The following is a 45973-nucleotide window of genomic DNA, read 5'->3' as shown; positions in this document are numbered from 1 at the left end:
GTGGAGAATATCGGAATCGAACCGATGACCTTTTGACTGCCAGTCAAACGCTCTAGCCAACTGAGCTAATCCCCCATCATTTTTTTGCACCGCAAATATAATAATATTTTCAAAATACGCGACGTATTCTTTTTTTGGTTTGATTTTTGTTTTCCTGATTTTCAATTACCCTCTCATTTCTAAACAATTAAATCAAACGCTATGGAAACAAAAAAAACAAAGAAAGCTGACCTGGAAAGTAAACGTCCACTTTTGCTCAGCATTGGAATGGTTCTTTCGCTGTCTCTTATCCTTTTGGCATTCAGCTGGAAAACACCGGTTCAAGAAATGGATGACTTCGGACAGGTTCAATGGGATATCCCAGACGATGTTATTATCCCCTTGACCAAACCAGAGAAAGAATTACTCGCGCCGCCCGTTCGAACGGTCATGGAATTTATTCTTGTTAATGATGAAACCGAAATAGAAGATGAGCAGCTGGACATTTTCGATACCGAAATGACCGACGAAGGAATTGATGTGAATGCCTTACTCGAAGCGCACCGTGAGGACAAATTTACAGATGAAACTGTTTACTTTTTTGTGGATGAAATGCCTGAATTCCCGGGAGGCATGGAGGCCCTCCTCCGGTATATTGCGAAGGCTGTCGATTATCCGATGGTCGCTCAGGAAAATGGAATCCAAGGGAAAGTGTATATTAACTTTGTTGTCAATACAAACGGACAAGTAAGCGATGCCACCGTTGTTCGCGGCGTTGATCCGTCGCTCGACAAGGAAGCACTGCGCGTAGTGAACAGCATGCCGCTGTGGCAACCAGGCAGACAGTCGGGGAAAGCCGTCCGGGTTGCCTACCACGTTCCCATTAGTTTTGTGCTACAATAAACAAAACAACAAAAGCTCGTGTTAATAATTTAGGAACTGAGCTCTTGGTTTTGAAGATTATTTTTTATCTTTAAGCCCTCAATTAAAAAATTGTTTCTGAAAATAGAATAAACTTCTAAAACTGAATTATGGAACCAAAGAAATCGCCAAAAGCCGATCTTGAGAGCAAAAGAAATATTTTTGTTCAGATAGGGTTCGTGGTAGCTCTAGGTCTTTGCCTACTTGCTTTTGAATGGACTTCAAAAGTAGATCAGGCTGCATCATTAGGATCAGTGGCTGAGCAGGATGTAGAAGACGAAATTATCCCGATTACCCGTCAAGAAGAAGTAAAACCACCACCACCACCACCACCACCAAAAGTTGTTGAGGTGTTGAACATTGTGGATGATGAAACAGAGATTGAAGACGAACTCGAAATTGAAGACTCCGATATTGATGAAGAAACAGCAATTGAAGTAGCTCCTGTTATTCAGGAAGAAGAAGAAGCTGATGAAGGACAGGTTTTCTTTATTGTTGAAGACATGCCTGAATTCCCAGGCGGAGAATTGGCTTTGCGGAAATTCATTGCCAATGCCATCAAATATCCTGTTATTGCTCAGGAAAACGGGATTCAAGGGAAAGTTTACGTGAACTTTGTTGTTGATACCGACGGAAGCATTACCAATGCGCGAATTGCCCGTGGTGTTGACAGTTCTTTGGATAAAGAAGCACTCCGGGTGGTAAACACACTTCCGAGATGGAAACCAGGACAACAAAGAGGAAAACCAGTAAAAGTATCTTACACGGTTCCGATTAACTTTGTTTTACAATAACGACTTTACATAAACGAAAATCCTGGCTCCGTTATTTCGGGACCAGGATTTTTTATGGATTAAACTTCAATTTGAATGATAGATACCGCCAAAACACAGGAAACAGCCGTTTTAGTTGGCTTGATAAACCAGAACCAGGATGAAAGGCAAGCCCGGGAATACCTCGACGAGTTGGAATTTTTGGCTGACACAGCAGGCGCCCGAGTTGAAAAACAATTCTTTCAGCGGCTTGATGTTCCAAATTCAGCTACGTTTGTTGGCTCAGGAAAATTGGAGGAAATTAATAACTTCATCAAAATCCATGAGATCGACACCGTCATTTTTGATGATGAGTTGAGTCCGACGCAGCTGCGAAACATAGAGCGAACCCTGGAGTGTAAAGTACTGGATCGAACCAACCTTATTCTGGATATTTTTGCCAAGCGAGCCCAAACAGCCCACGCCAAAACACAGGTTGAATTGGCTCAATACCAATACATGTTACCTCGACTAACCCGCATGTGGACTCACTTGGAACGCCAGCGCGGTGGTATTGGGATGCGTGGCCCGGGTGAAACACAGATTGAAACTGACCGTCGGATTATCCTTGATAAAATAGCCAGACTAAAGGTTCAACTTGAAAAAATAGACAAACAAAAAGCCACCCAACGCAAAAACCGGGGCAAATTAGTGCGCATAGCCTTGGTGGGTTATACCAATGTTGGCAAGTCAACCATCATGAACATGCTGGCCAAGTCGGAAGTATTTGCAGAAAATAAGTTGTTTGCAACCCTAGACACTACTGTTAGAAAAATGGTTATTGGCAACCTGCCTTTTCTGCTGGCCGATACGGTTGGCTTTATCCGCAAGCTGCCTCACGGCTTGGTTGAATCCTTTAAATCGACCCTCGACGAAGTGCGCGAAGCTGATATTCTGGTACATGTGGTCGATATTTCGCATGCCGGATTTGAAGAGCAAATTGACACGGTGAACGAGACGCTTTCGGAAATCAAAACGGGTGAAAAACCAACCATTTACGTATTCAATAAGATTGATGCTTTTGAATATATCAAAAAAGACGATGACGATTTAAGTCCAAAAACCAAGGATAATCTTTCACTTGAAGAATTGAAGAATAGCTGGATGGGCAAGAACAACACACCATCGCTCTTTATTTCAGCGACTGAAAAGGAAAATATCGAAGAGTTCAAGAAAGTGCTGTATGAAGAGGTGAAGAAAGTGCATATCACCCGTTTCCCATACAACGATTTTCTGTACGACATTGACTGGACAAAACCACAAGAATAAGCCTGCCGGACGGGCACTATCATTAGCCACAGATACCTTTAAGCCTGTGTATTTCATACTGCAGACTGGGCTGTCCATGGATCCACTTCATTTTTTAAGAAAAATTTTATAAACCAATCACAACTGTTGTCTTTTTTTGAATACGAAAAGGTCAGAGAGGTAAAAAAAGGTTGGAGACGTATCTAGCCCAGGCTGGAGGCCTTGTCCACGATAACGATGGAGTACTTAACAAGAACCACGGGGATATCCATGAAGGATATGACCTTGTCCATGGAAATCATGAAGTCAATACGGTAGGGTCTCCAATCGTCTCTTAGGTCTTTTGCTTTTTCTTCTTGGCAGCCGGGAAAAGGATGTTATTCAAAATGAGGCGGTAGCCCGGTGAATTGGGATGCAAGTTCAAGTCGGTTGGTGGGTCGCCGACCAGGTGGCGGTAATCTTCGGGATCGTGTCCCCCATAAAATGTCCAAAAGCCCTGCCCGATTTCGCCATGAATGTAGCGGGCCTCTCCTGCCCCTTTGTTTTCGCCCATTACCAACACGTTTGGCTTCACCAACTGGTGTTTATACGCGGTGGTTTGCCCCATGAATCCTTTCACGATTCGTTGGTGATTTTGGGTCAGCATGGTGGGTATGGGGTCCCATTTGGCCGAAAAATCGAATAGGGTAAAATAATCCTGGTTCTGCGGTACCTGCCGCGAGGTGGATACATCAATATCTGAAAACTCATATTCAAACGGATCTTTTACGACTTTGAAGTCGCGAAAAGCCAGTGTGTGCTCGTAATTCAGCTTCTCATTCATGTGCGGGTCCGCCGGATCGCCGTCAAACATCGACTCACAAATATCCACCCCATCGGCTGCCAGTGCAATATCGTAGGTGTCGGTGGCGGCGCACATGGCAAACAAAAAGCCGCCGCGTGCAATGTAGCGCTGAATTTCCTTGGTTACCGCCAGCTTCATTTCCGAAACTTTGTCAAAGCCCATGCGCTCGGCCAGGCTCCTGTTCGTGTTCACCTCTTCCTGATACCAAGGCATGTGCTGGTACGAGCGAAAAAACTTCCCAAACTGCCCGGTAAAATCTTCGTGATGCAAGTGCAGCCAGTCATATTCCGACAACTGGTCAGTCAGGATCTCTTCATCGTAAATAATGGTATATGGAATTTCAGCATAAGTCAGCACAAGGGTTACCGCATCATCCCAGGGCTGTTTGTTGGGTGGTGAATACACCGCGACTTTCGGTGCCTTCTGCATGCTGATGGCATCCTGGTTGACTTCGGGCCTGGCAATTTCAGCCAAAATGGACTGCGACTGCACATCAGCGATCTTCTCCACGATCACCCCGCGGACCAGGCATTCATTTTCAATTTCAGCATAATAAGGAATCAAAAAACTCCCACCTCTGTAGTTGAGCAACCACTTCACCTCAATGGCTTGCTCCAGTGTCCAGTAAGCAATTCCGTAGGCTTTGAGGTGGTTCTTTTGTTCTTTATCCATCGGCACCAGCAGGTAAACGGCCAGGCTGTTTTGAAAAAACAGAAAGAGAAAGCACAGGATTAACAAACACTTTCTTAATCCATTAGAACGGAATATCATCCGATTTAGGTGTTCCATACGAATGGGTATTTTCGGATTCAAAACCACTATTTACAGGCATCCCTACATTTCCAAGGTCGTCATTCATTTTCGAGCCAAAGGTTTGACCAAAGTTGCCCCCGCCAATCTCTTCTGGAATGACCGTCTCCAAGTCCATAAATTTGACGTTTTGCTTTTTGAAAGCCAGCTGCACATCGCCCACCGAACCATTCCGGTGCTTGGCAATGATAATCTCAGCCACACCAATCAGCGAATTGCCATTTTCATCTTCTGTAATACCATAATACTCCGGACGGTGAATAAACAGCACCAAGTCAGCATCCTGCTCAATGGCTCCAGATTCCCGCAGGTCGGAAAGCTGCGGACGTTTTCCTTCGCGCGATTCGACCGAACGGTTCAACTGTGACAGCGCCAAAATAGGGATGTCCAGTTCTTTGGCAATGGCCTTCAGCGAACGCGAAATCATACTCACCTCCTGCTCCCGGCTTCCCCGGCCAGCATCCCCGGCAGTCATCAGCTGCAAGTAGTCGACAATCACCACGCCAATGTCATGCTGCATCTTCAACCGGCGGCACTTGGCCCGAAACTCGAAAATAGATAAGGCTGGCGTATCGTCGATAAACAACGGAGCCTCTTCCAATACATTTAGTTTCCGGTTGAAATGCTCCCACTCCCAGTCGGCCAAGTGGCCATTCTTAATTTTTTCAGATCCCAATTCGGTTTCTGCGGCAATCAAACGATTCACCAGCTGTACCGATGACATCTCCAAGGAGAAGACGGCTACCGGGCTTTTATGCTCCACCGCCATATTGCGGGCCATGGAAAGTACGAACGCCGTTTTCCCCATGGCAGGGCGGGCAGCCACAATCACCAGGTCGGTTTTTTGCCAACCTGAAGTAATGCGATCCAATGCAGTAAATCCACTGGGAACACCACTCAGTCCGTCTTCCCGCTTTGAAGCTTCCTCAATCAGTCGGGCGGCTTCCTTCAAAAGCGGCTTAATCGGAAGGGTTTCCTTTTTGATGTTTCCTTCGGCCACCTTGAAAAGTGCCGTTTCGGAGAAATCAATCAAGTCATCCACATCCATGTTATCGTCGTAGGCGCTGGTCTGAATTTCTGACGACACGCGGATCAATTCACGCTGGATGTATTTCTGAGCAATAATCCGAGCATGAAATTCGATATGAGCGGCTGAGGCTACGCGGCTCGTTAACTGCGTAATGTACAGCGGACCACCAACCGCATCCAATTGTGCCAGATCCTTCAGCTGCTGGGTAACCATCAGCAAATCCACCGGCTTTTCATGAGTCGAAAGGTATTTTATGGCATCGAATATTTTTTGGTGCTCATCCTTGTAAAAGCTTGGAGTATCAATAATATCGGCCACAGTAACATAAGCATCCCGCTCCAACATTAAAGCTCCCAAAACCGCTTCCTCAACGTCAATTGCCTGGGGCGGCAATTTCCCATACTGCGCATTCATTTGTTCTACGGAGGAATTTTTCTGGTTGCTTTTTCTCTCTGCGGCCATGTCTTAAAATATAAACGTGTTGATTTATAAATCCTTTTAGAAAGGCATTTTTTCTGAAAAACGAATTTTAAAGGTATAAAAAAAGGAGTCCTTTCCAGCCTCCTTTCGCTAATTTAGATCCGATAGTTTTCAACAAATCCTATCGGAAATAAGCTTGGTTATGATGTCTTCCAGCTCCATACCCATGGCTTCAATCTGCTGGGGAATAAAGCTGGTTGCAGTCATACCGGGAGTGGTGTTCACCTCCAGAAAATAAAATTTTCCGCCTTTCAAAATATAGTCGATCCTGACAATTCCCCTGCAATCGCAGAGGTCGTAAATTTTTGACGACAACTGCTGACAGGTTTTTGTCAGCTCTTCGGAAATACGTGCCGGAGTGATTTCAAGAGTGGCCCCTTTAGTATACTTGGCTTCGAAATCGAAAAATTCATTCTTCGGAACCACCTCTGTAATCGGAAACACAAAGGATTCGTTTTTCATTTTCACCAAACCGCTGGTAATTTCCAGCCCGTCAATAAATTCTTCGACCAAAGCTTCCCGACTTTCCTTCCAGGCACTTTCAATCGCTGCTGCTAATTCACTCTTGGCCTTTACCTTGGTAATGCCGAAGCTCGACCCGCCAGCATTGGGCTTGACAAAAACAGGCAAGCCCAGCTCCTCCACCAGCGCGTCCGTATCAATGTACGTGCCTTTTGTCAGGCGGATAGACTTCGCCATAGTGATGTCGAAGTTGCGCAGGTAATTACTACAAAAATATTTGTTGAAGGTTAAGGCTGACGATTGCACACCACAGGTCGAATAAGGGATTTTCATCAAATCGAAATAACCCTGCAGAATGCCATCTTCGCCGGGAGTGCCATGAATGGTGACGTAAGCAAAATCGAACCGGATTGTTTCATTCTGATACTGAACGCTAAAATCCTGCTTATTAACATCTGCCACCTGTTGTCCATCGATCACCAACTTCCAGTCGGCTCCCTTCATTTCCACCGCCCAGGGCCGGAACAATTCAGTATTGATAGCATTCAGTACGTTCTTACTGCTCATCACAGAAACGACATACTCGGAAGAATCGCCTCCATACACTACCGCAATATTCTTTTTCATTCGGGAATTTGTTTATTCAATGTTTCGGTTTGAAATATAAGCCCGCCATTTTTCAATGACCTCGCTCATATCTTCAGGCAGTTGCGAGTCAAAAAGCATTTCCTCTCCGGTTGTCGGATGCACAAAACCAAGGGTCTTGGCATGCAATGCCTGACGCGGCAAAACTTTAAAACAATTGTGTACAAACTGTTTGTACTTGGCAAAGGTTGTGCCTCGCAACACTTGATTGCCTCCGTAAGTATCGTCGTTGAAAAGCGGGTGTCCAAGATATTTCATGTGTACCCGAATTTGGTGCGTACGGCCGGTTTCGAGCTGACACTGCACGAGGTTCACATAGCCCAATTCCTCCAGCACCTTGTAATGTGTAACTGCCGGCTTGCCATGTTCGCCTTCGGGATAAACGGTAAAAACCTGCCGATCTTTCTGGCTGCGCCCGATATTTCCTTCAATAGTACCGCTGGGCTCTTTCAGGTTACCCCAAACCAAAGCTACATATTGCCGTTTGGTCGTTTTCTCAAAAAACTGAAGCGAGAGTTTGGTTTTTGCCAACTCGGTTTTTGCCACCACCATCAACCCGGAAGTGTTCTTATCGATCCGGTGTACCAGTCCTGGGCGTGGGTCGGCACTTTTGAAAAGTGGCAAGTCCGTGTAATAGTAGGCCAACGCATTAACCAGTGTTCCGGAATAATTTCCGTGCCCGGGATGAACAACCAATCCGGGCTGCTTATTGAGGACGATCAACTGATCATCCTCATAAACAATATTCAGTGGGATATCTTCGGGAATAATTTTCAGCTCCCGTCGCGGAAAATCCATTACGACAGCCACTTCATCGCCGGGCTTCACTTTGTAGTTCGACTTAACCGCCTGCCCGTTCACCAAGATGTTGCCAGCATCGGCTGCAGCCTGAATCCGGCTCCTTGAGGCGTTATCAATCCGGTTGACCAAGTATTTATCCACCCGCAACATTTTCTGGCCAGGATCAACTTCCAACTTGTGATGCTCGTACATCACCTGGTCATCCAACTCTTCAGAATCGTCACCGAAATCAATATTTTTATCTTCAACCATTAATTCAAATCCTTTTCATTGGCTTGTTCTAATTTTTCCTCATCGACAGTCAGCCACAAATCGATTGATTTTCCCTGTTCAATCACCTCCCCGGGAATGGATTCAGGACGTTGTTGCCAAACACGGGCTTCGGCACTATCAGCATTCGATTCGAACGAATCGTCGTAGATCACTGCTCCCACATTCAAATATGACACGGCAATTAATTCATTAGCCTGATCCAGGCGTACGCCGATCAAGTTGGGAATTTCGGTTCGTTCGCCAAAGCGGTTTTGTCCAACGGTTAAGTCGATGTTCGCTCCCTTATTAACCAAGGTTCCTTCTTCCACCGGTTTTCCATGAAGTTTTTGCTCCAACACCAAGTTCGGAAATTCCGATGGCACATAATCCACATTCCCAACATTCAGACCAAAACTCATCATCAGATTCATTGCCTGCCTGAAGGAAATATCAGTTAGTTTAGGCATGGCTACCTGTTCAGGCTTGGTAGCACAAATGGTGAAAAAAATAGTTCTTCCATGCTTAACCAACGATCCGGCGGCAGGAACTTGATCAATTACGGCACCTGGTTCTGCCTCCTCAAGGTAAACCGAATCCATAATCTGGAATTCCAATTCGGCTTCGGCCACTTTTTCTTTAGCCTGACTGAGCAACATTCCTGAAAAGTCGGGTACCGCATAGGCTTCGCCGTGGTTGGTATAAACCCGCAAGCCAAACATGGTAATCAACAACAGCATGATCGTTATGGCAATAGCCAGGAAAATACTCATCCAGAAATTTTTACTTGTCAGGTACGCCTTCAAACTCATACGGTAAGTGTTTATATCTTCTTAGGTAACAAAAATAGCTTAAAAAATAGTATGTAGAAGGGCGAATAAAATATAAAACGCTTGTCAATCTACTTCCCGATTGAATCGCCGACGAAACTGCTACTGATAAATCTGGCACGACATTCCTTGTCAGCGGCACCTAGGCAGGTATCTAAAAACACAAAAAGGCAAAGAATCGTTATTCTTCACCTCTCAATGTATTTTAAGATTTAACTTGCTTTCCTAACGCTTGTGACGTGGTTCGTCAGAAACAGTTAATTTCTTTCTTCCTTTTGCACGACGCAACTTCAAAACTTTGCGACCGCCCACAGTAGCCATTTTCGCACGGAATCCATGTTTATTTCTGCGCTTCCTGTTTGATGGTTGGAATGTCCTTTTCATTTGTCAATATTTTTATTTGTAACGTACTCTCGCTTAATTCGGACTGCAAAAATAATCCTTTTTTGATTCCCTCCAAAATATTGTCACTTATTTTAGAAGCTTTTTTAGCGGCAAATGAATCAGCTTCTTGGTTTCGAAAAATTCCTCTTCAAACTGCTGACTCAAAGGATAAACCTGCACCTGTTTCTTAAAGGGTTCCAACTCGTCAGAAAAATCACCGCCTTTTAGGTATAGAATACCGTTTCCTAACGTATTCTTCTGCCTACTGCTGATCTTTTTCCGGATCAACGCCACAAACTTAGGGAATGCTGTTACCGCACGGCTCACCACAAAATCAAATTGACCATCTACTTTCTCGGCGCGGTCTTGCCGCGCGCTAACATTCGTCAGTCCTAAACTTTCGCTGATTCCTTCAACCACCCTTATTTTTTTTGCAATGGAATCAACCAGTAAAAAGCTTGTTTCAGGAAATAATATAGCCAGCGGAATACCGGGAAACCCACCTCCTGTGCCAACATCCATAATCGAAGTGCCCGGTGCAAACCGAATGTACTTCGCTATGGACAACGAATGAAGAACGTGACGTTCGTAAAGCTGATCAATGTCTTTTCGTGAAATGACATTAATTTTTTCATTCCATTCGCGGTACAGAGGACCAAGTTGAGCCAGCTGTTCCTGCTGCCGGCCCGTTAAATCCGGAAAATATTTATTGATGATTTCCATAAATTTCGCTTAATAGATGAAGACACCACGACTGACACCGTGAGCATTCAAATTCGCTTAGCCTAAATTGACAACCAACCGAACTAAAATCCAATATGTTAGGAATCCTTGTCGTCGATCTCCGTCGACTCAATCATTTTGAACAGCATTTCACGAGCTCTGAACAATTGAGCCTTTACAGTTCCGAGCGGCAAATTTAGCTCTTTTGCAATTTCTTCGTAGGAAAATTCACGAAAATAACGTAGTTCGACAAGCGTTCGGTAGCGTGGCTTGAGCTTGTGTACAATGCGGCGCAGCAAAATGGCTTTTTGTATGCGAATCAGCTTTTCCTCCGGGTTGGGGTCTCTCGACTTGAGCCGGACGGTCTGCTCACTGTCATTGCTGTCGGAGTTACTTTCAATCGACACATGCACACCTTTTTTCTTTCGCAGAAAATCGATGCAGTTATTTGATGCGATCTTAAATAGCCAGGTGCTAAACGCATAACTTGGAGAATACTGATGCAGGTTTTTAAACGCTTTTCCAAAGGCCTCGATAGTCAGATCTTCTGCATCGCTCTTGTTGTTTACCATCTTCAGGAGCATAAAATAAATGGCATCCTTGTATTTACTTAGCAGCTTAGCAAATGCTTTTTCATCCCCTTTTAAGGCGGATTCAACCAAGGCGAAGTCCTGTTGGGCCTTATCGGACAAATTAGGATTTAATTCCATTTATTTTTTTTATCGTTGATGTAGTTTTTTGTGGCCTGTAACAAATTTAGCACCGGTCTGATATAAACGTACACAAACGAAGATAACAAGATTTTATCTTCCTTCAAATGAGCGACCACACTTTTAAGAATAAAAAATTGCATCACCAGAACAAGTATGGCAGGAACAACAACAAACACCCAGTTTTTAGGTTCAGTGACCAACATCCAGACCAAGGTGCCGAAAAACAAGGATTTGGATAGATCACCCATGAAATAAACCAGTCGTTTCCAGAATCCCAAGTGCTGGGTTAACCGTATTCTCTTTTTCAGAAGATCAAAAAAAACGCCGCGTTGAATCCCACCTTGCTCGTAAATAAAGGTGTCCGGATCAATCGACACATGGATTTTCTTTTTAAACCGATCGTTGAAAATCAATTCGAGATTCGCAAAATGATCGTTCATTTTTCCGCGGAATCCAGATTGATCAAAGTAGATAGACTTCTGGAAAAGCACATTTCGATCTTCGTAAAACACCGGTAGTCCGGCCATCGAAAAAGCGGCTGAATAAACGAAAGCTGTCAGCCGTTCGATTCGGCAAAGCTTGTTACGCCAGCTTTTTTGGGGCGCAAAGTTAATGTAGCACATCATCAAATTTGAATCGCCGGCGTTGTCATCCAACTTCTTCAAAAATGCTGAATCAACTGACTGACTTTCGGGACTTAAAAAAACAATGCGATCGAATGATGCTGCCTTCAAAGACAAGTTAATCGCAATTTTCTCTGAAAAGTTGGTTTCCTGGCTGATGGATGTAAACTTTAGCCGTGGATATTTTTTGGCCAGTTGCGCTACTTTAAGAAGGGTGTGATCTTCTGAAAAATCATCGACAAGCACCACTTCATAATCTGGATAATCCAGTTCCAGTAAATCTGTCAAAATGGATTCGATACGTTCCTCCTCATTGCGCACAGCAAGACAAATACTAATAGGCTGAGCCAGCCCGTTCGCTGACATTTTTCTCAGAAATATCAAGCGAAGGAAGAAAAACAACAAAAAGAATAGTTCAATAACGACGGCACTAAAAAAAAGGCCAGGTGCAATCCACTCTATCATCGTTCGTTCAAAGAAGCTGCAATCCATGATTTGATTTTACACGCAAAAATAACAATCAAACAGACTTCTCACGCATCTTTACGTGAAAATAACCCAAGGCCTGAAAGCCTTATTTCTTATGGTTTAACTTTTATAGCTATCTTTGAGCACTCAAAAATCAGCACATGGATTTTACGCTTCAACATCAAGCAGTTAACAGCCAAGCCCGGGCCGGAATGCTGGAAACTGGACACGGAACAATTGAAACCCCCATTTTTATGCCGGTAGGAACTGCCGGTTCGGTGAAAGGTATTCATGTTAAAGAACTAAAAGATGACATCCAGGCACAAATCATTCTTGGCAATACGTACCATTTGTATTTGCGCCCGGGAACCGATATCATTGAAGCGGCTGGCGGACTGCATAAGTTTAATGGCTGGGGCGGGCCAATACTGACCGACAGCGGTGGTTACCAGGTTTTTTCGCTCGGTGACATCCGGAAACTAACCGAAGAGGGAGCTAAATTCCAATCGCATATTGACGGATCGCGCCACCTTTTTACCCCCGAAAGTGTCATTGATGTCCAGCGAAAAATCGGGGCTGACATCATGATGGCTTTTGATGAGTGCACGCCGGGAGATGCCGATTATGACTACGCCAAAAAATCGCTTGAACTCACACAACGCTGGCTCGAACGCTGTGTCAATCAAATGGAGAAAACCAAGCCCTTGTACGGGCACAGACAGTCGCTGTTTCCCATTGTGCAAGGCGCTGTGTACACTGACTTGAGAGAGGCGGCAGCCAAACATGTCAGTTCCATTCCAAGTGATGGATACGCCATTGGAGGACTATCGGTGGGCGAATCCGAAGCCGACATGTACGCCATGATTGAAGTGGTGAATCCAATTCTTCCACAAAACAAACCCCGCTACCTAATGGGGGTTGGAACACCCATCAATATACTGGAAGCCATTGACCGGGGAGTGGATATGTTTGATTGCGTAATGCCCACGCGAAACGGACGCAACGGCATGTTGTTTACAAAAAGAGGAATTATCAACATGAGAAATAAAAAGTGGGCCAATGATTTTTCACCCGTCGACGCGGATGGCACATCATTTGTCGACCACCACTATTCCAAAGCGTTTTTGCGTCATCTGATTATTTCGAATGAAATGTTGGGTGCCCAGATTGCGAGCCAGCACAACCTGGCTTTTTATTTGTGGCTTGTGAAGGAAGCCCGCAGGCAGATTTTGGTAGACAACTTCAAAGCCTGGAAAGAAGAGATGGTACAACAATTAGGAAAACGCCTATAGAATTGGATATGAAAATACCAAAGCTGAAAATAATTGACATCTATATTATTAAGAAATTCCTGGGGACTTTCTTCTACTCCATTGCACTGATTATCAGCATTGCTATGGTGTTCGATTTCTCTGAAAATCTGGATGAGTTTATTTCGAAAGACGCACCGATGAATGCCATCATTTTTGATTACTACCTGAACTTCATCCCATTTTATGCAAATTTATTCAGCGCCCTGTTCACATTCATTGCAGTTATTTATTTCACCTCAAAAATGGCATACAACTCCGAAATCATTGCCATTCTAAGCAGCGGAGTATCCTATGCAAGACTCATGAGGCCGTATATGATTTCAGCATTCATTATTGCTTTACTTTCCTACACCCTCGGAAATTACATCATTCCTCCGTCCAATAAAAAACGAATTGATTTCAGAACGACTTATATTGATTCGCCGAAAAATTACCTTGAACGAAATATCCACCGCCAACTTTCGCCCGGAGTATTTATTTATATGCAAAGCTATAATACCTCCAATGATGTGGGGTATAAATTCACCATCGAAAAATTTGAGGAGGGCCAACTCAAATCGAAGTTGGAAGCCGACTACATTAAATGGGACCGGGAAGACATGAAATGGGTGATCAACAATTACTTCATCCGTGATATTGACGGCTATGACGAAACCATTACTACCGGCACCAAAATCGACACGACTCTGAATATGACCCCGGATGATTATCGGGTGATGAAAAACATTGTTGAAACCATGAAATTACCTGATCTGAATGAAGAAATAAGAGAAATGAAACGACGGGGAGTTAACACCACAGAGTTTGAAATCGAAAAACACCAAAGGCTTTCCGGGCCTTTTTCGGCCTTCATCTTAACTTTGATGGGCGTTTCGCTGGCCTCGCGCAAAGTCAAAGGAGGACTTGGTCTTCATCTCGGCCTGGGTATTTTATTTAGTTTTACGTACATTATGTTTATGCAAATATCGACTGTGTTTGCCCTCTCCGGAGCTGTCGCGCCTATCATAGCAGCATGGATTCCTAACATACTTTTTGGTGCCCTGGCGGCCTATCTCTATAAACAGGGAAGCCGCTAAGTGAACCTTCAAACCATAAGGCAAATTGTTCAAAACCAAATATTAGCTCTCCCGTATGACCAAACATCAAATGTTTAAAAAAAATAGCTTAGTGTTTGAAAAAATTCTAATTTTGACCCGTTAAAAACACAAAGAGCTAACATAAACTTTTAACGGTCTCCGGCTAACCGGAACATTTTTTTTAATTAAAACTATTTAATATGTCGTTGAAACGGAATATCCTTGACCTTCGAAAAAGGAAGAGTGAAGTTCTCAAAGGTGGTGGTGAAAAAGCCATTGAGAAACAAGTTGCAATGGGGAAACTCACTGCCCGCGAGCGTATTTTATACATCCTTGACCAGGGTTCATTTCACGAGTATGACCTGTTTGTTGAGCACGCAGCCCGCGATTTTGACATGGAAAATAAGAAATTGCACGGCGATGGTGTGATCATCGGCACAGGAACAGTCCATGGTTCTCCGGTATGTATTTTCGCTCAGGACTTCACCGTGGCCGGTGGATCACTGGGTTTAATGCACGCCCGGAAAATCACAAAAATTATGGACCACGCCCTCAAAATGCGTGTACCATTAATTGGAATCAACGACTCAGGTGGTGCCCGGATCCAGGAAGGTGTTGACTCACTGGCTGGTTATGGTGAAATTTTCTTCCGCAACACGCTGGCTTCAGGAGTTATCCCTCAGATCTCGGTTATTTTAGGACCTTGTGCAGGGGGAGCAGTTTATTCTCCGGCGCTTACCGACTTCGTTTTTGTCGTAAATAACATCTCCAAAATGTTTATCACGGGTCCAAGCGTTATCAAGACCGTACTGGGTGAAGAAATTTCGATGGAAGAATTGGGAGGAGCCAAGGTCCATGCCGAAATTACCGGAAATGCTCATTTTTATGCCGAGAGTGAACTGGAATGTTTTGAGCAGATCAAAAAACTGATGGCCTATATTCCATGGAACAACAAGCAAAAGGCGACCAAAATTGAGCCTAAACTTCCGAAGAAGAAAAAGAAAATTGAGAATATCGTACCAGGCGACCCGAAAATGCCTTATGACATTCGGGACATTATTCAAGCCATCACGGATAATTCCGACTTCTTTGAAATCATGGAATTATTTGCACCTAATATTGTGATTGGATTTGGTCGTTTGCACGGCGAAACAGTAGGTTTTGTCGCCAACCAACCAAAGGTTCTGGCCGGGGTACTGGATTGTGACAGCTCCGATAAGGCTGCCCGCTTTATTCGCTACTGCAACGCTTTCGACATTCCGATCATCACCCTGGAAGACCTGCCCGGGTATTTGCCAGGAGTTGACCAGGAACATGCCGGAGTTATTCGCCACGGAGCAAAAATTCTCTACGCGTACAGCGAGGCCACGGTACCAAAAATTACGGTTATTATCCGAAAAGCCTATGGAGGCGGTTACATCGCCATGAACTCACGCCACCTTCGTGCCGATTTTGTTTTTGCATGGCCAACAGCCGAAATTGCAGTGATGGGACCTGAAGGAGCTGCCAACATCGTATTCCGCAAGGAAATTGCTGAAGCGGCCGATCCGGAAGCAATGCGTCAAATTAAAATAGAGGAGTACAAAACAAAATTTGCCAACCCCTATGTGGCCGCTGCTAGAGGGTACATTGATGAAGTGATTGAGCCTGAAGATACCCGCAAAATGTTGCTCCATGCCCTACAGGTATCGGCAAACAAATCGGTTATGGGTCCGAGCAAAAAACACGGAATTCCTCCATTTTAAACAAAAAATCAGAACTATGGCTGAACAGAAATACGAAACGATTATCGTACACAGCGCAAAATATTATACTGAATATACCCGCAAGTACCGTAATCGTCCGATTTGGGAAGAACCCAATATGAATCATATTTATTCTTTCATCCCCGGAACAATCATTGATGTTCATGTAAAAGTGGGTGAAAAACTCAAGGAAGGCGATAGCCTCTTAATTTTAGAGGCTATGAAAATGCACAACAACGTGCAAATGCCTTTTGATGGCAAGATCGTTAAAGTGTACGTCAAGCCGGGAGAGAAAATTCCTAAGAAGCATTTGATGATTGAAATCAAACCACTATAAAAAAAGGGACCCAATGGTCCCTTTTTTTTCTTTCTGGTGTTTCTACAGCCAACGACAGACTTACCTCCAGTAGTTGTCATCAGTCATCCACACTTCAAATTCCAACGGTTTGTCTGTTGCCGGAGTTAAATCAATCGATTTCTTGTTCCAGAAAAATTCGTCAACCATCCAGTTTTCGAGCTCCAGCTCCGGTTCAACTTCTGCTTGCAATAGCGAACTGGTTACTTTTACTTTCATCCCTGTTAGGGCTACCATCAACACAATCGCAAAAAACACCTGTTTAATGATTCGTTTCATAGCTTTAAGACTTACTTGTTTGTTTCTAATTGTTTTCTGATTTATAGACCAGTAAAAACTCAAAACGTTACAAAGCAAGCTGTTAAAGTTTCTGAAGATTTTCTTAAGGAAACCTTAAATGATCAACACAATTCAATCCTCAAGGAATTAAAGCTTTTGAAAGAAAATTTGGTAGTCCGCCGGAAAGCGCGAGATCAGCGACTTTTTTTCAGATGTAAAAAGACCGAAGACAGCCGAACCACTACCCGACATCAGCGCAAAGGTTGCTCCGAATTTGTATAAGGTTTGTTTGATTTCCTCCACCTCAGGGTGTTTGGGAAATACCGTTCGTTCAAACTGATTTTGAATATTCCCCTTCCACTTGGTGACCGAAAACCGTACCAGCGCTTTGAGTGAAATCCGGCTTCTCGCGGGCACTACATCCTGATAGGCTTCAGCAGTAGCGATATGAACCGGGGGTTTAATGACCACCAAGTGGTAGCCTTTCAAGCTGATCGGCAGTTCCTCCAGCAGTTCACCACGTCCCCGCGCAAAAGCAGGTTTTTGCCGAATAAAAAACGGGCAATCGCTTCCCAGTTTCAAGGCGTATTCTAATAGCTGCTCTTCGCTAATTTCCAGCTGAAACAAGTCATTTAAAAGAAGTAGCATGTACGCGGCATCGGCCGATCCGCCTCCGAGACCAGCTCCCACCGGAATATTTTTATGAAGATGAATACTGACCGGGGGCAACTGAAAATCATTTCGTAGCAAGTGATACGCTTTTACCACCAGATTCTTCTCGGGGTCCTCGTTCAAATCAATGCCTGTGATGCTGATTTTAAACGAATCACACTCCACAACTTCCAGCGCGTCCTGAATGGGAACCGGATAAAAAACGGTTTCAATATCATGAAATCCGTCGGGCCGCTTTTCGGTAATCAGCAGTCCTAAATTAATCTTTGCAATTGGGTATGTAATCATGGTAATAAAAATGACTGCTGTAAAGATACAAAACAGCAGTCATTATATGATAATTATTGATAGCTTTCTATCGGGTCACAGGTGCACATCAAGTTGCGGTCGCCATAAGCATCGTCAACCCGGCCAACCGGAGGCCAGTATTTATTTTCCTTGAGCCATGTCAAAGGGAAGGCGGCCTGCTGACGGCTGTAGGAATGCTCCCAGTTATCCGAGGTCACCGTTTCAGATGTGTGAGGTGCATGCTTCAGCGGGTTATCTTCCTTATCCGATTTTCCTTCAATGATGGCTTGAATTTCATCAAAAATAGCTTTCAGAGCCTCAATAAAGCGATCCAGCTCTTGCTTCGACTCACTTTCTGTCGGTTCAATCATCAAGGTACCATGTACCGGAAACGATAAGGTTGGTGCATGGAATCCATAATCCATCAAGCGCTTGGCAATATCTGCTTCGGTTATTCCTGAAGCCGCTTTAAGATGACGGCACTCCAGAATCATTTCATGAGCTACGCGACCTTTTTCACCTACATACAAGATTCCGTAGGTGTCTTTCAACTGGCTGGCAATGTAATTGGCATTCAGAATGGCGACTTGCGTAGCTTTAGTCAGTCCATCAGCCCCCAGCATTTTGATATAACCATAAGTAATTGGCAGCACAGAAGCGCTTCCCCATGGTGCAGCCGAAACCGCAGAAATACCAACATGACCATTATTCATGACCGGATGCGACGGCAAAAAGTCGACCAAATGCTCGGCCACCGCAATTGGGCCAACGCCAGGTCCACCACCCCCATGCGGGATCGCAAAGGTTTTATGCAAGTTCAGGTGACAAACGTCGGCGCCAATTCGCTTCGGATTAGTCAGCCCAACCTGGGCATTCATGTTGGCACCATCCATGTAAACCTGCCCCCCGTACTGGTGAATAATATCGCACATCTCAACAATTGAGGCTTCAAACACCCCGTGTGTCGATGGGTAAGTCACCATAAAGGCAGACAGGGTTTCCTTAAACTCTTCAGCTTTCTGACGTAAAGCTTCCACATCCACGTTGCCCCGTTCGTCGCAGGGAACAACCACCACTTTCATGCCTGCCATCACCGCGCTGGCCGGGTTGGTTCCGTGAGCCGACGACGGAATCAGAACCACATCTCGCTGATTCTCGCCACGGCTTAAATGATATTCGCGAATCACCATGAGACCAGCGTATTCACCGGCAGCACCCGAATTTGGTTGCAAGCTGACATCGGCAAAACCCGTAATCTCGGCCAAGTCGCGGCGCAACTCTTCCATCATTTCCTGGTAACCGCGTGCCTGGTTCTTCGGCACGAAGGGATGAATACTGCTAAACTCGAACCAGCTTAGCGGAAGCATTTCTGTTGCCGCATTCAGCTTCATGGTACACGATCCAAGCGGAATCATGGAGTGGGTTAATGAAATGTCGCGATGTTCCAACCTTTTGATGTAACGGAGCATTTCTGTTTCAGAACGATACTTCCGAAAAACTTCCTGTTGCATAAACGAAGAACTTCGGGTATAAGCCGAATCAATATTTCCTTTTTCAGGATAAACAGTAATGGTTGGATAGCGCTTATTGGCCGCTTTGGCAAACACCTCGATCATCCAGTTAATATCTTCCAGGTTGGTTGTTTCGTCAATACTTAAGCCAACCTCCCCGTTCTCAAAGTAGCGGAAATTCATTTCCAGCTCGTGTGACAGCCACTCAATATCTTCGCGTTTCACATGTTTGGGTAGTGCAAATCGAATAGTGTCGAAATAATTTTGGTTGAGCTGGCGGTAGCCCAATGCCGAGATTTCTTCATCCAGCAGAACGGCGATGGCATGTACACGCTCAGCAATTCCACGGATACCTTCGGGCCCGTGATAAACGCCATAAAAGCCAGCCATGGTGGCCAGCAAAGCCTGCGCGGTGCAAATGTTCGATGTGGCCCGCTCACGCTTGATATGCTGCTCGCGGGTTTGCAGGGCCATGCGTAAAGCCCGGTTGCCATGTTTATCTTTTGAAACCCCGATAATTCGTCCGGGCATAATGCGTTTAAATTCATCGCGTGCCGTAAAGAAAGCAGCATGCGGCCCCCCATACCCCATGGGTACACCAAATCGTTGGGAGCTTCCGAAAACAACATCAGCCCCCCATTCTCCCGGCGGAGTGAGCAGGGCCAGGCTCAGCAGATCGGAAGCTACTGCCACCTTTGCTTCTACCGCGTGTGCCTGCTCAACCAAATCAGCATACGACAAAATTTCGCCGTTCGAATTCGGATATTGCACCATCAGTCCGATAACCTGTTCATCAAAAACGAAGTCGGCAGCCGCGCCAATTCGCAATTCAATATTCAATGGTGTTGCCCTGGTTTGAAGCACATCCAGCGTTTGCGGCCAAATGTTTTCGTCAATCAAAACGACATTGGCCCCGGCTTTCGCTTTGGCGCGTGAGCGGGCATTGTGCATCAACACCATGGCTTCAGCAGCAGCAGTAGCCTCATCAAGCAGCGAGGCATTGGCTAGTTGCATAGCTGTCAGCTCACAAACCATGGTTTGAAAATTCAGTAAAGCCTCCAAACGACCCTGTGAAATTTCGGCCTGGTACGGCGTGTAGGAAGTGTACCAAACCGGATTTTCCAACACGTTTCGCAAAATTACCGCTGGCGTAATGGTATCGTAGTATCCCATACCAATGTAGGTGTTAAACACCTTATTCATTTTTGCCAGATCGTGAATCCGGCGGTAATATTTTCGTTCTGTCAGTCCATCTTGCAACTGCAACGGCTTTTCGAGACGAATGCTGGCCGGAACAGCCTGATCCATTAATTCATCCAAGGAGGAAACACCGATGGCTTCCAACATAGTTTTGATGTCCTCCTCGCGGGGACCAATATGACGGGCTACAAATTTATCACTTCCCATACTTAATTTTTTTCTGAAGTTTGCGGTAATATTAACTGGAAGAAGCGGACAAAAAAATGATTTTTATCCGCTTACAGATTCGGTCAATCCATTAAAAAAGGGTTGCTCTTTTTTTCAAAGCCAATGCTCGTCTCGGGGCCATGCCCACTAAAAACCGTTGTTTCATCGGGCAAGCGGAAGAGTTTGGTTTTGATATTTCCAACCAGCTGCTCAAAACTCCCTTTGGGCAGATCAGTTCGGCCAATGCTGCCATAAAACAACACATCGCCAGCCATCAGAAATTGCTGTTCAGGCTGGTGAAGAACCACATGTCCCGGTGCATGCCCCGGAACATGAATGACTTCAAGCGTTGACTCTCCAAAAGTCACCTTGTCGCCTTCATTTAAGAACTGATCGACGGCATCAACAGGTTCGATCGGAATGCCAAACCGGTCGCCATGAGCGACAATGTCTTCAACCAAAAAAGCATCGTCCTGGTGTGCATAAAATGGAATACTATACTTGCTGCGGCAGTGATTAATTCCCAAAATATGGTCGAAATGACAATGGGTATTGATCAACTTCACCGGCCTCAATTGCTTTTCCTGAATAAAATCATCCAATTCTTTCTCTTCATAATCGAAAAAACAACCGGCATCTACAATAACGCACTCACCGGTTTCATCGTAAAGAACATAGGTGTTTTCCTGTATCGGGTTAAATGTGAACTTCTTAATTTGAATCATTACGCTTTAATTTACAGTACCTTTTAACATGGGAACAAAGACAAATGTTCCATGCTTTTCCTTTTCATATTCTTCTTCTGATTTTCGGGTCACTTTACACATCGTTTGTTTTTCCGAAGGGCCAATTGGAGCCACCAAAACACCCCCAATACGCAATTGTTGCAACAGCTCTTCAGGCACAACCGGAGCCCCGGCTGTTATGATAATTTTATCAAATGGTCCGTAAGTCGGCAACCCTTTGTAACCATCACCGTAGAAAAATTTCGGGTGATAACCGATCTCCGGCAATAGCTGCTGAACTTTCAGAAACAGTTCCCGCTGGCGTTCGATTGTAAAAACAGTAGCCCCCATCTCCAGAAGGACAGCGGCCTGGTACCCACTTCCGGTACCCACTTCCAATACCTTTTCGTTAGGCTGAACATCAAGCAACTGAGTTTGAAAAGCAACAGTAAAAGGCTGCGAGATGGTTTGTCCCGCTCCAATCGGAAAAGCTTGATCTTTGTATGCAAATTGAATGAAACTGCTATCCATAAACAAATGCCGGGGTACTTTCGCAATGGCATCCAAAACCCGCTGGTCTCTGACTCCTTTGATGCGAATACCCTCAACAAGCCGTTTTCGCATGCCTTGATGTCTTAAACTGTCACGAGAATCCATTGTTTTTAAAATTTTAGGTAAAAATAGTTCAAAATGCTTGACTAAAGCGGATTTAAAGAACCTACATTATCAACAAAAACCGTTGAAAAGTTCTATTCCTATAAGCCCTTTAAAATAGCTTTTTATTTCTAATTTGCAGCTATGATCAGAATAGGAATTCTTTCGGGTGATGTTTCTGCAACGGAATCAATCAAATTGATTCAACAATTTAAGGACTTCAAGATTACCGGCATCGTGCAGGACATTGACAGCCAGGATCTGGAAAACCAACAATACACAACGGAAGACTTGCTCGGGAAGTCGGATGCCATCTTTGTCAATAATCAAACGCCATCTTTTGGCTTAATGCGCACCGTGATAAAAAAAAGCAACCACCTGTTTTTGAAAAGTATTCCGAAACTAAACTTGAATGAAACCAGGCAGCTCATTAACCTGGCCAACGAATCCGGATCGACCATTCTGCTGTTTAACCCGTTTGCATTTCTGGATGAAAACCTGAACATCCAACACCGCCTGAACAAACAGAAACTAATCACGATTCGGCTTCCACTCAGTAAAAATGACATTGAAAACCAATTACTGAACCTTTTACTGTATGTAGCATCGACCGAAAAGAGTGAGGTGAAGAAGACCGAGGTTTTTGCTTTTGACAGCACCAAACAAACAGGGACAATCAGTCTCCGGTTAGTGTTTGCTACTGGCTCCATTGCCCAAATTGACGTGGGCGGCATGTTTACTTCCACCCAATCGTTCGTTGAAATTTTTCAGAAAGATGAAAACTACATTTCCTTGCCAGCAGGTTTGCCAGTCAGTAAAACGCGCTTGCGCGCCGAGAAAAACGCCTTAGAACATTTCCTCCAAGCCATTCAGCATAAAAGTGCTATTTCAATATCGCTCAACGAATTAGAGCAAGCCATAATCTGTATGAATGAAATCAGGGATAAATTAAAGTTTATGAACTGCGTACTGCTTGACTAAAATGTCTATTTTGCAGCATTAAACTTTTCCCAATCCGTTTGTACTACGACGTGATTTGGCCTAACGAAACTCGGCCTTATGAATAAAAAAGCACAAGTTATCAGGTACTTATCTTTTGACTTCATTGCAGCTGCTGCAAGCTGGATCTTGTTTTACATCTACCGGAAACAATACATCGAACCCCAGTATTTTGGGACGGAGGTTCCGCTTGAATTTACCAGCCGTTTTTACCTGGGCTTACTGATTATTCCAGCTTTGTGGATTCTCTTTTACTATCTCTGGGGGTACTACAGCAACATTTACCGCAAATCGCGCCTGCTGGAGCTTGGGCAAACATTTTTAAGCTCGCTGATTGGTGTCGTTGTGATCTTCTTCACCCTGATCCTTGACGACTACATTGGCTCATACAAAAACTATTACCAGCTTTTCTTTACCCTGTTTGCCCTTCATTTTGGATTGACTTACACATTCCGCCTCATTCAAACCAGCCGGATCATTCATCGCATTCACACGCGTAAGTTTGGGTTTAACACGTTGCTGATTGGCGGCAATGAAAAAGCCCTGCAGACTTACAAGGAGCTCAGCACGCAGGTTCGGCCAGCCGGATTCAGGTTTGTTGGTTTTTTAACGATCAATGAAAGCGACTACTCACCGCTGGAAGAATTTCTACCCAGGCTGGGAACATTGAAAAATTTTCCGGAGGTAACCGAGAAATACCAGCTGGAAGAAGTCATTATTGCCATCGAATCGTCACAACATGATTTACTGACCGGAATTCTGACCTCGCTACAAAATCGAACGCTAACCATTTGGGGCATTCCCGACTTATTCGACCTGCTTTCGGGGAATGCTAAAACAAACGCGATATATAGCAGCCCGCTATTTAAAATTTCCAACGGAATTATGCCGGCCTGGCAGATCCACATGAAACGCCTGATTGATGTTGTTTTTTCCGTCATAGCCATCATCTTGTTTCTCCCCGTTTATCTTGTCATTTCCATTTGCATTAAGCTTGATAGCAAAGGACCGGTTTTGTACAAGCAGGAGCGGATTGGGCGGTTTGGGATACCATTTACCATCTATAAATTTCGCACCATGGTCGATAAGGCCGAGCCACACGGTCCTGAACTGTCTGCCCACAATGATAGCCGGATCACTCCCATTGGCCAGTTTTTGCGTCGCACACACCTGGATGAGATTCCTCAGTTTTACAACGTCATCAAAGGAGAAATGTCTTTGGTAGGGCCACGCCCGGAACGGAAATTCTTCATCGACCAGATTGTGAAGCGAGCGCCTCATTTCACGCACTTGCACAAGATTCGTCCCGGAATTACTTCGTGGGGACAAGTCAAATATGGCTACGCCTCAACTGTTGAGGAAATGCTAAAACGCCTTCCCTACGACCTGGTTTACCTGAAAAACATCTCGCTGTATATTGATTTTAAAATTCTGATTTACACCATTATAAGTTGCTTCAAAGGGTCAAACCCTGTGGAAACAGGCAATAGCAGAAACCACACGTAAATCACCTTGTTGCGGTAAGAAATAGGCGGATTCAACCAGCTTTTTGACACCTGCAACAAAGCAAGTGGCGGCCAGGACCTGGGTCGACATCAAAAACCGGAGTAACACGCGCACGCAAGCCTCGAAAAATCGAATATTCAGCGAAGCTAGATGCCATCATGAAAAGTTAAACTCGTATAGAATTTTGTACTCCGACCCGCCAGGTTTCAGAACACTTTCGTACAGCATGATTTTTTGCACATCAACTATCTGTGCGGGAGTCTCTCTCATTTGGTCCATCACCGCGTAAAAGGCAGGCTTGTTCTTCAGCTTCTTGAGCCGAGCCAGGGTCACATGCGGATTAAATCCCGGATTGGTACTGATCCCTGTGGTGTTCAGCCTGTTCTTTATTTGCCCTGCCAGCCCAACCAGCTCATCTCCTTTTGCCACATCAAAAAACACAACGGCAGGCTCGCCCCGGCGTTTGAAGCAGGACAGGTTTTTCAGCAGAAAAGAAAAAACGGCCTGCTCCTGACTGACTTGCTGCAAAATTTCGCAAACAGTTTCCAACTGCCCGGGCAATACGCTGCCAATAAAACAGAGGGTAATATGCAGCTTTTCCGGCACCTCCCAACGGATCGGTTCGTCCCTTAGTTCGATTTTAAGCCGGCTAAGAACCTGCTGCGACTCCGGCGACAAGCTGATGTTTATACCAATAAAGATGCGCCTCATTGTTAAAAGTCTAATTTACGAATTCCCCCTAAATCATCCCCGCCTCAATGCGCAGAATGATTTGCTCAATCAAAAGATCTTCGATCACCGGATCGTATTCTTCCTTCAAATCATTCCCGAAAATACGGGCGACTCCCTGCCAGAAAAATGCCATCACCCCGCCTTTCAGATCTTTAATCAGTTCGTACGAGGTGTGTCCGGTCTCGCGGTCAATCAGCTTAATCAGAATCCGCCCTTCCGAAATCGACAATTTTTTTAACTCTGGGCCATACTGATCAAACAACTCTTTTTCAACCTGCTTCACATACTTCTTGCGCTCCTTGTCACTCTCGGCTGCCAGGTATTCGTCTTCGTACTTCATCAACAATTCAGCTGCTTTTTGCGCGTACGGATACACCTTTTTCACTTTCTGTTCGAGCCGATAGTAGCGCTTTTCCATTCTTCGGCTTTCAAACTCAGGTTTCGGGAAAACCGGAATCTCGTCCAACTCAAGATGAGGCAAAGTCTCCCCGTCTCCCTCAATTGCTTCCAGAAAATGAAGGGAATCCGGCTGCTGCCCACGGACAAAACCAGCCAGACAAAATACTGCCAGGATCAAGATCAATAATTGTTTCATCGTTTACTATGCGAAGATAATGACATGTTATTTAACTTGAAACGAAACCATCCTGTTTCAGATTATCTTCCGGTTTAGAGTTACTATATTTGACCAAATTTTAGAAAAGGGTATCATGTCTGAAAGATTAAACGTGAACGTCACCTCCGAGTTTGGGGAACTCGAGGGCGTAATTGTGCATACACCGGGGCTTGAAGTAGAAGAAATGACCCCCGAGACAGCCAAGCGAGCATTGTACAGCGACATTCTGAATTTGGCCGTGGCCGGAAAAGAGTATCAGCAAATGAAAGGCGTGCTGTCAAAAACGAGCCGCTGTTTTGAAGTAAAAGACCTCCTAAGTGAAGTTTTAACCAATGATCTGGTGCGCCAAAAGCTCCTGCAGGAAATCTGCACCGCCGAGGGTGCTACAGACATCCTGCCGGCTTTGCTCGAAATCCAGTCCGACGAACTGGCGCGGCAACTGATCCAGGGAGTTCCGATTAAACGCGACAACCTGACGCGCTATCTGAGCCAGGAGCGTTTTAGTCTGGCTCCATTGCATAACTTCTTGTTTACCCGCGATGCATCCATGTCGTTTCGCGATGAAGTGGTGATTGGCAAAATGGCCAACAAAGTGCGCGACCGCGAAGCGATGATCATGGAAACGATTTTCAAAAATCACCCCATGCTTGAAGCCAAGACCATCAATCCATTTCAGCCGAACGAACTGACAATCGGCAAAAACCGTATGATCGAAGGCGGTGATTTCCAAGTTGCCCGCAAAGATGTATTGGTGATTGGAACTGGCATTCGAACCAGCACCGAAGGCATTGATTTTATTCTTGAAAACATTAAAGAAAAGAAAGAAAAAATTCAACATATCCTGATCCAGGAGCTGCCCGATATGCCCGAATCATTCATTCATCTCGACATGGTCTTTACATTTTTGGACCGCGACGCCTGCATGGTTTACGAACCACTGATCCTGGGCACCAATCGCTACCACACCATTCATATTCAGATTGAAAATGGCGAAGTAACCAGCATAACAGAAGAAAAAAACCTACCAAAAGCTTTGAGAAAACTGGGGATGGATTTAAAACCGATCCATTGTGGCGGGAGTAAAGATATCTGGACACAGGAACGTGAACAGTGGCACAGCGGTGCCAACTTTTTGGCCATTGCTCCCGGGCAGGTCATCGGCTACGAACGCAATGTGAACACCGTGGAAGAACTCAACAAGAATGGGTTTGAAGTCATCAAGGCCGAAGATTATATCAGCGGAAAAGCAGAACTCCCGAAGGGCGGAAAATGTGTCATCACCATTGCCGGCTCCGAGTTGGCCCGAGGCGGCGGGGGTGCCCGATGCATGAGCATGCCTTTCCGACGAAAAGCAGTTGAATGGTAAACCACTGACATGCGTAAACTAAGAACAAACGAACTGGGGCGTATCAGCGCCGAAGAATATAAACAAACCAACAAGACACCGCTGGTGGTGGTTTTGGACAACATCCGCAGCTGCAACAACATTGGCTCCTTATTCAGAACCTCCGATGCCTTGCTGATTGAGGCGGTACACTTATGCGGCATTACAGCCACGCCTCCCAATAAGGAAATTCATAAAACAGCCTTGGATGCCGAAAAGTCGGTTCCCTGGAGCTACTTCGAAAAAACTGAAGACTCGGTTCTCAAGCTAAAAGAAGTCGGCTACAAAGTGTTCGCCATTGAGCAAGTGGAGAACAGCATCCTGCTTCCGGATTTTGAAGTAGAAGAGAACGACCGGCTGGCACTTGTTTTTGGCAACGAAGTGAAAGGCGTACAACAAAAGGTGATTGACCTGTGCGATGGGGCCATCGAAATTCCACAGTTTGGCATCAAACACTCCTTTAACATCTCCGTCAGCGCCGGCATTGTTTTGTGGGACTTGTTTAAAAAATTCCGGTACTAAGGACAAGGCCCAGTCAAGACCTCAAGGCTCAATTGAAAAGCCAGCATACAAAAAAAAGCGACCCCGTTTGAGGCCGCTTTTTTTTGTATGCTTAAAGCTTGTGATTAGTCAACAATTGCCTGGAATTTTGGATCATCCCAGTATTTTGCAAATTCCAAATCAGAAGCTGCTTTTTCTTTCAACTCAGGTTTCATTTCGACCGCTTTTTCGAGGCTTTCGTACATCAGGTTTTCCTTGGCTGTACGCGCACCAACCACTGCTTTGAAGTATTCTTTCATGAAGCAACCTTCCCAAGTGCAATTTTCCAATGATTTTAAAGCGCCATTGTTGTCACCGGCCAAAATTTTAGCCAGGCCAACGTTTGGAGAATCGCTGTCGCCAAACAATTGAACAGCTTTGTCGTATTCACCTTTTTTCAGGGCTACAATACCCAGGTTGTAGTTTACTTCGTCGCCGGCGCCTGAAGCGGCACCAAACAAAGTCTCAGCTTTTTCGATATCACCTTCGTACAAGGCTACAGCACCCAAGTTGTTTTTAATGATAGGCTCATCTGTTGCAAGACCTTCGGCTTTTTCAAACAATGGTTTTGCCTCACCGTATTTACCTTGTTGTGCCAACACCATACCAGCGTTGTTCGGTCCTCTCCAGTCTTGCGGATAGACTTTGATAAATGAATTGTAGATCGCCAGTTTTTTGTTCTGGTCGTCAGTCAAAGTAGCAGCATAAAGCAACTCAGCAGGATTCAATGATGCAGGATCTGAATCGGCCAAAGCAGCAATTTCTTCATCTGTTTTACCAATCAGATCAACACTGGCAGCGATCTTTGCGCGACGCAGTTTAGGAAGAATTTCATCGGCCACAACAGTAAATGCAGAAGACAAGTTTCTGATTTCGCGCTCGCGAACTTCAGGATCTGAGTACATAGACAAAACACGCAAGATCAATTCTTTATCCTGAATGTTTGACTTCTCCATCATTTCCTGGAATCCTTCCCAGTCTTCGGGAGTGAATTTTGTTTTCAGTTCTGCTTCAACTTCCGCTTTTTTCAATTCTCTTGCAACCACTTGGTTCGAAGAGCTTTCGCGTTGCTGTGACAGTTTCGTATTCCAGTCCAACTCACCATCAGGAGAAGCATAAGCCGAAATTTCAACACCTTTCAGTTCTTTACGTTCCGCATCGAAAGCATCTTTCGTATATGCGTACAGTTGCTCCACATCTTCGCTATTCAACTCGGTACCACGAACGTAAGCGCTATTGATCAGGTAGTGAATGTCAGCGACGTACTGGTCTGGTACGATACGTTGGAATGCATCAATGTTTGGGTCATAAACTCCGGTGGTGTTTTTTTCACGTTGAACACCTAAAATTGGAGAAGGATAGTTAATCACCATTTCAGAAGTGGCCAATACACCATCGGCGACTTTGATGGGTTCAAAATCAACGCTTTTCGAGCCTTTTGATGCTGTAATACGAATCTCAAGATCCGAAACACGCATCTCGTCGTCATAAGCGACAGCATCATTATAGGCGAAGTTTCCTCCGTTTGTATAACTGATCACTTTGTTGTTCGCATCTACTTTTTCACCTTGAACCGTTACCGACTCAAAAGCTGTTTCGCCACCTTCGTAAGTTAAAACAGGTGTTGCCACCAAGGTGACTTTCTTATTAAAGTATTTCGCAGGAAAACGTCCGTCAATAGCAACATCAACGTCGCCACCGTGGGCTTCAAGAATCTCAGGGGTTACTTTGAAATCAATTTGATCTGCATTCTTCTTCATTTTCTGAAGACCGGAACAACCGGCGAAAAGGACAGCAGCCAAAGCAAAAAAGGCCAGAGGTTTAAAACTAATTTTTCTCATGTTGACAGTATTAAAATGTTTAATTTTGAATTCATTCGGTACTTGTTCACAAAATTAGCAATGTTTTGATGAAATGAAAGCATACCAACCACTTTTTTAATCGATCAGAACCCTGTTAATCCCACGTGGATAGTCGTTTTCGAATATTATCCCTAGAAGTTTTTGATAATCATTCTGGTTCTTTACGAAGTCAATTTGATTGGTATCGACCACCAAAATCGGAAAATCGTTTTGCCGCTTAAAAAATCGAAAGTACCCCTGCGTGATTTCTGCCAAATACCCTGCACTGATATTTTGCTCGTAGGAACGCCCGCGTTTGGTAATGTTCTGCATTAGCTTGTCGACATCAGCATGCAGATAGACATATAGGTCAGGCTTGGGCAATTTTTCATAAATGATATTAAAAAATCGCTCATAGAGCATGTATTCGTCGGCAGAAAGGGTAGTCTGCGCAAAGATGAGCGATTTCATAAAATAATAATCCGTAACCAAAAAGGAGCTGAACAACTCAAATTCGCGAATATTTCGTTTCAGTTGGTTGTAGCGGTCAGCCATAAACGACATCTCAAGTGGGAAAGCGAATTTTTCCGGATCGGCATAAAACTTGGGCAAAAACGGGTTGTCGTCGAAACCCTCCAGCAATGTCCGCGCACCAAAATCATCGGCGATCTTATTCACCAGGGTGGTTTTCCCCGATCCAATATTTCCTTCTATAACTAAGTAATTGATCTTCATACAAAAAATAATCCCAGAGGGTCGCTTGACTTCCGGGAAATAAAAATACAATATTTTCAGGGGATTTGTCAAGCTTACGACAGCTTCATTTCCAAATGATAAAATACAAACGACCAAACATCGGTGTATTCGTCAATCAACTTGGCCGTTGGCTTTCCTGCCCCGTGTCCGGCCTTGGTATCAATACGAATCAAAGCCGGCATCGGTCCTGTATGCAGTTCCTGCAGCCGGGCGATGTATTTAAAAGAATGTGCAGGCACCACGCGGTCGTCATGGTCGGCGGTCGTGACCAATACGGCGGGATAATCCACGCCCTTCCGGATATTGTGGTAAGGCGAATAGCCATTAAGGTATTCGAACATTTCCGGGCTGTCGTCGCTGGTGCCATAATCGCCAGCCCAGGCCCAGCCAATGGTGAACCGATGAAAACGGAGCATATCCATCACACCGACGGCAGGCAGCGCTACTCTAAACAATTCCGGGCCTTGGTTAATGACGGCGCCCACCAATAGTCCACCGTTCGAGCCCCCCATAATGGCCAGCTTTTCGCTCGATGTATAATTTTGGGTGATTAAATAGTCGGCAGCGCCAAAAAAATCATCAAACACATTTTGCTTGTTGAGCTTGGTACCTGCCTGGTGCCATGCTTCGCCATACTCCCCGCCCCCGCGAAGATTTGCCACGGCCAGCACTCCGCCACTGTTAATAAACACCATGCGCGTGGTCGAAAACGAAGGAGTCAGGCTCACATTAAATCCACCATAGCCATACAACAAGGTGGGATTGTTCCCATTCATCTCCACTCCCTTCTTATGCACGATGAACATCGGAACCGGCGTACCGTCTTTCGATTCATAGAACTCCTGCTTCACCACAAACTCGTCGGGATTGAAATTGACATTCGGACGAAAAAACAAACGGCCTTCTTTTTTTTCAAAATCGTAGTTGTAAACTTCGCCTGGTGTATTAAATGACGAATAGCTGTAGAACACCTCCGGATCGTTTTTTTCACCTGAAAAACCATCCACGGTTCCAATACCGGGCAGTTTGATTTCGTATTCAAAAGCCCCGTCGTACTGATACACTTCAACCACGCTGTGAGCATCTCTCATATATTCAGCCACAATTCGCCCACCCACAAAATTGACGGTTTGAAGCACCTCCTTCTTTTCGGGGATGGTCTCCATCCAGTTCTCCTCTTCGGGCTGGTTGATATTGATTTTCACCAAGCGATATTTCGGCGCCTGATAGTTGGTTCGAACGAATAAACTGTCGCCGAGATTATTCTCCACATGAAACTCATAATCAAAACTTTTCATCAAGGGGACATAGTCGCTGGCCTTGTCCGACAAGTCTTTCACCAACATCGCATTACCATGAGAAGCTTCACTCATGGAAATGACCAAAAATCGTTTGTCGTCGGTTACCCCGGCACCGAACAGGCGTCTGGGTTGATTCCGATCTTCCAAGACCAGTTGATCATCGACTTGCAACGTACCCAGCTTGTGGTAGTATATTTTTTGAAATTCGTTGGATTCAGACAGCTTTTTCGCCTCTTCAGGCTTGTTGTAGGCACTGTAAAACAAACCATCATCATACCAGGCCAGGCCCGAAAACTTGACCCACTCAATATGGTCGTCCAGCAGTTTCCCGGTTTCAAGGTCTTTCACAAAGATCTCGTTCCAATCCGAGCCCGACTTGGTGACCATATACGCCAGGTGTTTCCCGTCGTCCGAAACTTCAACCTGCGACAAAGCGACCGTGCCATCATCCGACAGGGTATTCGGATCAAGAATAACTTCGGCCTCGGCAGTCAAATCGGTGGTTCGATATAAAACGTTTTGGTTTTGAAGACCATCATTTTTAAAGAAGAAGTATTTCCCGGCTTTCTTAAACGGGGTGCCATGCTTTGGATAGTCGAGCAAGTCAGTGAGCTGTTGCTTGATCTTTTCTCGATTGGGCAAGGTTGCCAGGTAGCCAAAGGTTGTTCTATTTTGAGCTTTCACCCAGTCGGCTGTTTCTCCCGAATGATCAGCTTCAAGCCATTGGTAAGGATCGTCCACTTCGATTTCAAAATAAACGTCTTTGGTAGCTTCCTTTTTGGTTACCGGATATTCTATCGTCTGCTTGTTGATACGGGAATTCATCGATACGAAAACTAAGAGGTAAATAAAAAGCTTCATCTGCGAATGTCTTGGCTTTTTACAATAAAAAACCGATCGACATTCAGCAAGAATAAATCATTACAACAACTTATTATTTGACCGAATCTGCGAATCCTTTCGGTTCCCAATCAGCTGTCCGGCCATTAAGCCGACGATGATGCCCGGAACAACAAAAAACCAGCGATCGATGGATGGAAAAAGCAAACTGATCAGCAATCCAATGATTGCGGCAATCAAGGTGTAGAAAAAGCTGTACGAATAGGTATAATAATACGGCGGGAAAAAGCCATGTTCCTTTTTCATGTGACGGGCCAGTTGGTCAATATGCCGGTCGTAGGTTCGCCGCTCCTTGCCTGTTTCGGTTACCGCCAGGCGGATTGTTTTGACTTCCCGTTCAATCTCAGCTTGAAATTTTTTGCATTGCTGACAAGTCTCCGAAAAATCGTCCACCCGCTTCACCATGCGCAGGTATTCGGCAATGCGAAAGAAACGCAGGTCCCGTTCTTTAACATCGTTCAGCTCTTGCTTCAGCTGCTCTGCTATTTTTTGATTCCATTGTTCCATAATCTTAAGAAAAAAATGCCCGTCAAGCGGGCATTCAATTATTATCAATAAGAATTATTCTCTGTTTTCTCTTGGCGGCCGACGGTCTCCACGATCACGGCTGTCACGACCTCTTCCATCACGGCTATCTCTACCTCCGCGGTTGTCTCCACGTGGCGGACGACGATCACCTCCGCGGTCGCCTCCTCGATCACTGCGCTCGCGCTCCACGTAACCTTCTGGTTTTGGAAGCAGGGCTTTGCGTGAAAGTTTCAGTTTTCCATCACGGTCAATGTCCAGCAGTTTTACTTCAATTTCATCGCCTACCTTCAGGGCATCTTCCACATTGGTCAAACGCTCCCAGGTAATTTCAGAAATATGCAGCAAACCTTCTTTGCCAGGCATGATTTCAACAAAAGCGCCGAAAGTAGTGATGTTTTTAATTTTCCCTTTGTAGGTTTCGCCTTTTTCAGGAAGTGCAATAATCCGCTTCACGCGTTCTTTGGCAGCTTCCAGCGCTTCTTTGTTCAAGCCTGAAATTTCCACCCAACCATAATTGTCGCGTTCTTCAATCACGATCACAGTATTGGTCTCTTCTTGCATTTGCTGAATATTCTTCCCTCCAGGTCCAATGATTGGTCCAATCATATCCTTCGGAATCTGAATGGTTTCCACTCGTGGAACATTCGGTTTGTACTCAGCACGTGGCTCAGGAATCACTTCCAAAATCTTGCCAAGAATATGCTGGCGGCCTTCTTTCGCCTGCATCAAAGCTGTTGACAAAATCTCGTACGAAAGTCCGTCCACTTTAATGTCCATCTGGGTAGCGGTAATTCCTTTTTCGGTTCCTGTTACTTTGAAGTCCATGTCGCCCAAGTGATCTTCATCACCCAGGATATCGGAAAGCACGGCAAACTTATCGTCACTTTTAATCAATCCCATAGCGATACCTGAAACCGGACGTTTCATTTTCATTCCGGCGTCCAGCATACACATGGTACCGGCACAAACCGTTGCCATTGATGAGGATCCATTTGATTCCAGAATATCCGAAACCACACGTACCACATAAGGAAAGTCTTGCGGGATCATTCGTTTCAGCGCGCGGAATGCCAGGTTTCCATGACCAATTTCGCGACGTCCTAAGCCGCGGGGCGTTTTGGCTTCGCCGACACAAAATGGCGGGAAGTTATAGTGCAAGAGGAATTTCTCTGTTCCCTGGAAGGTCACATTATCAATCTTTTTAATGTCCATTTTTGTTCCCAGCGTAATCGACGAAAGCGATTGGGTTTCACCGCGGGTAAAGATGGCTGAACCATGTGCTCCCGGCAAATAATCCACTTCACCCCAAATTGGGCGGATTTCGTTGGTCTTACGGCCATCCAGACGAATGCCGTCATCCAGGATCATGCGGCGCATGGCTTCACCTTCCACTTTGTGATAGTAGCGGCGAATCAGCTTTTCATCCTGTACCAGGTCGATTTCTTCATTTTCGGCGTTGGCTTCCTTGTAGGCTTCCACATACTCGTCTACAATTTTTCCAAACGATTCAATCCGAAGTTGCTTGTCTTTAATTTGCTGTTTAGCCAAATCGTAGCAGGCAGGAAATAAATCGGCCTCTACTTTAGCTTTCAGCTCCGCATTGTTTACTTCGTGACAATATTCACGTTTCACAACACCCACTTCAGCAGCCAATTCTTCCTGAATTTTGCAATGCACTTTAATGGCTTCATGGGCAACTTTAATGGCTTCAAGCATCTCTTCTTCCGATACTTCATCCATTTCGCCTTCCACCATCATAATATTATCATAAGTAGCAGCCACCATGATATCGATATCGGCTTCGGCCAACTGGGCACTGCTTGGGTTAACGATAAACTCACCAGCAACGCGTCCCACGCGCACCTCAGAGATTGGCGCTTCGAAAGGAACATCAGAAACGGCAATAGCAGCCGAAGCGGCCAGTCCGGCCAAAGAATCTGCCATGACATTGGCATCGTAAGAGATCAGGCTGATCATCACCGCAGTTTCGGCGTGGTAGTCAGCTGGAAATAAAGGGCGAAGCGCACGGTCAACCAAACGGGCAACCAAAATTTCGTCGTCGCTCGGACGAGCTTCGCGTTTTAAAAACCCACCCGGGAAACGACCTGCGGCCGAGAATTTCTCGCGGTAATCAACCGATACCGGCATAAAGTCAACATCTTCTTTAGCTTCTTTAGCTGAAACCACAGTGGCCAGCAACATGGTGTCACCCATTCTAACGACAACTGCTCCGTCGGCTTGTTTGGCCAAACGACCGGTTTCGATCGTAATTGTCCGGCCATCGCCAAGGTCAATTGTTTTAATAATTTGATTCATAATCAATTTTTGAGATAAAATTTAACAATACGAACTAAGTCGAATGGTGGTGGGGATTTCAAAAATAAGAAAAGGCAATAAAACTATTGCCCTTTCTCTGTGAAAATTATCGACGTAATTTCAATTCTTTAATAATTGCACGATATCTCTCGATATCTTTATCCTTCAGGTAATCAAGCAAGTTACGACGCTTTCCTACCAACCGGACCAAGGCACGCTGGGTGCTGTAGTCTTTTTTATTCTTTTTCAGGTGCTCGGTTAGGTGAGCAATACGAAAGGAGAACAAGGCGATTTGGCCTTCGGCAGTACCTGTGTCCTCTGCATTTTTACCAAACTTTTCAAAAAACTCTTTTTTTGTTTCAGAAGTCAAATACATTTTTTTCTAATTTAAAAGTGATACAATCTTTAAGCCGTCGCATCGCTCTCAATAACAACCGCTTAAAATTAATTTCAAAAACTGTCGCAAAAGTACGTAAATTTCTTTGATTTTCAATTTTGATGAATTCTTTTTCCCCTGAAAAACCCCGTTCATAAAGAACCAATTGAAAAGTTTTCCAAATTTCAGCACAGCCCAGCATAACGCTGGGTTCTTTTTACTATTTTTGATAGCACAATTTAAACCTGAAAAAGATGATTCACACATTCTTTCGAACAAACTACGCATCAGACCAATTGCCTGCCCGGAATCAGCTTCACGCCACCAACCGACTCACTTTTGCCTTCCTGTTTATTGCCCTGTTGTTTTCAGCATGCAGCAAGCCGGTTCCTCCGGTACCCGAAGCCGTTGGCCCTGTACCAACGGAGCGTCAATTGAACTGGCACCAACTGGAACAATACGCCTTCATCCATTTCACGACGAACACTTTTACGGACAAGGAATGGGGGTTTGGCGACGAAAGTCCGACGGTTTTTAACCCCACCGGACTGGATGCCGAACAATGGGCAAGAACCATCAAAGAAGCCGGATTGAAGGGAATCATCCTGACTTGCAAGCACCACGATGGCTTTTGCCTGTGGCCAAGCGAATACACCAACCACGATATTGCCGCCAGCCCCTACAAAAATGGAGAAGGAAATGTAGTGGAAGAGGTTTACGAAGCTTGCAAAAAGTATGATCTGAAGTTTGGCGTTTACCTCTCGCCCTGGGATCGCAACCATCCGGAATATGGGAAACCGGAATATGTGGAATATTATCGCAACCAACTGAAAGAACTGTTTCACGCGTATGGCCCCGTTTTCGAAATGTGGTTTGACGGAGCCAACGGTGGCGACGGCTACTACGGCGGCGCCAACGAAACGCGCAGCATTGATGGCAAAACCTATTACGACTGGCCAACCACATTGAATATGATTCGGGAAATTGAGCCCGAGGTGATTTTCTTTAGTGATGCCGGGCCCGATATTCGCTGGTGTGGAAACGAACGGGGATTCGTTGGCGAAACCAACTGGAACACCATCAGCATTGACACCTTGTATGCCGGAAAGCCGGGAATCACCGAGCTGCTGAACCGCGGATCGGAGGACGGCACCAGCTGGGTTCCTGCGGAAGTGGATGTATCCATTCGCCCTGGCTGGTTTTACCATGCCCATGAGGATGACAAAGTCCGGTCGCCGGAAAATCTGTTTAAAATTTACCTCGAATCGGTGGGACGTGGATCCAACCTTTTGCTGAACATTCCGCCCGACCGGCGTGGTTTGATTCACGAAAATGATGTGGCAGCCCTTCAGCAGTGGAAAGCCATGCTCGATGAAGCATTTTCCACCAACCTGGCTGAGAATGCTCCGGTACAGGCCTCTGCCACCCGGGGAAAATCAGACGTTTACGGCGCACAAAACCTGACCGACACGAATTCGGAAACGTACTGGACAACCAATGACGACCAAAACACAGCCGAGCTGGTCGTTAACTTGGGACAGGAGCAAACTGTTAACTACGTCTTGTTGCAGGAATATATCCAACTGGGGCAGCGTGTGAAAGCTTTCAGCATTGAAGCGAACCAGGATGGCGAATGGACAACCATTGGCGAAGCAACCACCATCGGCTACAAGCGCATTGTACCGATTGATGGCGTGAAAACCGATCAGCTACGCATCCGGATTCTGGATTCTAAAGCCTGCCCGGTTCTTTCAAACCTGGAGGTGTATTAATCAGCGGGGTTGATCTGTTTGATTCCCAAATGACAGTTCCAGCATTTTTTGCGTGTGCAATAGTTGTTCTTCATCTGAACCAGCGCCTGACTGTCGAAAGCTGAGCGCACCGGAACCCCAAGCTTTTTCCAGTTTGAAAGAATGGAATTGTGTTCGGCCGGAATCTTTTCCAGAAACTCCAGTGCTTTTTTGTCTTTCAGGTTTTGTCGGTTGTGGTATTCGCCACACACAAAAAAAACGACACCACCGTATTGATCAGGATGTTGTGAAAGGCCGATTCGGCCAGCGCCTTGGTTCGTTTAGACGACGGCTTTTTAAACCGGTAATGCGTGTCCCAGTATTCTGATGACTGAACGCGAAACAACGCGCGGATTTCAGAAAATTATCCAATTCGACCAAGCTTGAAAACAAGGCGGGCGAATGGTGAAGCAAAACCGCGAACTGCGCCAGTCGAACGGTAGGAAAATTGACCGGACGCCGGCGCAAAAACTTCCACAGATGCGACTCAATGGGCTTGAGCTGGTAATTTTTTTATGCAGAAAGGAATATTTTTTCCGCAGTGCCAGGAAATAGTCATCGCCCAACAACCGTTCGTTGAGCAAACCCGCAGTTCCAAACAATAAGGCTTCCAACTGAAAGAGCTTGTTTTTGTGCTTTGCCAAGATCTGGATCGGCAAGGCGCGCGGCAGCAGCTCAAAATGCAGCGCATTGGTTTTTAAGCCAAAATTACGAGCCAGAAAATGGCAAATCTGCTTGCTCATCCATCTGTTTTAGAAAACAAAAATCCATATGCCTGACATCGGTGTTTAGTCTTTCAACCCTCACACAAAACAGACCTTCTTCATGCTGCTTTTCCGACCTATTCTTGCCGGATTAAGTCCAAAGTTTATAATCGGTTTCTGTTAGCTCACTAGTAAAATCAAGTTAAAACCTAGTATAAACCACGCCGAAACTACGACAATGGTTACAACGAAGACTCGCCCTGGAACTTATCTGAGCGAAAGGCGGGCAACTTGGGATTTGCGCAAAACAGCAACCAGAAAGTTATCCCCGCCTAACAAACACAAACGAAATGAGAAAAAAATCTGTTCAAAGCATCAACATCACTACTCAATTGACATTTCAAAACGAGACCGATGTAAGCTATGCCTGAGTAAAAAAAACTAAGCGAGTGACAAAACTTAACCATCCATTTCCTTAAATTGCTTTATTTTGTAATATTTGTAAAAATTCAATCTGCCTCAATGAAAATAAATACACTCAAAATTCTCGTAATCAGCGCTATTGGATTATTTAATGCAAGCTCGTCCTTTGCCGCGGAATTTCATCCTGACACCATTTACTCCCGCTGGATTATTAACTCCCGCATGGGTGATTTCAGAAATAAATCGGAAACCACTCACTTTAAAACAGCAATGACCGAACGAAATATTGAATGGGATTATGTTCCCGGGCTGGTTGCGAAAGCCATCGTCATGACCTGGGAACATTACCAGGACCAAGCCTGGAGTGCTCCTTTCTTCGACGCCGTGGAAGACTATGCCGACCACACCCACATGAAACTGGGCGAAAGCAACATCGACGACCTGAACGCCGGGAAGATTTATTTTGAGCTTTACCGGGCCGCGAAAGCCAGAGAACTAAACGACAAAGCGGAAACATACAAAGAGAATATTACGATTTGCCGCAACAAACTTAAATATGAGCACAAGCGCATTGCTACGCCACTTCCCGGTGCCGGAGGATTCTGGCACAAAAAGCAATATGTGAATCAGATGTGGCTGGACGGGCTGTACATGGGACCCGCCTTGTATGCCGAATGGCAGGGAAACTTTGGCATGGAGGAAGGTGAAACGGACAACAACAAATCGTGGGATGATATTGCCTTGCAATTCGACACCATTTTTGCGTACACCTGGGATGCGGAGAAGAAGCTGAACTATCACGCCTGGTCGGCCGAACCGCAAAATGCAGCCTCCTCTTTCTGGGCCGATCCTGAAACAGGACGCTCGCAGGAGTTCTGGGGGCGCGGCATGGGTTGGTTCTTTGCAGCCTTAGTAGATGTGCTTGAAAATATGCCCGATGATCATTCGGCTCGAGCTCGGCTGGTGAGCTATGTCAATCAAGTGGCTGACGGACTAAAAGCCCGCCAGGACGCTGCTTCAGGTTGCTGGTATCAACTGCTGCAATACGACGGCAACAAAACAAGTTCCTGCGGGGTAAATAACTACCTGGAATCATCGGCCTCATCGATGTTTACCTACGCTTACCTCAAAGGGATTCGTCTGGGACTGCTGGACCGTGAGACGTACATGCCCGTTGCCACAAAAGCATACAAAGGTCTTATCGACCAGTTTATTGTGGAGGAATCCGACGGAAAAATCAAAATCATTCAAAGCTGTGAATCGGCAGGCTTAAGCAACAATCGCAAAGGAGATGCCGACTACTACTTATGCGGCAGTGATGTAACCATAAACAACGACACAGAGGGTAAAGTGTTCGGCCCGTTTATTATGGCCAGCCTGGAATTTGAAAAGATGAAGAAATAAAGCAAGGACATTACGACATCAGATTTAAATTCATTGAGCCGGTTAACGCCAATGACCGGATGTACCAGTAGCCAAGCTACAACAACAGAGACCTAAAATATAATGCTATGAATTACACAATTAGCAAGACAAGGAGGAATGCGATCATTCTATGCTCGCTTTGTATGATTTTGTACATCTTAATACTCCGGTTGTTCTTCTTTTTTAATGGTCTCGAAGAAATGAATTCCTTGCAGGTGATTGTTCTGAATATGACCTATATTATCCTTTATGGATCTATCATGCTTGCAATATTTGATTATTTCAGACATTATAAATTTAAGGCCCTGAAAATTTCTATTCTTATTATGCTTATTTCTGAAGTTGTTTTAAAAAGTCGTCTATTCTCCGACATGTTTGAATCAACTTGGGAAAAAGCTGCCTTTTTAGCTGTAAACGTAACTTGGATTCTCGCCACAATGACAATGATTGCCTATCTTTTTCAGGTTAAAACAAAGGGGTGTCCCGGAATTCTATCGATTAGAAGGTACGCCATTAGTATCCTTTTCTTTTATGTTCTTGTAACTACTGTGCCTCTTATTGTAAAACCTGACAGCATTTTTTCTGTTCAACAATTAGTTGAAACAACCTTTGTAATCCCTTATATTTTCGCGATCGATTTTGCAACAAAAATATCTCCTCTACGGAATAAACATTAAAGTTGGCGGGCTGATGGTCGAAATTTGCAACCTGCTTTTCCAAACATGCACAAACGTTAGCGACTCGAAACTGCAACAGACTTGGGGCAACCCCAGGGGAGCAGATTAAAACACATAAACTGAAAAATCGATAAATGGACAAAACTTGGTTAATAACATTAGCGCTAATATTTTTTTTAATCCTAAATTTTCTTTTTTATAAAACGCTGAACGTTTATTATAAAAACGAATTTGGTAAAAAGATGTGGAAACTGGGAGGTACAAGAGTTTATTTCTGGCAAGGTTCAATATTTGTTAGCACACTGGGCACTGCTTTAATCATGTATATTTTAAACTGGTCAAATATTTTGACTTTTTAGAAATCTAAAAGTAAATACCTCACAGAAAGAAAAAAAAGATTAAAGCATGATGGAACCAATTATCGACCACATAACAATTACCGTCAAAGACTTAAAAGTTGCCGAGCCTTTCTACGATAAACTCATGCCAATTTTAGGCTTCAGTCTTGAACACAAATTTAAGGGTACCGTAAAGGAACATGCGTTTGATGTTGTTGAATACTGCCATCCATTGCTCCTGTTTGCGATTAACTCTCCTCGGGAAGCCTTTAAAGATGAGCCCATTCATCGCAGAAAACCAGGAGCATTACACCACCTCGCCTTTAAGGCAAAATCGCGCAACGAAGTTGATGAGCTTTATCTGCAGATCAAGGAAATTGGCGCAAACATAGTAGACCACCCCAAATTCTACCCGCAACATGGCGAATGCTATTATGCACTTTTCTTTAAAGACCTGGAAGGAATCAAGTACGAAATTGTTTACGAGGAAGGCAGAATCCTGTCACCCTGAAAGATAATGTATAAGGAGTTTATGAATCAGAAAATTAAGCCCGATTGGTGAAAATTCGCCAATGGGTTATTTCGTAGTTTTTGTATATTTCCGCGAAATTATTCAAAAGCAAATTATTATCGTATGAAGTATTTCTGGATTTTTATTGTTGTTGCAGCGGGCATCGTATTTCCCTCCCTGGTTTTTTCGCAAAGCTTTGAATTTGATAATCCCCTGGCAGAGCAGCGTGCTGATCCGTGGGTACACAAAACAGACGACGGCACCTATTACCTGATTGCTACTGTTCCCGAATATGACCGGATAGTCTTACGCAAAGCAAACACCATCAACGATTTGAAAAATGCCCAAGAAAAAGTGGTTTGGAATAAACATAAGCAAGGCGTGATGGGGCACCACATCTGGGCACCGGAGTTGCACCGGATTGACGGAACATGGTACATTCATTTTGCCGCCGGCGAAGCAGAAAATATCTGGAATATCCGGATGTGGGTCTTGTCAAACCCATCAAAAAATCCGATGGAAGGCGAATGGAAAGAGGAAGGACAAATAAAAACCGAACGGGAGTCTTTTTCGCTCGATGCCACAACATTCGAACACAAAGGCAAGCGGTACTTGATTTGGGCACAAAATGTCAGGGGAGGTAACCAGGGAACTGCCCTGGTCATGTCGGAGATGGAAAACCCAACCACTCTTACCGGTCCGGAGGTGGTTTTAACAGAGCCCGAATTCAACTGGGAACGCATGAAATACAATGTGAATGAAGGGCCTGCTGTCATCAAACGAAGCGGTAAAATATTTGTCAGCTATTCGGCAAGTGCTACCAACCACAACTATTGTATGGGCTTGTTGTGGATTGATGAAGATGCCGATTTATTGGACGTTTCCAACTGGAGCAAATCACCAGGGCCTGTTTTTTACACCAACGAAGAATTAAAGCGATATGGGCCGGGCCACAATTCGTTTACAATCGCTGAAGATGGTGAAACGGTGATTATGATTTATCATGCCCGCGATTACAAGGAAATCCAGGGGCATGAACTGTCTGATCCCAATCGCGCCACACGTGCACGAGTTGTCCGATGGACTGAAAGCGGCTTTCCCGACTTTATGCAATATGAAGGTGATTAGGTAATTGAGACCCTACTTGATCGCTGTTGAGTTTCGTGTGCTTACAGATCTCGCCGGTTGTTCCTCGTCGAAGACTCATGCTGTGCATGCGCTCAAAGAATTGATCATGAAAATCATGCAAAAGAGTTTCTATATCCGGCTCTTTTTCCTATTTCGGCAAACATATTTTGCCCAGAGCACGCTGTACCACAACAAAAATCTTAGATTTGTCCCCTAAAATCAATTTTCATGGAAACACAACACCCACATGCCCTGATCGAAAATGATGCCGTTATCTTAGGATTGTTAATCCTGTTGCTAGCGGGTATTTTCTACACAAGCAGTTCTTCCAACCCAGTGTTCAAGAGGTTTTACCGGGTCATTCCAATGCTGCTATTGTGTTATTTTCTACCGAGTCTGTTAACCACATTCAATATTGTTGATGGCGAAAACTCCATGCTATATTTTGTCGCATCGCGCTATTTGTTGCCGGCCAGTTTGGTGTTACTCACCCTGAGCATCGATTTGAAAGAAGTATTCAAACTGGGAAGCAAGGCGCTGATCATGTTCTTAACCGGAACGGTAGGCGTAATCATTGGCGGCCCGCTAGCCATCATAATTGTTTCGGCGTTTAACCCCGATCTGATTAGTGGAGCCGGACCTGAGGCCGTGTGGCGAGGAATGACAACCATTGCCGGAAGCTGGATTGGGGGAGGCGCCAACCAGGCAGCCATGTATGAGATTTTCGAACCATCGGACAGGCTGTACTCCATCATGATTACAATTGACGTACTGGTGGCAGAAGTGTGGATGGCCTTTTTGCTGATCGGCGTTGGAAAAGCCAATCGAATCGACAAATTTTTCAAGGCTGATGCCAGTAGTGTTCATCACCTGCAGGAAAAAATGCACAATTTTAGTCTGAAAACGGCCCGGATTCCAAGTACCACCGATATCATGGTCATCCTGGGCATAGGGCTTGGTGTAACCGGATTGGCTCACTTGGTTGCCGATTTTATTGCACCCTATATTGAAGTCAATGCACCATTTCTGAACAAATTCAGCTTAACGTCGAAATTCTTTTGGCTGATCATATTGGCAACAACCATAGGTATTGGCCTGTCGTTTACCAGGCTGCGCAACTACGAAGGTGCCGGAGCATCGAAAATTGGCACCATCTTCATATATATTCTGGTCGCAACCATTGGAATGAAAATGGATATCACCAAAATCTTTGACAATATCGGACTATTTGCCGTTGGGGGCATCTGGATGCTGATCCACGTGCTTCTGCTCTTTATTGTTGCTGTCATTATTAAGGCCCCGTATTTCTTCTTGGCCGTTGGAAGCAAAGCCAATATTGGCGGGGCGGCCAGTGCGCCAGTTGTTGCTGCGGCCTTCCATCCATCGCTGGCTCCGGTGGGCGTTTTGCTGGCTGTTTTAGGCTATGCCCTCGGAACCTATGCCGCCTGGATGTGCGGCTTGATTATGCAGGCAGTGGCTCCCTAGCCCAACAAAAAAGGACAGCGACACGGATCAGGAAATCCGCCCAGGTTCCTGTAACTTTTCAGTCGGAAACCTGGGCAGTTACTAGTTTTTGCCGGGCATTGCACTGCTGGCAAGGAACCGTAAAGGAGCCTTATCCGGCTCAATCAATGGCGTTCAATTCCTGTTTCAGCTTGTCGATTACTATTTGTTGATTTCTCATCCGGGCTTCCCATTTCGCTTGCTTTTTCTGGACGCGCCTGATTTTCTTCTGTCCTTTTTTCTTCTCGTTTTGAAAATTTGCCTCTTCCGAAACAGCCTGCTCAACATCAATCAAATCACCGTCCGAATTGTCGGGACTCATCTTCGGCTGTCCCCTAAAATAGCGTTTCTCAATCCTTCTCTTCTTCCGTTCCAACTTATTGTATTTCTTCTCAAATCTTGAATATACTTTTTGCTCATCGCTGATTTTAGCGCTTAAGGTTTGGGCGTACAACTGGGTAGCATAGTTATGCACAAACGCTTCGGCATTGGTAATTTCACTTTTTGAACCCACACCGGGGGCGCCCAGAAACCCATCCTCCAATTTAAAAAAGAAACGCATGTAAGTTTGACTTGAAAAATCAGTGACCTGAAAAAGAACCACCATGGGAGAACGACTCACCGACTCCAATACAAACTCCTCTGTAATACGCTCGTGCCCTTCTTTTACATGAGCTGTTTTCCTGCGAATCAAGCCAAAAAATCGTTCCCTCGAAATCACCTCTTCGAACAAGTCGTCAGCCATTTTCAAATCAGCTTGGGGAATGGCGGTCTCAAATGCCGGCGCCAATCCCATCGACGAGGGTCTTTCAACAATGTTGATGATAATTTTGTGCTGAGAAAAGGCACTCACATGCATCAAAACAAAAACAACGTAGATTATTTTTTTCATAAAAAAATCATTTGAATTTAGTGTATTAAACAGATGCCCATTAAAATAGTTGACAGAATTCCGCTGGTAAGCTCTGCATAAAAAATCCCGTACGTGTTTCTGTGCCCCTGCCTCTGCCTACCTCCCCGTTTGGTAAAAGTTTGATAAAAAACATGATTTTATGCCAAAAAGCTGGTAATTTTATTACGAACAAAAAAATAGTTTGATGAATACCCCGTATCAAAAGCTGAAACAAATCCTGCCTTTTCTAATTCTGGCAGCCATGGCTATAACCATTGTTTCTTTAACGATTGGAAAGGAAATATATGGTCACCGTGAGCAAAACCTGGTTTCGTTTGCCGTGGTCAATTTTTCAGGCTATTTGTTCTTTTTGCTTATGCCGGTAGAGCTGGCATTCGTTTACTATCTGAAATCGGGGGCTGATGTTTACCTGTTAAATGCACTGGCCGTGAGCACCGCCATAGCCGCACAATTTTTGGATTATTATATTGGACGATTCTTTAGCTTTCACATTATTGACCGGTTGATTGGGCGACACCGCTACGAGAAAGCCAAAACCGAAATCCGCAAGTATGGAAACATCGCCATTTTTATTTTCAACCTGCTTCCTCTCTCTTCCCCGGTAATTCTGCTGGCTGCCGGCATGTTAAAACATCGCCTGAAAGAAGCGCTTTTCTATAGCTTGGCGGGCTTATTGCTGAAGTACCTGATCATCACGATTATTTTTTGAGCCAAAAAAA

The 45973-nt window shown here is 44.9% G+C and carries 41 protein-coding genes, 1 tRNA gene and 2 pseudogenes; 18 read left to right on the top strand and 26 right to left on the bottom strand.

All coding sequences use genetic code 11. The annotated features are described in order from the left end of the window. Position 1 precedes the first annotated feature (1 nt). Positions 2 to 75: transfer RNA gene (locus tag AAC033_RS08175), tRNA-Ala, on the bottom strand. 126 nt (positions 76 to 201) lie between these two features. Here AAC033_RS08175 and AAC033_RS08170 point away from each other — a divergent pair. From AAC033_RS08170 to hflX, 3 genes are all read left to right on the top strand, one after another. After that, on the top strand, positions 202 to 882 hold the full coding sequence (locus AAC033_RS08170) for an energy transducer TonB (protein ID WP_339736907.1): 681 nt from the start codon (positions 202 to 204) through the stop codon (positions 880 to 882). 128 nt (positions 883 to 1010) lie between these two features. Then, on the top strand, positions 1011 to 1694 hold the full coding sequence (locus AAC033_RS08165; RefSeq protein WP_339736905.1) for a TonB family protein: 684 nt from the start codon (positions 1011 to 1013) through the stop codon (positions 1692 to 1694). A 75-nt stretch (positions 1695 to 1769) separates the two neighbouring features. After that, the gene (gene hflX, locus AAC033_RS08160) at positions 1770 to 2981 is read left to right on the top strand and encodes a GTPase HflX (RefSeq protein WP_339736903.1); all 1212 of its coding nucleotides are present in this window, start codon (positions 1770 to 1772) and stop codon (positions 2979 to 2981) included. A 313-nt stretch (positions 2982 to 3294) separates the two neighbouring features. Here hflX and AAC033_RS08155 read toward each other — a convergent pair whose 3' ends face one another. The 9 genes from AAC033_RS08155 to AAC033_RS08115 form a co-directional block, all read right to left on the bottom strand. Continuing rightward, on the bottom strand, positions 3295 to 4593 hold the full coding sequence (locus AAC033_RS08155; protein WP_339736902.1) for a hypothetical protein: 1299 nt from the start codon (positions 4591 to 4593) through the stop codon (positions 3295 to 3297). Then, complete coding sequence (gene dnaB / locus AAC033_RS08150) at positions 4559 to 6106, bottom strand: replicative DNA helicase (protein ID WP_339736900.1); 1548 nt, start codon at positions 6104 to 6106, stop codon at positions 4559 to 4561. Before dnaB ends, AAC033_RS08155 begins: the two co-directional genes overlap by 35 nt. A 129-nt stretch (positions 6107 to 6235) precedes the next feature. Further along, a complete protein-coding gene (locus AAC033_RS08145) occupies positions 6236 to 7213 on the bottom strand; it encodes a D-alanine--D-alanine ligase (protein WP_339736898.1) in 978 nt (325 codons plus the stop codon). 12 nt (positions 7214 to 7225) lie between these two features. Then, positions 7226 to 8284, bottom strand: coding sequence for an RluA family pseudouridine synthase (locus AAC033_RS08140; RefSeq protein ID WP_339736896.1), 1059 nt, complete (start codon positions 8282 to 8284; stop codon positions 7226 to 7228). Further along, positions 8284 to 9093, bottom strand: a complete 810-nt coding sequence (locus AAC033_RS08135; RefSeq protein ID WP_339736894.1) for a PASTA domain-containing protein — start codon at positions 9091 to 9093, stop codon at positions 8284 to 8286. Before AAC033_RS08135 ends, AAC033_RS08140 begins: the two co-directional genes overlap by 1 nt. A gap of 243 nt (positions 9094 to 9336) precedes the next feature. Then, on the bottom strand, positions 9337 to 9495 hold the full coding sequence (rpmH, locus tag AAC033_RS08130) for a 50S ribosomal protein L34 (protein ID WP_082326480.1): 159 nt from the start codon (positions 9493 to 9495) through the stop codon (positions 9337 to 9339). An 87-nt stretch (positions 9496 to 9582) separates the two neighbouring features. After that, complete coding sequence (gene rsmG / locus AAC033_RS08125) at positions 9583 to 10218, bottom strand: 16S rRNA (guanine(527)-N(7))-methyltransferase RsmG (RefSeq protein WP_339736890.1); 636 nt, start codon at positions 10216 to 10218, stop codon at positions 9583 to 9585. Between the two features lie 98 nt (positions 10219 to 10316). After that, positions 10317 to 10928, bottom strand: coding sequence for a sigma-70 family RNA polymerase sigma factor (locus AAC033_RS08120; protein ID WP_339736888.1), 612 nt, complete (start codon positions 10926 to 10928; stop codon positions 10317 to 10319). After that, on the bottom strand, positions 10919 to 11920 hold the full coding sequence (locus AAC033_RS08115) for a glycosyltransferase (protein ID WP_339736886.1): 1002 nt from the start codon (positions 11918 to 11920) through the stop codon (positions 10919 to 10921). Before AAC033_RS08115 ends, AAC033_RS08120 begins: the two co-directional genes overlap by 10 nt. A 263-nt stretch (positions 11921 to 12183) precedes the next feature. Here AAC033_RS08115 and tgt point away from each other — a divergent pair, with 263 nt between their 5' ends. The 4 genes from tgt to AAC033_RS08095 all read left to right on the top strand — a co-directional run bounded on the left by tgt (position 12184) and on the right by AAC033_RS08095 (position 16493). Continuing rightward, positions 12184 to 13314 carry a tRNA guanosine(34) transglycosylase Tgt gene (gene tgt, locus AAC033_RS08110; protein ID WP_339736884.1) on the top strand — a complete coding sequence of 377 codons (1131 nt, stop codon included), beginning with the start codon at positions 12184 to 12186 and terminating at the stop codon, positions 13312 to 13314. Between the two features lie 8 nt (positions 13315 to 13322). Then, on the top strand, positions 13323 to 14411 hold the full coding sequence (locus AAC033_RS08105; RefSeq protein ID WP_339736882.1) for an LptF/LptG family permease: 1089 nt from the start codon (positions 13323 to 13325) through the stop codon (positions 14409 to 14411). Positions 14412 to 14611: 200 nt separating this feature from the next. Beyond that, positions 14612 to 16156 (top strand): acyl-CoA carboxylase subunit beta, encoded by a 1545-nt coding sequence (locus tag AAC033_RS08100; protein WP_339736880.1) that lies wholly within the window; start codon positions 14612 to 14614, stop codon positions 16154 to 16156. Between the two features lie 16 nt (positions 16157 to 16172). Beyond that, positions 16173 to 16493, top strand: coding sequence for a biotin/lipoyl-containing protein (locus AAC033_RS08095; protein ID WP_339736878.1), 321 nt, complete (start codon positions 16173 to 16175; stop codon positions 16491 to 16493). Positions 16494 to 16553: 60 nt separating this feature from the next. Here AAC033_RS08095 and AAC033_RS08090 read toward each other — a convergent pair whose 3' ends face one another. The 5 genes from AAC033_RS08090 to AAC033_RS08070 all read right to left on the bottom strand — a co-directional run bounded on the left by AAC033_RS08090 (position 16554) and on the right by AAC033_RS08070 (position 22017). Continuing rightward, positions 16554 to 16790, bottom strand: coding sequence for a hypothetical protein (locus AAC033_RS08090; RefSeq protein WP_339736876.1), 237 nt, complete (start codon positions 16788 to 16790; stop codon positions 16554 to 16556). 147 nt (positions 16791 to 16937) lie between these two features. After that, positions 16938 to 17750, bottom strand: a complete 813-nt coding sequence (ispE, locus tag AAC033_RS08085; RefSeq protein WP_339736874.1) for a 4-(cytidine 5'-diphospho)-2-C-methyl-D-erythritol kinase — start codon at positions 17748 to 17750, stop codon at positions 16938 to 16940. Between the two features lie 53 nt (positions 17751 to 17803). Then, positions 17804 to 20668, bottom strand: coding sequence for an aminomethyl-transferring glycine dehydrogenase (gene gcvP / locus AAC033_RS08080; RefSeq protein WP_339736872.1), 2865 nt, complete (start codon positions 20666 to 20668; stop codon positions 17804 to 17806). Positions 20669 to 20751: 83 nt separating this feature from the next. Continuing rightward, the gene (locus AAC033_RS08075) at positions 20752 to 21393 is read right to left on the bottom strand and encodes an MBL fold metallo-hydrolase (protein WP_339736870.1); all 642 of its coding nucleotides are present in this window, start codon (positions 21391 to 21393) and stop codon (positions 20752 to 20754) included. Between the two features lie 6 nt (positions 21394 to 21399). Next, positions 21400 to 22017, bottom strand: a complete 618-nt coding sequence (locus AAC033_RS08070; protein WP_339736868.1) for a protein-L-isoaspartate(D-aspartate) O-methyltransferase — start codon at positions 22015 to 22017, stop codon at positions 21400 to 21402. Between the two features lie 174 nt (positions 22018 to 22191). Between AAC033_RS08070 and AAC033_RS08065 the strand changes: the two genes are divergently transcribed. Continuing rightward, positions 22192 to 23028, top strand: coding sequence for a hypothetical protein (locus AAC033_RS08065; RefSeq protein ID WP_339736866.1), 837 nt, complete (start codon positions 22192 to 22194; stop codon positions 23026 to 23028). Positions 23029 to 23106: 78 nt separating this feature from the next. Beyond that, positions 23107 to 24552, top strand: coding sequence for a sugar transferase (locus AAC033_RS08060; RefSeq protein ID WP_339736865.1), 1446 nt, complete (start codon positions 23107 to 23109; stop codon positions 24550 to 24552). Between the two features lie 156 nt (positions 24553 to 24708). Here the strand turns inward: AAC033_RS08060 and thpR are convergent, their stop codons facing one another. Together thpR and AAC033_RS08050 are read right to left on the bottom strand one after the other, a co-directional pair. Then, positions 24709 to 25263 (bottom strand): RNA 2',3'-cyclic phosphodiesterase, encoded by a 555-nt coding sequence (thpR, locus tag AAC033_RS08055; RefSeq protein ID WP_339736864.1) that lies wholly within the window; start codon positions 25261 to 25263, stop codon positions 24709 to 24711. A gap of 28 nt (positions 25264 to 25291) precedes the next feature. Next, the gene (locus AAC033_RS08050; protein ID WP_339736863.1) at positions 25292 to 25879 is read right to left on the bottom strand and encodes a DUF4294 domain-containing protein; all 588 of its coding nucleotides are present in this window, start codon (positions 25877 to 25879) and stop codon (positions 25292 to 25294) included. 115 nt (positions 25880 to 25994) lie between these two features. Between AAC033_RS08050 and AAC033_RS08045 the strand changes: the two genes are divergently transcribed. Continuing rightward, positions 25995 to 27266 (top strand): arginine deiminase family protein, encoded by a 1272-nt coding sequence (locus tag AAC033_RS08045; protein ID WP_339736862.1) that lies wholly within the window; start codon positions 25995 to 25997, stop codon positions 27264 to 27266. 9 nt (positions 27267 to 27275) lie between these two features. Then, entirely contained in the window at positions 27276 to 27806 is a 531-nt protein-coding gene (locus AAC033_RS08040) for an RNA methyltransferase (protein ID WP_339736860.1), read from the top strand. Positions 27807 to 27910: 104 nt separating this feature from the next. On the opposite strand, the gene AAC033_RS08035 is transcribed toward AAC033_RS08040, so the two are convergent. From AAC033_RS08035 to rpsO, 6 genes are all read right to left on the bottom strand, one after another. Further along, positions 27911 to 29665 (bottom strand): tetratricopeptide repeat protein, encoded by a 1755-nt coding sequence (locus tag AAC033_RS08035; RefSeq protein WP_339736858.1) that lies wholly within the window; start codon positions 29663 to 29665, stop codon positions 27911 to 27913. A gap of 96 nt (positions 29666 to 29761) precedes the next feature. Next, a complete protein-coding gene (locus AAC033_RS08030) occupies positions 29762 to 30400 on the bottom strand; it encodes a deoxynucleoside kinase (protein ID WP_339736856.1) in 639 nt (212 codons plus the stop codon). 74 nt (positions 30401 to 30474) lie between these two features. Beyond that, positions 30475 to 32583: a prolyl oligopeptidase family serine peptidase gene (locus AAC033_RS08025; protein ID WP_339736854.1), complete on the bottom strand. Its 2109-nt coding sequence runs from the start codon at positions 32581 to 32583 to the stop codon at positions 30475 to 30477. 60 nt (positions 32584 to 32643) lie between these two features. Continuing rightward, positions 32644 to 33129 (bottom strand): Chromate resistance protein ChrB, encoded by a 486-nt coding sequence (locus AAC033_RS08020; protein ID WP_339736852.1) that lies wholly within the window; start codon positions 33127 to 33129, stop codon positions 32644 to 32646. Positions 33130 to 33183: 54 nt separating this feature from the next. Further along, on the bottom strand, positions 33184 to 35466 hold the full coding sequence (gene pnp / locus AAC033_RS08015; RefSeq protein WP_339736850.1) for a polyribonucleotide nucleotidyltransferase: 2283 nt from the start codon (positions 35464 to 35466) through the stop codon (positions 33184 to 33186). A gap of 106 nt (positions 35467 to 35572) precedes the next feature. Continuing rightward, a complete protein-coding gene (rpsO, locus tag AAC033_RS08010) occupies positions 35573 to 35842 on the bottom strand; it encodes a 30S ribosomal protein S15 (RefSeq protein ID WP_339736848.1) in 270 nt (89 codons plus the stop codon). 254 nt (positions 35843 to 36096) lie between these two features. On the opposite strand from rpsO, the gene AAC033_RS08005 reads away from it, so the two are divergent. Next, complete coding sequence (locus tag AAC033_RS08005; RefSeq protein ID WP_339736846.1) at positions 36097 to 37614, top strand: alpha-L-fucosidase; 1518 nt, start codon at positions 36097 to 36099, stop codon at positions 37612 to 37614. Between the two features lie 196 nt (positions 37615 to 37810). On the opposite strand, the pseudogene AAC033_RS08000 reads toward AAC033_RS08005, so the two are convergent. Both AAC033_RS08000 and AAC033_RS07995 read right to left on the bottom strand, forming a co-directional pair. Continuing rightward, a pseudogene (locus AAC033_RS08000) lies at positions 37811 to 38100 on the bottom strand (DUF2851 family protein). A 56-nt stretch (positions 38101 to 38156) separates the two neighbouring features. After that, positions 38157 to 38375, bottom strand: a pseudogene (locus tag AAC033_RS07995) (DUF2851 family protein); the annotation flags it as partial. A 483-nt stretch (positions 38376 to 38858) separates the two neighbouring features. Between AAC033_RS07995 and AAC033_RS07990 the strand changes: the two are divergent. From AAC033_RS07990 to AAC033_RS07970, 5 genes are all read left to right on the top strand, one after another. Further along, positions 38859 to 40163 (top strand): glycoside hydrolase family 88 protein, encoded by a 1305-nt coding sequence (locus tag AAC033_RS07990; protein ID WP_339736844.1) that lies wholly within the window; start codon positions 38859 to 38861, stop codon positions 40161 to 40163. A gap of 107 nt (positions 40164 to 40270) precedes the next feature. After that, complete coding sequence (locus tag AAC033_RS07985; RefSeq protein ID WP_339736842.1) at positions 40271 to 40861, top strand: hypothetical protein; 591 nt, start codon at positions 40271 to 40273, stop codon at positions 40859 to 40861. Positions 40862 to 41266: 405 nt separating this feature from the next. Next, positions 41267 to 41710, top strand: a complete 444-nt coding sequence (locus AAC033_RS07980; protein WP_339736840.1) for a VOC family protein — start codon at positions 41267 to 41269, stop codon at positions 41708 to 41710. 123 nt (positions 41711 to 41833) lie between these two features. Beyond that, on the top strand, positions 41834 to 42838 hold the full coding sequence (locus AAC033_RS07975; RefSeq protein WP_339736838.1) for a glycoside hydrolase family 43 protein: 1005 nt from the start codon (positions 41834 to 41836) through the stop codon (positions 42836 to 42838). A gap of 228 nt (positions 42839 to 43066) precedes the next feature. Further along, positions 43067 to 44323 carry a DUF819 family protein gene (locus AAC033_RS07970; RefSeq protein WP_339736837.1) on the top strand — a complete coding sequence of 419 codons (1257 nt, stop codon included), beginning with the start codon at positions 43067 to 43069 and terminating at the stop codon, positions 44321 to 44323. Positions 44324 to 44462: 139 nt separating this feature from the next. On the opposite strand, the gene AAC033_RS07965 is transcribed toward AAC033_RS07970, so the two are convergent. Next, a complete protein-coding gene (locus tag AAC033_RS07965) occupies positions 44463 to 45233 on the bottom strand; it encodes a hypothetical protein (RefSeq protein WP_339736835.1) in 771 nt (256 codons plus the stop codon). 205 nt (positions 45234 to 45438) lie between these two features. On the opposite strand from AAC033_RS07965, the gene AAC033_RS07960 reads away from it, so the two are divergent. After that, positions 45439 to 45963 carry a VTT domain-containing protein gene (locus AAC033_RS07960; RefSeq protein WP_339736833.1) on the top strand — a complete coding sequence of 175 codons (525 nt, stop codon included), beginning with the start codon at positions 45439 to 45441 and terminating at the stop codon, positions 45961 to 45963. The last annotated feature ends 10 nt before the right edge of the window (positions 45964 to 45973 follow it).

The organism is uncultured Sunxiuqinia sp., from assembly GCF_963974515.1.
GTDB lineage: Bacteria > Bacteroidota > Bacteroidia > Bacteroidales > Prolixibacteraceae > Sunxiuqinia.
Note: the sequence above shows the minus strand (reverse complement) of the source record. Positions and strands in the feature narration are given on the sequence as shown.

Bases quoted from the DNA above. Each gene is read 5' to 3' on its own strand.
- AAC033_RS08170 (WP_339736907.1), top strand. From the start codon at position 202: ATGGAAACAAAAAAAACAAAGAAAGCTGACCTGGAAAGTAAACGTCCA.
- AAC033_RS08165 (WP_339736905.1), top strand. From the start codon at position 1,011: ATGGAACCAAAGAAATCGCCAAAAGCCGATCTTGAGAGCAAAAGAAAT.
- hflX (WP_339736903.1), top strand. From the start codon at position 1,770: ATGATAGATACCGCCAAAACACAGGAAACAGCCGTTTTAGTTGGCTTG.
- AAC033_RS08155 (WP_339736902.1), bottom strand. From the start codon at position 4,593: ATGGAACACCTAAATCGGATGATATTCCGTTCTAATGGATTAAGAAAG.
- dnaB (WP_339736900.1), bottom strand. From the start codon at position 6,106: ATGGCCGCAGAGAGAAAAAGCAACCAGAAAAATTCCTCCGTAGAACAA.
- AAC033_RS08145 (WP_339736898.1), bottom strand. From the start codon at position 7,213: ATGAAAAAGAATATTGCGGTAGTGTATGGAGGCGATTCTTCCGAGTAT.
- AAC033_RS08140 (WP_339736896.1), bottom strand. From the start codon at position 8,284: ATGGTTGAAGATAAAAATATTGATTTCGGTGACGATTCTGAAGAGTTG.
- AAC033_RS08135 (WP_339736894.1), bottom strand. From the start codon at position 9,093: ATGAGTTTGAAGGCGTACCTGACAAGTAAAAATTTCTGGATGAGTATT.
- rpmH (WP_082326480.1), bottom strand. From the start codon at position 9,495: ATGAAAAGGACATTCCAACCATCAAACAGGAAGCGCAGAAATAAACAT.
- rsmG (WP_339736890.1), bottom strand. From the start codon at position 10,218: ATGGAAATCATCAATAAATATTTTCCGGATTTAACGGGCCGGCAGCAG.
- AAC033_RS08120 (WP_339736888.1), bottom strand. From the start codon at position 10,928: ATGGAATTAAATCCTAATTTGTCCGATAAGGCCCAACAGGACTTCGCC.
- AAC033_RS08115 (WP_339736886.1), bottom strand. From the start codon at position 11,920: ATGTCAGCGAACGGGCTGGCTCAGCCTATTAGTATTTGTCTTGCTGTG.
- tgt (WP_339736884.1), top strand. From the start codon at position 12,184: ATGGATTTTACGCTTCAACATCAAGCAGTTAACAGCCAAGCCCGGGCC.
- AAC033_RS08105 (WP_339736882.1), top strand. From the start codon at position 13,323: ATGAAAATACCAAAGCTGAAAATAATTGACATCTATATTATTAAGAAA.
- AAC033_RS08100 (WP_339736880.1), top strand. From the start codon at position 14,612: ATGTCGTTGAAACGGAATATCCTTGACCTTCGAAAAAGGAAGAGTGAA.
- AAC033_RS08095 (WP_339736878.1), top strand. From the start codon at position 16,173: ATGGCTGAACAGAAATACGAAACGATTATCGTACACAGCGCAAAATAT.
- AAC033_RS08090 (WP_339736876.1), bottom strand. From the start codon at position 16,790: ATGAAACGAATCATTAAACAGGTGTTTTTTGCGATTGTGTTGATGGTA.
- ispE (WP_339736874.1), bottom strand. From the start codon at position 17,750: ATGATTACATACCCAATTGCAAAGATTAATTTAGGACTGCTGATTACC.
- gcvP (WP_339736872.1), bottom strand. From the start codon at position 20,668: ATGGGAAGTGATAAATTTGTAGCCCGTCATATTGGTCCCCGCGAGGAG.
- AAC033_RS08075 (WP_339736870.1), bottom strand. From the start codon at position 21,393: ATGATTCAAATTAAGAAGTTCACATTTAACCCGATACAGGAAAACACC.
- AAC033_RS08070 (WP_339736868.1), bottom strand. From the start codon at position 22,017: ATGCGAAAACGGCTTGTTGAGGGTATTCGCATCAAAGGAGTCAGAGAC.
- AAC033_RS08065 (WP_339736866.1), top strand. From the start codon at position 22,192: ATGATCAGAATAGGAATTCTTTCGGGTGATGTTTCTGCAACGGAATCA.
- AAC033_RS08060 (WP_339736865.1), top strand. From the start codon at position 23,107: ATGAATAAAAAAGCACAAGTTATCAGGTACTTATCTTTTGACTTCATT.
- thpR (WP_339736864.1), bottom strand. From the start codon at position 25,263: ATGAGGCGCATCTTTATTGGTATAAACATCAGCTTGTCGCCGGAGTCG.
- AAC033_RS08050 (WP_339736863.1), bottom strand. From the start codon at position 25,879: ATGAAACAATTATTGATCTTGATCCTGGCAGTATTTTGTCTGGCTGGT.
- AAC033_RS08045 (WP_339736862.1), top strand. From the start codon at position 25,995: ATGTCTGAAAGATTAAACGTGAACGTCACCTCCGAGTTTGGGGAACTC.
- AAC033_RS08040 (WP_339736860.1), top strand. From the start codon at position 27,276: ATGCGTAAACTAAGAACAAACGAACTGGGGCGTATCAGCGCCGAAGAA.
- AAC033_RS08035 (WP_339736858.1), bottom strand. From the start codon at position 29,665: ATGAGAAAAATTAGTTTTAAACCTCTGGCCTTTTTTGCTTTGGCTGCT.
- AAC033_RS08030 (WP_339736856.1), bottom strand. From the start codon at position 30,400: ATGAAGATCAATTACTTAGTTATAGAAGGAAATATTGGATCGGGGAAA.
- AAC033_RS08025 (WP_339736854.1), bottom strand. From the start codon at position 32,583: ATGAAGCTTTTTATTTACCTCTTAGTTTTCGTATCGATGAATTCCCGT.
- AAC033_RS08020 (WP_339736852.1), bottom strand. From the start codon at position 33,129: ATGGAACAATGGAATCAAAAAATAGCAGAGCAGCTGAAGCAAGAGCTG.
- pnp (WP_339736850.1), bottom strand. From the start codon at position 35,466: ATGAATCAAATTATTAAAACAATTGACCTTGGCGATGGCCGGACAATT.
- rpsO (WP_339736848.1), bottom strand. From the start codon at position 35,842: ATGTATTTGACTTCTGAAACAAAAAAAGAGTTTTTTGAAAAGTTTGGT.
- AAC033_RS08005 (WP_339736846.1), top strand. From the start codon at position 36,097: ATGATTCACACATTCTTTCGAACAAACTACGCATCAGACCAATTGCCT.
- AAC033_RS07990 (WP_339736844.1), top strand. From the start codon at position 38,859: ATGAAAATAAATACACTCAAAATTCTCGTAATCAGCGCTATTGGATTA.
- AAC033_RS07985 (WP_339736842.1), top strand. From the start codon at position 40,271: ATGAATTACACAATTAGCAAGACAAGGAGGAATGCGATCATTCTATGC.
- AAC033_RS07980 (WP_339736840.1), top strand. From the start codon at position 41,267: ATGATGGAACCAATTATCGACCACATAACAATTACCGTCAAAGACTTA.
- AAC033_RS07975 (WP_339736838.1), top strand. From the start codon at position 41,834: ATGAAGTATTTCTGGATTTTTATTGTTGTTGCAGCGGGCATCGTATTT.
- AAC033_RS07970 (WP_339736837.1), top strand. From the start codon at position 43,067: ATGGAAACACAACACCCACATGCCCTGATCGAAAATGATGCCGTTATC.
- AAC033_RS07965 (WP_339736835.1), bottom strand. From the start codon at position 45,233: ATGAAAAAAATAATCTACGTTGTTTTTGTTTTGATGCATGTGAGTGCC.
- AAC033_RS07960 (WP_339736833.1), top strand. From the start codon at position 45,439: ATGAATACCCCGTATCAAAAGCTGAAACAAATCCTGCCTTTTCTAATT.